General features: G+C 58.5%; 55 protein-coding genes, 1 other RNA gene and 1 riboswitch. Of the genes, 31 read left to right on the top strand and 25 right to left on the bottom strand.

Annotated features, from left to right (window positions below; all coding sequences use genetic code 11):
* Positions 1-127: 127 nt before the first annotated feature.
* From arsJ to BLT54_RS03825, 3 genes are read right to left on the bottom strand one after another with little or no spacing between them, the layout of a single operon-like run.
* A complete protein-coding gene (gene arsJ, locus BLT54_RS03835; protein ID WP_074641179.1) occupies positions 128-1,381 on the bottom strand; it encodes an organoarsenical effux MFS transporter ArsJ in 1,254 nt (417 codons plus the stop codon).
* On the bottom strand, positions 1,381-2,406 hold the full coding sequence (locus tag BLT54_RS03830) for an ArsJ-associated glyceraldehyde-3-phosphate dehydrogenase (protein WP_074641177.1): 1,026 nt from the start codon (positions 2,404-2,406) through the stop codon (positions 1,381-1,383). Before BLT54_RS03830 ends, arsJ begins: the two co-directional genes overlap by 1 nt.
* Before the next feature lie 11 nt (positions 2,407-2,417).
* Positions 2,418-3,227: an arsenate reductase/protein-tyrosine-phosphatase family protein gene (locus BLT54_RS03825; RefSeq protein ID WP_074641175.1), complete on the bottom strand. Its 810-nt coding sequence runs from the start codon at positions 3,225-3,227 to the stop codon at positions 2,418-2,420.
* Positions 3,228-3,442: 215 nt separating this feature from the next.
* Here BLT54_RS03825 and cydD point away from each other — a divergent pair, with 215 nt between their 5' ends.
* From cydD to BLT54_RS03775, 10 genes are all read left to right on the top strand, one after another.
* On the top strand, positions 3,443-5,146 hold the full coding sequence (gene cydD / locus BLT54_RS03820) for a thiol reductant ABC exporter subunit CydD (protein WP_074641512.1): 1,704 nt from the start codon (positions 3,443-3,445) through the stop codon (positions 5,144-5,146).
* Entirely contained in the window at positions 5,143-6,774 is a 1,632-nt protein-coding gene (gene cydC / locus BLT54_RS03815; protein ID WP_074641170.1) for a thiol reductant ABC exporter subunit CydC, read from the top strand. Before cydD ends, cydC begins: the two co-directional genes overlap by 4 nt.
* Positions 6,775-7,027: 253 nt before the next feature.
* Positions 7,028-8,641 (top strand): cytochrome ubiquinol oxidase subunit I, encoded by a 1,614-nt coding sequence (locus BLT54_RS03810; RefSeq protein WP_074641168.1) that lies wholly within the window; start codon positions 7,028-7,030, stop codon positions 8,639-8,641.
* A gap of 5 nt (positions 8,642-8,646) precedes the next feature.
* Positions 8,647-9,810: a cytochrome d ubiquinol oxidase subunit II gene (gene cydB / locus BLT54_RS03805; protein ID WP_074641165.1), complete on the top strand. Its 1,164-nt coding sequence runs from the start codon at positions 8,647-8,649 to the stop codon at positions 9,808-9,810.
* A 14-nt stretch (positions 9,811-9,824) separates the two neighbouring features.
* The gene (cydX, locus tag BLT54_RS03800; RefSeq protein WP_009572914.1) at positions 9,825-9,953 is read left to right on the top strand and encodes a cytochrome bd-I oxidase subunit CydX; all 129 of its coding nucleotides are present in this window, start codon (positions 9,825-9,827) and stop codon (positions 9,951-9,953) included.
* Positions 9,954-10,099: 146 nt separating this feature from the next.
* Positions 10,100-11,428 (top strand): NAD(P)/FAD-dependent oxidoreductase, encoded by a 1,329-nt coding sequence (locus BLT54_RS03795; protein WP_074641163.1) that lies wholly within the window; start codon positions 10,100-10,102, stop codon positions 11,426-11,428.
* 12 nt (positions 11,429-11,440) lie between these two features.
* Positions 11,441-11,803 (top strand): DUF5368 domain-containing protein, encoded by a 363-nt coding sequence (locus BLT54_RS03790; protein WP_074641161.1) that lies wholly within the window; start codon positions 11,441-11,443, stop codon positions 11,801-11,803.
* A gap of 177 nt (positions 11,804-11,980) precedes the next feature.
* Entirely contained in the window at positions 11,981-12,721 is a 741-nt protein-coding gene (locus BLT54_RS03785; protein ID WP_074641158.1) for a glycosyltransferase family 2 protein, read from the top strand.
* A gap of 3 nt (positions 12,722-12,724) precedes the next feature.
* Positions 12,725-13,042, top strand: coding sequence for a lipid-A-disaccharide synthase N-terminal domain-containing protein (locus BLT54_RS03780; protein WP_074641155.1), 318 nt, complete (start codon positions 12,725-12,727; stop codon positions 13,040-13,042).
* On the top strand, positions 13,017-14,432 hold the full coding sequence (locus BLT54_RS03775; protein WP_176832818.1) for an ArnT family glycosyltransferase: 1,416 nt from the start codon (positions 13,017-13,019) through the stop codon (positions 14,430-14,432). Before BLT54_RS03780 ends, BLT54_RS03775 begins: the two co-directional genes overlap by 26 nt.
* Before the next feature lie 19 nt (positions 14,433-14,451).
* Here the strand turns inward: BLT54_RS03775 and BLT54_RS03770 are convergent, their stop codons facing one another.
* Positions 14,452-15,135 (bottom strand): sugar transferase, encoded by a 684-nt coding sequence (locus BLT54_RS03770; protein ID WP_074641151.1) that lies wholly within the window; start codon positions 15,133-15,135, stop codon positions 14,452-14,454.
* A gap of 377 nt (positions 15,136-15,512) precedes the next feature.
* Here BLT54_RS03770 and modB point away from each other — a divergent pair, with 377 nt between their 5' ends.
* The 4 genes from modB to BLT54_RS03750 all read left to right on the top strand — a co-directional run bounded on the left by modB (position 15,513) and on the right by BLT54_RS03750 (position 21,731).
* A complete protein-coding gene (modB, locus tag BLT54_RS03765; protein ID WP_074641149.1) occupies positions 15,513-16,226 on the top strand; it encodes a molybdate ABC transporter permease subunit in 714 nt (237 codons plus the stop codon).
* Entirely contained in the window at positions 16,223-17,359 is a 1,137-nt protein-coding gene (gene modC / locus BLT54_RS03760) for a molybdenum ABC transporter ATP-binding protein (protein WP_074641147.1), read from the top strand. Before modB ends, modC begins: the two co-directional genes overlap by 4 nt.
* Positions 17,360-17,491: 132 nt before the next feature.
* Positions 17,492-18,478: an efflux RND transporter periplasmic adaptor subunit gene (locus BLT54_RS03755; protein ID WP_083351669.1), complete on the top strand. Its 987-nt coding sequence runs from the start codon at positions 17,492-17,494 to the stop codon at positions 18,476-18,478.
* On the top strand, positions 18,471-21,731 hold the full coding sequence (locus BLT54_RS03750) for an efflux RND transporter permease subunit (RefSeq protein WP_074641144.1): 3,261 nt from the start codon (positions 18,471-18,473) through the stop codon (positions 21,729-21,731). Before BLT54_RS03755 ends, BLT54_RS03750 begins: the two co-directional genes overlap by 8 nt.
* Positions 21,732-21,878: 147 nt before the next feature.
* Here the strand turns inward: BLT54_RS03750 and BLT54_RS03745 are convergent, their stop codons facing one another.
* The gene (locus tag BLT54_RS03745; RefSeq protein ID WP_074641142.1) at positions 21,879-23,960 is read right to left on the bottom strand and encodes a methyl-accepting chemotaxis protein; all 2,082 of its coding nucleotides are present in this window, start codon (positions 23,958-23,960) and stop codon (positions 21,879-21,881) included.
* 148 nt (positions 23,961-24,108) lie between these two features.
* The gene (locus BLT54_RS03740; RefSeq protein WP_074641139.1) at positions 24,109-26,298 is read right to left on the bottom strand and encodes an NADP-dependent isocitrate dehydrogenase; all 2,190 of its coding nucleotides are present in this window, start codon (positions 26,296-26,298) and stop codon (positions 24,109-24,111) included.
* A gap of 290 nt (positions 26,299-26,588) precedes the next feature.
* Here BLT54_RS03740 and BLT54_RS03735 point away from each other — a divergent pair, with 290 nt between their 5' ends.
* From BLT54_RS03735 to BLT54_RS03720, 4 genes are read left to right on the top strand one after another with little or no spacing between them, the layout of a single operon-like run.
* Positions 26,589-28,013 (top strand): circularly permuted type 2 ATP-grasp protein, encoded by a 1,425-nt coding sequence (locus tag BLT54_RS03735; RefSeq protein WP_074641137.1) that lies wholly within the window; start codon positions 26,589-26,591, stop codon positions 28,011-28,013.
* Between the two features lie 16 nt (positions 28,014-28,029).
* Positions 28,030-28,971: an alpha-E domain-containing protein gene (locus BLT54_RS03730; RefSeq protein WP_074641135.1), complete on the top strand. Its 942-nt coding sequence runs from the start codon at positions 28,030-28,032 to the stop codon at positions 28,969-28,971.
* A 6-nt stretch (positions 28,972-28,977) separates the two neighbouring features.
* Complete coding sequence (locus tag BLT54_RS03725; RefSeq protein ID WP_074641133.1) at positions 28,978-29,778, top strand: transglutaminase family protein; 801 nt, start codon at positions 28,978-28,980, stop codon at positions 29,776-29,778.
* Positions 29,779-29,795: 17 nt separating this feature from the next.
* Entirely contained in the window at positions 29,796-30,527 is a 732-nt protein-coding gene (locus tag BLT54_RS03720) for a proteasome-type protease (RefSeq protein ID WP_074641131.1), read from the top strand.
* Here the strand turns inward: BLT54_RS03720 and tsaD are convergent.
* The 7 genes from tsaD to BLT54_RS03685 all read right to left on the bottom strand — a co-directional run bounded on the left by tsaD (position 30,524) and on the right by BLT54_RS03685 (position 35,843).
* On the bottom strand, positions 30,524-31,516 hold the full coding sequence (gene tsaD, locus BLT54_RS03715; protein ID WP_074641129.1) for a tRNA (adenosine(37)-N6)-threonylcarbamoyltransferase complex transferase subunit TsaD: 993 nt from the start codon (positions 31,514-31,516) through the stop codon (positions 30,524-30,526). The genes BLT54_RS03720 and tsaD overlap by 4 nt on opposite strands.
* Complete coding sequence (locus BLT54_RS03710) at positions 31,513-32,115, bottom strand: L-threonylcarbamoyladenylate synthase (RefSeq protein ID WP_074641127.1); 603 nt, start codon at positions 32,113-32,115, stop codon at positions 31,513-31,515. The genes tsaD and BLT54_RS03710 overlap by 4 nt, the downstream gene beginning before the upstream one ends.
* Positions 32,112-32,720 carry a hypothetical protein gene (locus BLT54_RS03705; protein ID WP_074641125.1) on the bottom strand — a complete coding sequence of 203 codons (609 nt, stop codon included), beginning with the start codon at positions 32,718-32,720 and terminating at the stop codon, positions 32,112-32,114. The genes BLT54_RS03710 and BLT54_RS03705 overlap by 4 nt, the downstream gene beginning before the upstream one ends.
* Positions 32,717-33,187, bottom strand: a complete 471-nt coding sequence (gene tsaE, locus BLT54_RS03700; protein WP_074641123.1) for a tRNA (adenosine(37)-N6)-threonylcarbamoyltransferase complex ATPase subunit type 1 TsaE — start codon at positions 33,185-33,187, stop codon at positions 32,717-32,719. Before tsaE ends, BLT54_RS03705 begins: the two co-directional genes overlap by 4 nt.
* Positions 33,188-33,290: 103 nt before the next feature.
* On the bottom strand, positions 33,291-33,731 hold the full coding sequence (gene dtd, locus BLT54_RS03695) for a D-aminoacyl-tRNA deacylase (RefSeq protein ID WP_074641121.1): 441 nt from the start codon (positions 33,729-33,731) through the stop codon (positions 33,291-33,293).
* Positions 33,728-34,648, bottom strand: a complete 921-nt coding sequence (locus tag BLT54_RS03690; protein ID WP_074641119.1) for a carbohydrate kinase family protein — start codon at positions 34,646-34,648, stop codon at positions 33,728-33,730. The genes dtd and BLT54_RS03690 overlap by 4 nt, the downstream gene beginning before the upstream one ends.
* A gap of 70 nt (positions 34,649-34,718) precedes the next feature.
* A complete protein-coding gene (locus BLT54_RS03685) occupies positions 34,719-35,843 on the bottom strand; it encodes a TFIIB-type zinc ribbon-containing protein (RefSeq protein ID WP_074641117.1) in 1,125 nt (374 codons plus the stop codon).
* An 80-nt stretch (positions 35,844-35,923) separates the two neighbouring features.
* On the opposite strand from BLT54_RS03685, the gene BLT54_RS03680 reads away from it, so the two are divergent.
* Positions 35,924-36,307, top strand: coding sequence for a CZB domain-containing protein (locus BLT54_RS03680; protein ID WP_074641115.1), 384 nt, complete (start codon positions 35,924-35,926; stop codon positions 36,305-36,307).
* 23 nt (positions 36,308-36,330) lie between these two features.
* Here the strand turns inward: BLT54_RS03680 and BLT54_RS03675 are convergent, their stop codons facing one another.
* The 7 genes from BLT54_RS03675 to BLT54_RS03645 all read right to left on the bottom strand — a co-directional run bounded on the left by BLT54_RS03675 (position 36,331) and on the right by BLT54_RS03645 (position 43,404).
* Positions 36,331-36,651, bottom strand: coding sequence for a hypothetical protein (locus BLT54_RS03675; RefSeq protein ID WP_143026727.1), 321 nt, complete (start codon positions 36,649-36,651; stop codon positions 36,331-36,333).
* Positions 36,652-36,719: 68 nt separating this feature from the next.
* On the bottom strand, positions 36,720-37,832 hold the full coding sequence (locus tag BLT54_RS03670; RefSeq protein WP_074641111.1) for an SPFH domain-containing protein: 1,113 nt from the start codon (positions 37,830-37,832) through the stop codon (positions 36,720-36,722).
* Between the two features lie 18 nt (positions 37,833-37,850).
* Entirely contained in the window at positions 37,851-38,816 is a 966-nt protein-coding gene (locus BLT54_RS03665; RefSeq protein ID WP_083351666.1) for a DUF2927 domain-containing protein, read from the bottom strand.
* Positions 38,816-39,997: a toxic anion resistance protein gene (locus tag BLT54_RS03660; protein WP_074641109.1), complete on the bottom strand. Its 1,182-nt coding sequence runs from the start codon at positions 39,995-39,997 to the stop codon at positions 38,816-38,818. Before BLT54_RS03660 ends, BLT54_RS03665 begins: the two co-directional genes overlap by 1 nt.
* Before the next feature lie 37 nt (positions 39,998-40,034).
* On the bottom strand, positions 40,035-40,940 hold the full coding sequence (locus BLT54_RS03655; RefSeq protein ID WP_074641107.1) for a 5-bromo-4-chloroindolyl phosphate hydrolysis family protein: 906 nt from the start codon (positions 40,938-40,940) through the stop codon (positions 40,035-40,037).
* A gap of 199 nt (positions 40,941-41,139) precedes the next feature.
* On the bottom strand, positions 41,140-42,600 hold the full coding sequence (locus BLT54_RS03650; RefSeq protein ID WP_074641105.1) for a pseudouridine synthase: 1,461 nt from the start codon (positions 42,598-42,600) through the stop codon (positions 41,140-41,142).
* 180 nt (positions 42,601-42,780) lie between these two features.
* Positions 42,781-43,404 carry an OmpW/AlkL family protein gene (locus BLT54_RS03645; protein ID WP_074641103.1) on the bottom strand — a complete coding sequence of 208 codons (624 nt, stop codon included), beginning with the start codon at positions 43,402-43,404 and terminating at the stop codon, positions 42,781-42,783.
* Between the two features lie 197 nt (positions 43,405-43,601).
* Here BLT54_RS03645 and BLT54_RS03640 point away from each other — a divergent pair, with 197 nt between their 5' ends.
* Positions 43,602-44,051: a nucleoside deaminase gene (locus BLT54_RS03640; protein WP_074641101.1), complete on the top strand. Its 450-nt coding sequence runs from the start codon at positions 43,602-43,604 to the stop codon at positions 44,049-44,051.
* 438 nt (positions 44,052-44,489) lie between these two features.
* Positions 44,490-44,738: a peptidase gene (locus BLT54_RS03635; protein ID WP_074641506.1), complete on the top strand. Its 249-nt coding sequence runs from the start codon at positions 44,490-44,492 to the stop codon at positions 44,736-44,738.
* Between the two features lie 6 nt (positions 44,739-44,744).
* Here the strand turns inward: BLT54_RS03635 and BLT54_RS03630 are convergent, their stop codons facing one another.
* A complete protein-coding gene (locus BLT54_RS03630) occupies positions 44,745-45,464 on the bottom strand; it encodes a metal-dependent hydrolase (protein ID WP_074641099.1) in 720 nt (239 codons plus the stop codon).
* Positions 45,465-45,533: 69 nt separating this feature from the next.
* Between BLT54_RS03630 and BLT54_RS03625 the strand changes: the two genes are divergently transcribed.
* The 8 genes from BLT54_RS03625 (at position 45,534) to BLT54_RS03590 (ending at position 51,883) form a co-directional block, all read left to right on the top strand.
* Positions 45,534-46,175 carry a ceramidase domain-containing protein gene (locus tag BLT54_RS03625; protein WP_074641097.1) on the top strand — a complete coding sequence of 214 codons (642 nt, stop codon included), beginning with the start codon at positions 45,534-45,536 and terminating at the stop codon, positions 46,173-46,175.
* A 67-nt stretch (positions 46,176-46,242) separates the two neighbouring features.
* Positions 46,243-46,530, top strand: a complete 288-nt coding sequence (gene gatC / locus BLT54_RS03620; protein ID WP_074641095.1) for an Asp-tRNA(Asn)/Glu-tRNA(Gln) amidotransferase subunit GatC — start codon at positions 46,243-46,245, stop codon at positions 46,528-46,530.
* Positions 46,530-48,011 (top strand): Asp-tRNA(Asn)/Glu-tRNA(Gln) amidotransferase subunit GatA, encoded by a 1,482-nt coding sequence (gatA, locus tag BLT54_RS03615; protein ID WP_074641093.1) that lies wholly within the window; start codon positions 46,530-46,532, stop codon positions 48,009-48,011. The genes gatC and gatA overlap by 1 nt, the downstream gene beginning before the upstream one ends.
* Before the next feature lie 39 nt (positions 48,012-48,050).
* On the top strand, positions 48,051-48,740 hold the full coding sequence (locus BLT54_RS03610) for a hypothetical protein (RefSeq protein WP_074641504.1): 690 nt from the start codon (positions 48,051-48,053) through the stop codon (positions 48,738-48,740).
* Positions 48,741-48,823: 83 nt separating this feature from the next.
* The gene (locus tag BLT54_RS03605) at positions 48,824-49,447 is read left to right on the top strand and encodes an N-acetylmuramoyl-L-alanine amidase (protein WP_074641502.1); all 624 of its coding nucleotides are present in this window, start codon (positions 48,824-48,826) and stop codon (positions 49,445-49,447) included.
* Between the two features lie 13 nt (positions 49,448-49,460).
* Positions 49,461-49,871: RNase P RNA component class A (gene rnpB / locus BLT54_RS03600), an RNA gene on the top strand.
* 205 nt (positions 49,872-50,076) lie between these two features.
* A complete protein-coding gene (locus BLT54_RS03595; RefSeq protein WP_074641091.1) occupies positions 50,077-50,829 on the top strand; it encodes an SDR family oxidoreductase in 753 nt (250 codons plus the stop codon).
* A gap of 343 nt (positions 50,830-51,172) precedes the next feature.
* The gene (locus tag BLT54_RS03590) at positions 51,173-51,883 is read left to right on the top strand and encodes a DUF533 domain-containing protein (protein WP_009572869.1); all 711 of its coding nucleotides are present in this window, start codon (positions 51,173-51,175) and stop codon (positions 51,881-51,883) included.
* Positions 51,884-52,048: 165 nt separating this feature from the next.
* Here the strand turns inward: BLT54_RS03590 and BLT54_RS03585 are convergent, their stop codons facing one another.
* A complete protein-coding gene (locus BLT54_RS03585) occupies positions 52,049-52,570 on the bottom strand; it encodes a GNAT family N-acetyltransferase (protein ID WP_074641089.1) in 522 nt (173 codons plus the stop codon).
* 136 nt (positions 52,571-52,706) lie between these two features.
* A complete protein-coding gene (locus BLT54_RS03580; RefSeq protein ID WP_074641087.1) occupies positions 52,707-53,615 on the bottom strand; it encodes a DMT family transporter in 909 nt (302 codons plus the stop codon).
* A gap of 81 nt (positions 53,616-53,696) precedes the next feature.
* Positions 53,697-53,863, bottom strand: a riboswitch (FMN riboswitch).
* Between the two features lie 230 nt (positions 53,864-54,093).
* Here BLT54_RS03580 and rpmG point away from each other — a divergent pair.
* Entirely contained in the window at positions 54,094-54,261 is a 168-nt protein-coding gene (gene rpmG / locus BLT54_RS03575) for a 50S ribosomal protein L33 (protein WP_009572866.1), read from the top strand.
* 180 nt (positions 54,262-54,441) lie between these two features.
* Positions 54,442-55,029, top strand: coding sequence for a GNAT family N-acetyltransferase (locus BLT54_RS03570; RefSeq protein ID WP_083351665.1), 588 nt, complete (start codon positions 54,442-54,444; stop codon positions 55,027-55,029).
* Between the two features lie 74 nt (positions 55,030-55,103).
* On the opposite strand, the gene BLT54_RS03565 is transcribed toward BLT54_RS03570, so the two are convergent.
* Positions 55,104-55,874: a Bax inhibitor-1/YccA family protein gene (locus tag BLT54_RS03565; RefSeq protein ID WP_074641085.1), complete on the bottom strand. Its 771-nt coding sequence runs from the start codon at positions 55,872-55,874 to the stop codon at positions 55,104-55,106.
* Positions 55,875-56,132: 258 nt separating this feature from the next.
* Positions 56,133-56,357: a DUF1127 domain-containing protein gene (locus BLT54_RS03560; RefSeq protein WP_009572863.1), complete on the bottom strand. Its 225-nt coding sequence runs from the start codon at positions 56,355-56,357 to the stop codon at positions 56,133-56,135.
* Between the last annotated feature and the right edge of the window lie 96 nt (positions 56,358-56,453).

The raw sequence follows: 56,453 nt of genomic DNA, 5'->3' as shown, positions 1-56,453 counted from the left end.
AGCCTTATTTTATGGGATTTTACTCCAAACCGCTTTAGCCGTTCGGGTTTGCAAAAGGGTATTCAAACCCCGGATGGACCTGTCCAGATTGCACAGAGATTGCAAAGCAGGGGGCTGTGTGGCCGGATCAGCGGGTCAAACGCCGGACCGAGAGAAAGCTCAATCCGGCCATGATCCCCGCCGTCGCCAGGCAAAGGGGCAAGCCCCCCGCCTGATAGGAGAGGCCTGACAAAAGCGTGCCCAAAAGCCGCCCCCCGGCATTGGCCATATAGTAAAATCCGACATCCATGGTGACGCGCTCGGCACCGGAGAAGGCGAGGATGAGATAGGAATGGACCGAGGAATTGATCGCGAAGACAAAGCCAAACAACAAAAGCCCGGCGACCAAAGAGAGCGTGAGCCAGAGCGTGGGTGCCCCGGCGATCAGGGCCAAAGCCGCGAGGGCGAAGGGGATCGGCGTCAAAAATCCGGCCCAATGCATGGCGGACCGCGTGGTCTGCGCGACGCTATGAGCGGCGGCGTTGAGCAGTTTCGGAGCAAAGCCTTGCACCGCGCCATAGGCGATGATCCACAGCGCCATAAAGCCGCCGACGATGAAAAACGCCTCTCGCCCGCCCTCGGGAGTGCCATCGGAGAGAACATCATGGAAATAGATCGGCAGGCCGACGACAAACCACACATCACGCGCGCCAAACAGGAACATCCGCGCCAAGGACAGTTGGTTGATGCGCCTGTCTTTGGAGAAAACGGCAGAGAATTTGGTGCCTTTTTTGCCAATGGGAAGCCCCTTGGGCAGGAACAAAACCACAGCGATCAGGATCACGGCCAAGATCGCGGCCATGCCCCAAACGGCGGGTTTGAACCCGACCAGAGCCAACAAGGCCGCGCCGATGAAAAAACCCAGGCCTTTGATCGCGTTTTTCGATCCGGTCAGCACCGCAACCCAGTGAAACAGCGCGCCATCATGTGAGGGGGCCAACATCTTAACCGCTGATTTCGAAGACATTTTTGCCAAATCTTTCGCCACGCCGGACGCGCCCTGAACGGCCATGACATAGACGACAGAGGCGGAGACAGACCACGCGGGATCGAGGCCCGCCAGCGCGATCAGCGCGGCGATCTGGATTGTCAGCCCGGCAAACAAGGTGGCCGCCAAACCAAACCGCGCGGCCAGCCACCCGGCAGTCAGATTGGTTACAACCCCCGCCACTTCATAGAGTAAAAACAGCCATGCCAATTGGATCGGTGAAAAACCCAACCCATTGAAATGCAACAAAACCAACATGCGCAGCGCGCCGTCAGAGAGCATGAAAGCCCAATAGGAGGCGGTCACCGCCATATAGGCGCGCAAGGGGTTTTGCGCAGGCATGGTCGAACTCATCACATGGATCCCGCAACCAGTCGCGCCACATCGGCCAGACGGCAGGCATAGCCCCATTCATTGTCATACCACGCATAGATTTTGACCTGCGTGCCATGGATCACCATGGTCGATTGCGCATCAATAATGCTTGAGCGCGGATCGTTGATATAGTCGCAAGACACGAGCGGGCGGGTCTCATACCCCAAAATGCCCGCAAGTTCGCCTTCGGATGCGGCTTTGAACAGGGCGTTGACCTCTTCGGCGGTGGTTTCGCGTTCGACCTCAAAGACGCAGTCGGTCAAAGAGGCATTGAGCAAAGGCACCCGCACGGCATGACCGTTTAGGCGGCCTTTGAGTTCGGGGTAGATCAACGTGATCGCTGTGGCCGAGCCGGTGGTGGTCGGGATCAGGTTGGTCATGGCCGAGCGCGCCCGACGCATGTCTTTGGCCGGGCGATCAACGATGGTCTGTGTGTTGGTCACGTCATGGATCGTGGTGATGGAGCCGTGTTTGATGCCGAGATTTTCGTGGATCACCTTGACCACCGGGGCCAGACAATTGGTGGTACAGGACGCCGCTGTCACCAGATCATGCGCGTCGCTGTCATAGAGGTGATGGTTCACACCATAGACCAGATTAAGCGCGCCGCCGTCCTTGACCGGGGCAGAGACCACCACTTTTTTCACCCCGGCCGCGTAATAGGGCGCAATCTTGTCAGCGGTTTTGAACACCCCGGTGCAGTCGATCACCAGATCGACGTCAAGTGCGGCCAAAGGCAGGTCTTCGATCTGGGCGTGATGGGTCATCCTCATCTGGGTGCCGTTCACCGTCAGGCTGTCCGCATCATGCGAAATCTGTGCACCCCAGCGACCATGTACCGAGTCGAACTCCAACAAAAGCGCGTGCTGCTCCGCATCCCCGGCGAGGTCATTGATCAACACGATATTCTCGCCAAGCCCGCGGTCAAACAGGTCGCGAAGGGCCAGTTTTCCCATCCGGCCAAGGCCATTGAGCGCGATTTTTGGAGCTGAGGTCTGGGTCATGAGAGGGTCCTTTAAGACTCTGAAATTTGGTCGATCTGAGCCTGAAGCGACAGCCGGCTCAGGCCATCAATCCGGCGGTTTTCGTCCAGCGCGACAAAGGCTTTGATCCGGTGAAAGAGCTGGCTGTAGGTCTGAGCAAAGGCCAAGGCTTTCTCGGCCTCGGTGCCTGTCACTTTGACCGGGTCAGGCAATCCCCAATGGGCGCTCAATGGCTGGCCAATCCACGGCGCGCACTCTTCACTTGCGGCCATGTCGCACACGGTAAACACGAAATCAAACGCAGGGGTTTCTGCCGTTTGGAATGTGGCAATGTCTTTGGATGTCAGACCAGTGGTGTCATGCCCATTGCGCTCCAAAAGCGCTATGGTCATCGGGTGGACCGCACCATTGGGGCGTGTCCCGGCCGAGTAGGCCGCAAATCGGCCTTTGCCCAATGTGTTTAAGATCGTTTCGGCCATGATGGAACGCGCGGAATTGCCTGAACATAGGAACAATACGCGGTAGGGGGATGTGTGGGACAAGCTGGCCTCCTGTGGGCAAATTTCGGGACGTCCGCGGCAACAATCGTTGACCAAATAACCGACCAAGCCCTCGCAAGCGGCCAAATCGACCTGATAATACAGCGAGCGCCCATCGCGTTTGGCGTGGATCAGCCCGGCCTGTGTCAGATCAGACAGGTAGCCGGACAGGGTGTTGGCTTTTAGGTCCAGTGCGGTGACCATTTCGGACGGGCGCACCGGATGTGGCGCAAAGCGCATCAACAGGCGAAACACCGCAAGCCGGCCTTCGTGACCGAGAGCGGCAAAGGCGGTTTGAGCCATGGGTGAGTCGAATGCTATCTTTTCCATAATTCACGAATAGTAGAATTAAATCCAAATACCAAGTGAAGATTTTGTAACAGTCGGCCTGTTTCGCCCCAAAGGTGAGACACCCCGCCGCAGATTGGCCTCTATACGGCATCAAAGATTGCGCTGCCTGTCTGAGCATGTCAGCAAAGGCAGATAACAATCAAAAACACCGCTCGGATCACGCGCGCATGACAAAAACGAAAAAAGATAAAACTGTCGCGCCCGAGCGACAGGTGCTCGCAGCGCTTTTGTCGCGCGAGGCCAAGGGGATCAGAACCGCATCAAGGCTTACGGCCCTGTCTGCGCTCCTCTGGGTGCCGCAAGCGGCTTTGGTGGCCTCGGTGTTTTCTCGTCTTTTGACCGGGGCAGGCGGCGTGTCTGTTCTCGTTGGTAGTTTGGGCTTTCTGGCCCTTGCTGCGCTGCGCCTCGCGCTCTCATATCTCGCAGAGGGTCTGTTGTTTCGCGCAGGCCAGTCGATTGTCACCCACACCCGCCAAGAGATTTTGGACCGTGAGGCCAAAAGCGTCGGACCCTCCGCCTTTGGCGGTCCCGGCGCGCTGGCCGCTTTGGCCTGCGAAAAACTTGACGCGCTTTTGCCCTATATCACCCGCTACGCCCCGGCGCAGGCGCGGGTCAAAACCGTGCCCTTGGTGATCCTCGCGCTGGCGTTTTGGCATTCGTGGGCGGTGGGCGTGGTGCTTTTGATCGCCGGGCCGCTCATTCCGGTGTTCATGGCGCTTGTGGGCTATGCCGCCAAGGAGGCCTCCGAGCGGCAAATGTCCGAGATTGGCACGCTCAACGATCTGTTGGTGGACCGTTTGGCAGCCCTTGCGGATATGCGTCTTTTGGGCGCAACGCCGCGTGTGATCGCGCAATTTGAAACCGCCGCCAATGACCTGCGCGCCCGCACCATGGCCGTGTTGCGCGTTGCATTTTTGTCCTCGACCGTGCTCGAACTTTTCGCCGCTTTGGGCGTGGCGATGGTGGCGGTCTGGGTCGGGTTTTCGCTTTTGGGCGAATTGTCTTGGGGCGCTTACGGCGCGGGGCTGACGCCTTGGGCCGGGATGTTCCTATTGCTGCTTTCCCCGGATTATTTCCAACCTTTGCGGGATTTGTCGGCGGCGTGGCATGACAAGGCGGCGGGGCTTGCCGTGGCCAAAGACCTGTCGGCGTGGCAAGGAGCCACTTCGACGCCGCTTTTGGGCACAGGGGCCGTCACTGGGCCCTTGCCTGGGCCGGTGCAGATCACGCTCGCGGGCGTTTCTGCCAAACGGGGGCCGCGCCTGATCACCTATCCAGACCTCACAATCGCCCCCGGCGCGCGCATCGCGTTGTCCGGCCCGTCCGGGGCGGGCAAAACCACGCTCCTGCGCCTGATTGCGGGGCTGGAACACCCGGCATCGGGCAAGATCACCGTGGCGGGACAGCCGCTCAACGCCGAGAGTGCCGACGCATGGCGCGCCCGCCTTGGCTGGATGCCGCAAGCGCCGATGTTTCTGGGCCGCTCCCTGCGCCACAACATCACGTTCGGCGCGGCTTTGACGTCCGATGTGATTGCCACGGCGGCGCTGGAAGACGTGCTTGAAACCCTGCCCAAGGGCGACTTGACTCTGTTGGGTGAAACCGGCGGCGGGCTGTCAGGCGGCGAGGCGCGGCGGGTGATGTTGGCCCGCGCGCTTGCGGCACATCCAGATGTGGTGCTGGCCGATGAACCCACCGCCGATCTCGACCGCGACACCGCGGATCGCATCACCGAGGGCCTCATGGCGCTGGCCGCGCGTGGCGCGACGTTGATTGTCGCCACCCATGATCCGGTGCTGATCGCGCGCATGGATCAGGTCGTTGACATTCAGCCCGAAGATCGCCCCCTTGATGCGGAGGCCACCCAATGACCGCGTTGTGGCGCATCTTCACCCTCATGGTCAAAGGCGAGACGAAATCGCTGTTGCGTGGCCTGTTACTGTCCACCCTCGTGCTGATGATGGGCGCGGCCTTGTTGGGCCTGTCGGGTTGGTTCATCACGGCGGCCTCTGCGGCGGGATTGATCGGCGCGGGCGCAGTGTTTGACGTGTTTCGCCCCTCCGCCATGGTGCGGTTTTTGGCGATTGGCCGTACTGCCACGCGCTACGGCGAACGCATTCTCACCCATGACGCCACATTGCGGGCGCTGACCCGGTTGCGGGTGGCGCTTTTGAGCCGGGTTGCGGCGCGCTCTTATGATCGGCTGATCCGTCTGCGCGGCGCACAGGCGCTCAACCGGATTGTCGCCGATGTCGATGCCCTTGATGGCGTGCCTTTGCGGTTGTTTTTGCCGCTGATCGCCGGGGCCGTGACGCAAATCGTGGCCTGTGCGATGATCGCATGGCTGGTTGATCCGCGTGTGGGATTGGCGATTTTCGGGCTGTTCACCATTGGCGGCGCGGGCGTGTTGGTTTGGGGTCTTCGACGGGCGCAAACCCCATCGCGGCGCATGGAAGCGGCGGCGCAGGCGTTTCGCTCACGCCTGATTGATCTGATCACCGGGCGTGAAGATTTGGCCGTTTATGGTCAACTGACCACACAGACCGAGATCACCCGCACGGCAGAGTTGCGTCGTCAATCGGCGGCCACGGACACGGACCATTTGGAGCGTCAAATCGGAGCAGCCTTAATGGCGGTCAGTGCGCTGGCCGGGGGGGCTGCGCTTTGGATTGGCGGGCATTTGGCCGAAATGGGCGAGATTTCCCCCGCCCGCGCCGCGATTGGATTTTTTGCGGCGCTGGCCTTGATGGAGACGCTTGCGCCTTTGCGTCGGGCCGTGGCCGAGATCGGCCGGATGATTGGCGCGGCGCGGCGGGTGTCTGAGCAGCTTGGCCATGAGGTCGCATCCGCTGCGCAGCCTGTGCCGGAAGGCCCGGCGGATTTGGTTTTTTCGGGCGTCAGCTTTGCCCGCAATGCAGGCACGCGCCGGGTGATTGACGGGTTTGATCTGACGGTTGCCCCCGGCGAATGGGTCGCGCTCAAAGGGCCGTCGGGCGTGGGCAAAACCACGGTGCTTTTGCTTGGCGCGGGCGCGCTTTCGCCCTTGGAGGGACAGGTGCGTCTCTGTGGTCAGCCCGTCACGCAATGTTCACCGGGCTCTGTCACCTTGGTCGGGCAACGCGCGTCGCTTTTGCGGGGCACAGTGGCGGAGAATTTGCGAATTGTCGCGCCAGAGGCCGATGATGACGCGCTTTGGGCGGCGCTTGCGGTGGTGGCTTTGGACGATGTGGTGCGGGACAAAGGCGGGCTTTCGATGCAGCTTGGGCCGCGCGGGGCGGGCCTGTCCGGTGGTGAAGCGCGTCGGCTTGTGCTGGCGCGGGCCGTGTTGCGCAAGCCTTTGGTTTTGCTTTTGGATGAGCCGACCGAAGGGCTGGATCACGCCACCTCCCTTAAGGTTTTGGCCGGGATTCGGGCGGCTTTGCCGAACACCGGCGTTTTGATGGCGGCGCATCGGGCGGAAGAGCAGGGCGCGTCTGACCGGATTTTGACACTGGGCTAATTTGGGGCTGGGCTAATTTGACACTGGGCTAAATTTGGGCTGATCCTGAATTTGGGCTGATCGCGGTCCCGATGTCACATGGAATTGAGTGTCAACGGCCTGGGCGCGCGCCCATGTCGCGGTCACAAAAAGATATATCTGTAATATTGCATTTATTGACATGAGTCAAAGTGCCGATACGCGCCGAGATTTATGCTATGACCTAAATACATATCTGCGAGATACGTTTCTCGCGTAATAGGAGCATGAGACAATGGAGTTTGGATTGGTCGAGCTGTCGCGTCTACAATTCGCGATGACAGCCCTGTATCACTTTCTCTTTGTGCCGCTGACACTTGGTCTGTCGATCATCGTCGCGATTATGGAGACGGTGTATGTGATGACGGGCCGCCCGATTTGGCGGCAGATGACGAAATTCTGGGGCACGCTGTTTGGGATCAACTTTGTCCTTGGCGTCGCCACCGGTATCACGATGGAATTTCAGTTCGGGATGAACTGGTCCTATTATTCCCATTATGTCGGTGACATTTTCGGCGCGCCACTGGCGATTGAGGGCCTGATGGCCTTCTTCCTTGAAGCCACGTTTGTGGGGCTGTTTTTCTTTGGCTGGGACAAGCTCTCGCGCACCGCACACCTTGTGGTCGCGTGGTTGGTCGCCATCGGGTCGAATTTCTCGGCGCTGTGGATTTTGATCGCCAATGGTTGGATGCAAAACCCGGTGGGGGCCGAATTCAACCCCGACACGATGCGCATGGAAATGACCAATTTCTTTGAGGTCATGTTTAACGAAGTGGCACAGGCCAAATTCGTTCACACCGTCTCGGCAGGCTATGTCACAGCCTCTGTGTTCGTGCTGGGTGTCTCGGCATGGTATCTCCTGAAAGGCCGCCATACGGAATTGGCCCGCCGCTCGATTGCCATTGCATCGGCCTTTGGCTTGGCCGCCGCCTTGTCTGTGGTGGTTTTGGGCGACGAGTCTGGCTACTCCGCCTCGCACACCCAAAAAATGAAACTCGCAGCGATTGAGGCGATGTGGGAAACCCATGATGCTCCGGCGCCTTTCACCCTGATCGGGTTCCCCGACAAGGAAGCGCGCGAAACCCATTATGCCATTGAAATCCCCTATGTGATGGGGCTCATCGGTACGCGGTCTCTGACCGAGGAAATCCCCGGCATCGACCAGCTTGTCGCTGAATCAAAAGACAAAGTGCGCTCTGGCATCATCGCCTATGATGCGCTGATGGCGATCCGGTCTGAGCGCGACGCGACTCCACCGGAGGTGCGCGCCACGTTCGAAGAGCATTCCGAGGATCTGGGCTATGCGCTTTTGCTCAAACGCTATGTCGATGATCCGCGCGACGCCACAGAGGCGCAAATCCAACTGGCCGCTGATGACACAGTGCCGGGCGTCTGGCCGATCTTCTGGGCCTTCCGTATCATGGTTGGGCTGGGCTTTAGCTTCATCGCGGTCATGGCATTTTTCTTTTACCGCGCTTCGTTCAAAGGCATGCAATTCCCGCGCTGGGCGCTGCGTTTGGGCGTGATCATCATCCCGACCCCGTGGATTGCCGCCGAGCTTGGTTGGTTTGTCGCCGAATTCGGTCGCCAACCCTGGACAGTGGACGGCATCCTCCCCACCGCGTTGTCGGCCTCGAACCTGTCGATCACCGATCTTTTGATCACGCTGACGGGCTTTGTGGTCTTCTATACGGCGCTCTTCATCGTCGAAATGGGTTTGATGCTCAAATACATCAAAAAAGGCCCCTACATGGATGTTGAAGAAACAGACAAATGGATGGAACGCCATTCGCACCGTTTGCGCACCCATGATGGCCAAGGCCCCTTTGCTGAAACCCCTGCGGAGTAAATGATATGATCCTTCACGACTTGATCTCTTTCGACATCCTCCGCGTGATCTGGTGGGCGCTTTTGGGTGTGCTTTTGATCGGCTTTGCCCTGACCGATGGGTTTGATTTGGGCGTGGGCGCATTGCTGCCCTTCGTTGGCAAATCCGACACCGAACGCCGGGTGATCATCAACACCATCGGCCCGATTTGGGAAGGCAACCAAGTGTGGTTCATCTTGGGCGGTGGGGCGATTTTTGCCGCATGGCCGACGCTTTATGCGGTCTCATTCTCGGGCTTTTATCTTGCGATGTTCCTGGTGCTGGCGGCGCTGATCCTGCGTCCTGTTGGCTTTAAATACCGCTCCAAACGTGAAGGTGCCGCATGGCGGACCACATGGGATTGGGCGTTGTTTGTCGGCGGTGCCGTGCCTGCGCTGATCTTTGGTGTGGCGGTCGGCAACGTGTTGCAAGGTGTGCCGTTCTACCTCACCCCCGACATGTTGATGCCGATGTATGAGGGCAATTCGATCATGAAGCTCTTGGGCCTTTTGAACCCCTATGCGCTCTTGGCCGGTGTCGTTTCGCTGTCCATGTTGTTGATGCATGGCTCTGCGTGGCTTGGCCTTAAAACCGAAGGCGTGATTGCCGACCGGGCCCGTCGCATCGGGTCCATTGCCGGGATCGTCGCCGCCCTGTCCTATGCGCTTGCGGGGCTTTGGTTGGCTTTCGGCATCGAGGGCTATCAGATCGTGGGTGAGGTGGTCAAAGACGGCCCATCCAACCCGCTGTTCTCCGAAGTCATCCGTGGCGGCAGTTGGATGGACGCCTATGCGACCCGGCCCTGGATCGCCGTGGCACCGATCATGGGCTTTGTCGGCATCGCTTTGGCCGTGATGGGCCTGCGTGCGGGCCGCGAGGTTTCGACGCTCTTGTTCTCCAAGCTCGCGATCTTTGGCATCATCTCTTCGGTCGGGCTGACGATGTTTCCATTCATCCTGCCCTCCACCGTTGATCCCTCCAGTTCGCTCACCGTCTGGGACAGCTCCTCCTCGCATCTCACCCTTTTCGTGATGCTGGTCTGTGCCGTGATCTTTATGCCACTCATCCTTGCCTACACCTCTTGGGTTTACAAAGTCCTCTGGGGCAAAGTGACCGAAGATGACGTCACCCAAAACACGCAAAGCTACTGAGAAAGGAAAGACTTATGTGGTATTTCGCTTGGCTCTTAGGCCTCCCGCTCGCCGCCCTTTTCGCTGTGCTCAACGCGATGTGGCTTGAGATGCGCGAAGATGCGCGTCTGATCCGTGAGGCCGACGAAGACACGACCACCTGACCTCGCGTCCCGGTCAGGCTCGACCCCCGAGGGCGGATGTCGTTCCCCGCCCTCGGGGGAACTTATCAAACAAATGCCGCCCTTCGGGGCGGATTTCTCACACCAAAACAATGCATACATATGCATACGATAATGCGGAGACTCCCATGAACACCCGTTCTTCACCTACGTTGGATCGGCCGTTGGATCGGCGCGGATTTTTAGGCCTCGCCATCGGTGCCACGGCCCTTGCCGCAAGCTCTGGCACGGTTCAGGCCGCGCCGCTGAAAACAGCCGCCAAAATCGTCATCATCGGGGCAGGCGCGGGCGGCACTGCCCTTGCCAACCGATTGGTCACCCGGCTTGACGGTGCGCAAATCACCCTCATTGATCCGCGTCAGGAGCATTTGTATCAACCCGGTCTGACATTGGTTGCAGCCGGATTGAAGCCCGCCGGTTACGTCACCTCCAAAACCACCGATTGGTTGCCCAAAGGCGTTACTTTGATCGCGCAAAAAGCCGTGGCCATCGACCCCGTCGCGAAAACCGTATCGACCGAAAGCGGTGACACGCTTGGATACGATTTCCTCGTCGTGGCCCCCGGGCTTGTGCTGGACCATGACGCGATTGAGGGGTTTTCCCTTGATATGGTGGGTGAAAACGGCATCGGCGCTTTGTATGCCGGGCCGCAATATGCCTCCGCCACATGGAAAGCCGCCTCTAAGTTTATCGAAGAGGGCGGGCATGGCGTGTTCACCCGTCCGGGCACCGAAATGAAATGCGCCGGCGCCCCTTTGAAACACACGTTTTTGATTGATGACCGGCTGCGCCGCGCCGGAAGCCGCGACAAAGCCGAAATCACTTACGCCGCCCATGATGGCGCGCTGTTCGGGGTGCCGATTGTCTCCGAAAAGGTCCGTATGCTCTTTGGTGATCGCACCATTGCGCCGGTGTACAATCACGTTCTGAAATCCATCGACCCCGGCAGCAAACGTGCCACCTTCACCACGCCCGAGGGCACGGATGAGATCGACTATGATTACCTCCATGTCATCCCGCCGCAACGCGCGCCTGAGGTGATCCGCCAATCCGGCCTGTCTTGGGCCGACAAATGGACCGACCAAGGTTGGGTCGAATGCGACATGGCCACGTTGCAACACCTGCGCTACCCTGACATTTGGGCCTTGGGTGATGTGGCCGGCGTGCCAAAGGGCAAAACCGCCGCCTCGGTGAAATGGCAAGTGCCTGTAATTGAGGATCAAATCCTCTCCGCCATCGCGGGTACGGAACCGACCGAGACCTATAACGGCTATACCTCTTGCCCGATGATCACCAAAATCGGCCGCGCGATGTTGGTGGAATTCGACTACAACAACAACCTCACCCCCTCTTTTCCCGGCATCATTCCCCCGCTCGAAGAGCTGTGGATTTCCTGGCTGATGAAAGAGGTTGCCCTCAAAGCCACCTATAACGCCATGCTGCGTGGCAAAGCGTAAGGAGCGCATGATATGAAAGATATGACATTCCAAACCCTTCTTGCGGTCTTCGAGGAAATCTTTGGCCGGGGTCTGTTTTGGACCATGGTTATCGCGGCTGTTCTGGTGACTGTCGGCTATGTCTATGTGCTGATCCGGGACCGGTCGGTGAGTTGGCACAAATTCCTTTGGGCGCAACTTTCCATGCCTTTGGGCGCGATTGCGGCCGTCTGGTTCGTGATGGCGATGACCCATTCAGCGCTTTCGGATATTGGCGGGGCCATTGATGTGATCGTGCTGTTGGGGGTGGCCGCTATGGGCGCGGTCGGCATGGCGATTTTGGTCTATACCGTTCAGTCGCTGATCAAAAAGCCGCAAAGCGACCCAGCATCCTGACGGCCAGCGAGAGCGGCCCGAAGGTCAAGCCCCCCATCTCGTGCGGAGTGGGGGGCTTGTTCATATGCGGCGTCTCCCCCCCCCGTCCAAAGGGGCTTGCTCTTTACATCAAGGCAGCGCTCCTTTAATCGCACAGTGATGGACCGCGTGAACGGAAAAAGGCTTTGAGTACGAGATATGTGCGACACTTCCATCATCATTCCCGCCCGCAATGAGGCCGAAAACATCGAGACTTTGCTCGATGGCATTGCTCAAGCCTGTGCCGCCATTGGCCCGTGGGAAGTGATCGTCATTGATGACGCCTCTGATGATGGCATGGCTGACATTCTGGCCCGCCGGATGACGCAGATGCCTGAGCTTCGGGTGATCCGCCATAACCGCTCGGGTGGTCAATCGGCGGGGGTGCATTCCGGCGTGCGCGCCGCGCGGGGCACCTATATTTGTACCCTTGATGGCGATGGTCAAAACCCGCCCTCGGAAATCCCCAATATGTTGGCGCCTTTCAAGGGGCTGAACAGTGCGCAGATCGGGCTTGTGGCAGGTCAGCGCGTGGCGCGGCAAGACACATGGTCCAAACGCTATGCCTCGAAATTCGCCAATGCGCTGCGGGCGAAACTTCTCAAAGATGGCACCCGCGACACCGGTTGTGGCCTCAAAGCCTTCCGCCGTGATGACTTTTTGGCGCTGCCCTATTTTGATCACATGCACCGCTATTTGCCTGCGCTGTTTGCGCGCGATGGCTGGACCATCGCTCATGTTGACGTGTCCCATGCGGCGCGCGGCGGCGGTCGCTCGCATTATTCCAATCTTCAGCGCGCGCTTGTCGGTGCGATTGATCTGATCGGGGTTGCCTGGCTTTTGACGCGTCGCAAGAAAGCCCAGCCCACCGAAGTTATCCGTCCCGAAAATCAAGGCTAAGCCATGCAAATGCTGATGAATATGCTTCACGTCGACAGTGGTGCCGAGCTGTGGTGGGTGGTTTTTGGACTGGCCGCACAGCTCATGTTCACCGCGCGGTTTTTGTTGCAATGGATCGCCTCGGAACGCGCCAAAGACAGTGTCATGCCCGTCGCCTTTTGGTATTTTTCCCTGATCGGTGGCGTGATGCTTTTGGCCTATGCGCTCTATCGGCGCGACCCTGTGTTCATTCTGGGTCAGGCGCTTGGCGTCTTTATCTACGCCCGCAACCTTTGGCTGATTTATGCAAAACGACGTGCCCAACCCTCCCCGTCTGAATGAGTGGCTTCCAACCGCTCTGATCCTTGTGGTCGTGGCCGTTGGCCTACGACTTTTCATGCTGATCTTTGATCAAACCGACCTTTTCGTGGATGAGGTTCAATATTGGTTTTGGGGCCAAAACCTTGATTTCGGATATTATTCCAAGCCGCCTTTGATCGGTTGGGTGATCCGTTTGGTCACCGATCTGGCCGGGTCCGATGCACCGTTTTGGGTGCGGATGCCCGGCGCGGTGTTGCATGGCATCACGGCTTTGATCTTGGGTGCCTTGGCCGCGCGATTGATCGGACGCGCCGCCGCGCTTTGGACCGTGGCGCTCTATCTCTCGCTGCCCTTCGTCAGCCTCGGTTCGGTGATGATCTCGACCGATACGATCATGGCGCCGTTTTATGCCGCCGCGCTTTTGTTTCTGTTCCGCACCGCCGACACCCGCCGCGCCTCGGATGCGTTGGCGGTTGGCCTGTTCGCCGGGCTGGCCTTTATGGCGAAATACGCCGCCATTTACATTTTGGCGGGGGCCGGGTTGGCGATGATCTTTGTGCCGATGCTGCGTCCCGGTTGGCGCAATCTTGTGGTGATGATCGCGGGCTTTGCCCTGGTGATCTCCCCCAATGTCATGTGGAACCTGTCGCATGATCTGACCACTGTGTCGCACACGATGGACAATGCCGGGTGGGTGCGTCATGGCGCAAAATTCGATCTTGGCTCACTCCTGACGTTCCTTGGCAGCCAGTTCGGAGTCTTTGGGCTGATCCCGATGGCGGCGCTGATCTGGGCTTATCTGAGCCCGCGCACACAGACCCATCGCGCCCTTGTGCTCTTGTCGATCCCCGCTATTTTTGTTGTTTCCGTTCAGGCGCTTATGGACAAAGCCTATGCCAATTGGGCCATTGCCACCTATTTTGCCGGCATGGTTTTGGTGGTGATGGTCTTGCCACGTTGGGGCCGGATTGCCGCCCTTGCGCTCAATGGCATTTTGGCTGTGGCGCTCCCGGTCTTACTCATCCTTGCGCCTTGGCCGATGTCAGGGGACAAGCCGCTTTTGAACCGTTATCTTGGCCGTCATGCTCTTTCCGAGAGCATTCTCGCCTTGGCCGAGCGCGAGGATCTGCCCGTCGTGACTTCTAATCGAGACATCTTGGCCGATCTGTTTTATACGGGCCGCGATCGTGACGTGGCCCTTTATGCCATGCCCGAAACGGGACGCCCGTCGAGCTATTATGCGCAAAATTTCGCGTTGCCAGAGGATGTAATCGGCTCTGTCTTGGTGGTGTCCTTCGGCGACATCCCCTGTCCGGGGGACGCGTTGGAGGGATTGGTGCGTGAGGGCACATGGTCGACCACGGAGCTGCGTGCAACCCGTGTGGACGCCGGGTGTTTGTTTGCCAAATAATCGCTGAGGCTTGGGGCGCTCAGTGCCCGGTTTGTTTCAAAACAACCCCGGCCGTGCGCGCGATCAACGCCATATCGGTACTCAGGCTCAGGCGTTTGTAATACAGATGATCGTAGCGGACGCGATCGGTGAAACTGGTCTCACCGCGCCCTGAAATTTGCCAAACACCGGTGATGCCGGGGCGCATTTCAAAATAAGCCCAGCCATTGGCCGCCTCATAGAGCATTTGCTGACTGGTCATAAATGGACGCGGGCCGACAAAGCTCATGTCCCCTTTGATCACGTTCAAAAGCTGCGGCAACTCATCCAAACTTGTGGCGCGAATGAACCGGCCAACTTTGGTGATCCGGGGATCATGGCGCAATTTCTGATACTTATGCCATTCTTCCGCGATCTCTGGGTCCTCACGGCACAACCGTTCCAAAAGCTCATCGGCATTCTGACGCATCGAGCGCAGTTTATAAAACTGGAACAATTTTCCGTTTCGACCAACCCGGCGCTGCATATAAAAGGCAGGCCCGCCGTCGAGACTCACCAAAAAGGCGAGTATCAGGATCACCGGCAAAATGAACGGAGTCATTGCGGCGGCGAGCAGCAAATCAAAAGCGCGCTTACCACCCTTTCGATACAAAATTCCCGACCGAGGAGGCGCAGGACGGACCCCCTTTGAAAACTGCGTATTTCCTTTTGGCAAAATGGACATCTCCGCCCCCCGCGACGTGTACAGTAAACATAGTATCAACCGTGCCGATGCACGATTCTTTTCACGGGGATAACAGTCCCGCGACTTTGTATCACGGTTTAATGGCACAGGCGCAGGTTTATGTGGCATTTTTATTTTTGAGCCGCAAAAAATCGCCGATTTCAGACGGTTTACGCCGTCGTTGGGAAAATTGCGACAGGACACCAAGCCCTGAGGGGGCTTGCACTTTGATGCTTGCCAACCATTATGGGGCGAATTTCCGGGACAAGGGGAGAGCTGAGAGGGATCGGATGGATGCGACGCCTGAGGTCAGCCTTGCTTGGTGTTGGTAGACACGCGGTTGATGCAAATGTGGCAGTGGCGATGACGGAGGACATATGACCGAGCAGGCGGCACATTGGTTCGGCTTGGGCGCTGCGGAATGGCAGGCGGTGGCCCTGTCTCTCAAAGTGGCCTTTTGGGCGGCGCTTCTCAGCCTGCCTTTGGGGATATTTGTGGCCTATGCTTTGGCGCGGTGGCGGTTTGCGGGGCGCGAGGTTCTCAATGGTTTGGTGCATTTGCCGCTGATTCTACCCCCGGTGGTCACCGGCTATCTGTTGTTGATGACCTTTGGCGCGCGCGCGCCGTTGGGCGCGGCGCTCAAAGAGATCGGGATCGTGTTCGCCTTTCGCTGGAGCGGTGCCGCTTTGGCGGCGGCGATCATGGGCTTTCCTTTGATGGTGCGCGCGATCCGCCTGTCGATTGAGGCGATTGATCCCAAATTGGAAGAGGCCGCCACCTCGCTTGGAGCCTCACCGATCCGGGTGTTTTGGACCGTCACGCTGCCCTTGGCCTTGCCCGGTGTGCTCGCCGGAGTGGTTTTGGCCTTTGCCAAGGCTTTGGGCGAATTTGGCGCGACGATCACCTTTGTCTCCAACATTCCTGGTCAAACCCGCACGCTGCCCTCGGCCATCTACGCGTTCCTACAAGTGCCCGGCGGTGAAAGCGCGGCGTTGCGATTGGTGGTGATTTCGATTGTTTTGGCGATGACCGCGCTGATCCTGTCTGAATTTCTGGCGCGGCGTATGGCCAAACGGGGGCGCGGCGCATGAGCATTTCGGTTCAGCTCCGTCACCAGTTTCAGGGGTTTGCCCTTGAGGCGCAATTTGATGTGCCCTCGGGTGTGACGGCACTGTTTGGTCGGTCGGGCTCGGGCAAATCCACGGTGATCCGCGCGATTGCCGGGCTGTTTGGCCCGGATGAGGCGCGGGTGGTGATCAATGGCCGGGTGTTGTGCGACACCGGGGCGGGGATTTGCTTGCCGCCGCACAAACGTCGGATCGGCACGATTTTCCAAGATGCCCGGTTGTTTCCGCATCTGTCTGTGCGGCAAAATCTCGACTATGGCCGCCGATTTTCCGACCGCGATGTGCCCGAATCTGAGGTGGCACAGATGGTCGAGATGCTGGGCATTGGCCATTTGTTGGACAGGCGTCCAGCCGGGTTGTCTGGCGGGGAACAGCAACGGGTCGCCATTGGTCGTGCGCTGTTGTCCGGGCCGGATTTGATCTTGGCCGATGAACCTCTGGCGGCACTTGATGATGCGCGAAAAGACGAAATTCTCCCGTATTTTGAGCGGCTTCGCGATGAGGTTTCTATCCCGATCCTCTATGTCAGTCACAGCCCCGCCGAGGTCGCGCGTCTGGCGACAACGGTGGTGGCCTTTGAATCCGGGCGCGTCACCGGGCAGGGCGGTGCGGTTGAAATCCTGGGCGATCCAAGCCTTATGCCCGCGGGTGTGCGTGGCGCTGGCGCGCTCATTGAGGCACAGGTCCACGCGCATCATGCGGACGGTCTGACCGAACTGTCTGCCGGGGGCGTGCCGTTGTTTTTGCCCAAATTGGACGCGGCACCGGGCGCTCAGGTCCGCCTGAGAATTGCGGCGCAGGATGTGATTTTGTCGCCCGCGCGTCCAAAGGGGCTTTCGGCACTCAATATTATGCCCGGGACCATCGCGCACATCCGCATGGGCGAGGGGCCGGGGGCCATGGTTTCGCTCGCAACACCTGCGGGTGTGGTTTTGGCGCGGGTGACCAAACGTTCCGCCGCCGCTCTTGACCTAAAACAAGGTATGCTTTGTCACGCTGTGATTAAATCTGTCTCGATTGCGCGTCAAACAGTGGCGCGTGGTGCGGGGCCGCTTGGGTCAGGCGAGGTGAGGGACGTAAAATACAGTAATTCGTGACAGATTGCTTATTTTCTCCTACTCAAAGACCAAGCTGCGCTTGCACATGGCATATGATTTGCTACATATGCAAAAAATTGAATATTATGTGATGCCACTCGATGACACTCACAGAACCGAAATGAGGACCTTATGCGCCGCACCCTAATGCTCATCTTACCGCTGATGTCCGGAAGCTTTCTGGCCATTGACCCCGCCTTTGGCGAGACGTTGACTGTGACCCCACAGGCGGTCATCGAATGGAAACCGGTTTATGCCGAGGTTGAGACCCGCGATCGCGTCCCCGCCCGCGCCCGGATTGGCGGGACGATTTCCGCGCTCGACGTGACCGAAGGCGATATGGTTGAGGCCGGTCAACGGGTTGCCATCATCGAAGACACCAAATTGTTGTTCCAAATCGAAGGTATCGACGCCCAACTCGACGCTTTTGGCTCGCAACTGGAACAAGCGCAGGCCGATTTGGATCGTGGCCAATCCCTTTCTGAACGGGGTGTGATTTCCAACCAAAGTCTGCAAGCCTTGCAAACCAACGTGAACGTGCTCGAAAGTCAGATTACAAGCCTGAAATCCGAACGCCAAGTCGTAGCACGTCAGATCGAAGAGGGTGAAGTGCTGGCGCCCGAGGCGGGTTTGGTTCTCTCCGTGCCCGTGTCCAAAGGCGGCGTCGTGTTTGCCGGTGAAGAAGTGGCAACCATCGGCGCAGGGGGTGCGTTCTTGCGCCTCGGCGTCTCTGAACGTTACGCCGACACGCTCAAACAGGGCGATACCATTGAAATCACCGAAGCCGGCACCGCCACATCCGGCACGCTTGCCAAAATTTATCCCCTGATTGAGGGGGGGCGGGTGCAAGCCGATGTCGAGGTCGAGGGCCTTGAGACCACCTTCGTCGGCCGTCGGGTTCAGGTGCGCTTGCCTGTGGGCAGCCACGACGGGCTTTTGGTCCCTGAAACCGCGCTGACCCAATCTGGCGGGCTTGATTTCGTGTCCGTCGATCTGCCCTCCGGCCCCTCGGACCGTGTGGTCGTTCCTGGCAATCGGGTTGAAACAGACGGCATTGTTTGGGTCGAAATTCTAAGCGGTTTGACCGCTGGCGATGTGGTGGTGACGTCTCATGAATAATCCGCACGGTCCCTCGGGCGCGCTCGGCCTTGCCGGGCGCTTGACCCGCACATTCATCCTCTCCCCGCTCACCCCGTTGTTTCTCTTGGCCTCTTTGGCCGTGGGCATGATCGCGCTGGTGTCTTTGCCACGCGAAGAGGAGCCGCAAATCTCCGTGCCCATGGTCGACATTCATGTCGATACCTCTGGGCTCAAGGCGCAGGATGCGCTCAAACTCGTGACCGAGCCATTGGAGACCATCGTCAAAGGCATTGATCAGGTCGAACATGTCTATTCGGACAGCCGCGATGATCACGTCATGGTCTCCGCGCGCTTCATGGTCGGCGTGTCGTCCGACACCGCCATCCTGCGGGTGCGCGATAAAATCATGGCCAATCTTGACCGCATCCCGCTCGGTATTCCTGAACCTTTGGTTGTGGGCCGGGGCATCAATGACGTGGCGATTGTCGCGCTGACCTTTAGCCCCGCTGAGGGGAATGAAGGCATGATGCCCTCTGATCTCACGCGGATCGTCAAAGAGGTCGAAGTGCGCCTCGCCCGGATCGAAAACGTCGGCCTCACCTATGTGATTGGCGGCACCGAAGAGGCGCTTCGTGTTGCCCCCTCGCCGGAAAAACTGGCGCTTTACGGTATTACCTTGCAACAGCTTGCGGGCAAAGTGCAGAGCGCAAACTCCTCATCCCCGGCGGGTTTGCTGCGCGATGGTGGCGACCAAATTGGCCTGATTATCGGCAAAACCCTGACCACGCCGGAAGAAATCGGCAACCTCGAACTCACCGCCCGCGATGGTCGGACGGTCTATGTCCGCGATGTGGCCGAGATCGGGTTTGTCTCCGATCTCGACGAAAAACATGTGGCGACCCTGACGCGCGCGGGGGCCGACAGCGGGGTCGAAGGCGTCCATGCCGCGATCGACATGAATGCGGAGATCATCCGCCGCCCCGCCGTGACTCTGGCCATTGCCAAGCGCGCGGGGGCCAATGCGGTGACCGTGGCCGAAGAGGTCCTGACCCGTGTGTCCGAGATGGAAGGCAGCATCATCCCCGACAGTGTCAGCATCGAAGTGACGCGGGATTACGGCGAAACCGCCAATGAAAAAGCCAATGAATTGCTGTTTCACCTGGGCCTTGCGACCGTCTCCATCGTTATTCTGGTGTTGATCGCCATCGGCTGGCGCGAGGCCGTTGTGGTCGCCATCGTGATCCCGGTGACCATCCTTTTGACCCTCTTTGCCGCCTATATCATGGGCTACACGCTCAACCGCGTGTCCCTGTTTGCGCTGATTTTCTCCATCGGGATTTTGGTCGATGACGCCATTGTGGTGATCGAAAACATCGCCCGTCATTGGGGCATGAAAAAGCCCGGTCAAAACCGGTTTGGTGCGGCTGTTGCCGCTGTGGCTGAGGTCGGAAACCCGACCATCGTGGCCACTTTGACCGTGGTCGTGGCGCTTTTGCCGATGCTCTTTGTTTCGGGATTGATGGGGCCATATATGTCCCCGATCCCGGCCAATGCCTCGGCTGCGATGATCTTTTCCTTTTTCGTGGCGGTGATGATCACGCCTTGGTTGATGTTGAAAATCGCCGGGCGCGCGGAGCTTCATCACGATGAAGAGGGCGCGTTTCCGGGGGGCAAATTGGGCAAGTTTTACGCCTCCATTGCGCGGCCCGTCTTGGCGTCGAAAAAAGTCGCTTGGATGTTTTTGTTGGCGGTGATCGTGTTGTCTTTTGGCTCGCTCGGCGCGCTTTATACCAAAGACGTCACGGTCAAATTGCTGCCCTTTGACAACAAATCCGAACTGGCCATCATGGTCGATCTGCCGGAAGGCGCGTCTGTCGAGGCCACGGATGCGATTGTCCAACAGGCGGCGCGTCTGGCCATGAGCCTGCCCGAAGTGATGTCGGCCCAGACCCATGCGGGCACCTCTGCCCCCTTCAACTTCAATGGTCTCGTGCGGCATTACTATTTGCGCGAAAACCCGGAGATGGGCGAGGTGCAACTCAAACTTTTGCCGAAAACCGAACGCGACCGGACCTCGCATGACATCGCGCTCGAACTGCGGGAAATAATCCTTGAGGGTATCACTGTGCCGCCGGGCACCGCGATGAAAGTGGTCGAACCTCCCCCCGGACCGCCGGTGATTTCGACGCTGCTGGCCGAAATCTATGGTCCCGATGGCGAAACCCGGCGTGCGGTTGCAGGCAAGGTGCGCGAGGCGTTTGAAGAGGTTGATTTCATCGTCGATACCGATGACAATTTCGGGGTTCAGGCGCGGCGCATTCGGGCCGAAATGCTGCCCTCCGATTTGAATTTCTATCAGGTCAATGAAACCGATGCCGCGCAGACGCTTCAACTTTTGAACAGCTATACCACGGTGGGCTATTCACACCGTGGCGAAGGCCGCCGCCCGATCCCGATTGTGATCGGACGCGATCGCTCGGATCGGATTCTGAATGCCGAAACACTGTCGACGCCGGTGCCCGCCAACGCATTGCCCGGTGGGCGTGGCGTGGTGGAGCTGGGGGATGTGGTTAAAATCACGGAGGAACAAACCTCCTTCCCGATTTTCCGTCACAATGGCTACGATGTGGTGATGGTTCAGGCCGAACTCGCCGGTGAATATGAAGCGCCGCTTTATGGCATGATGGCCGTCGCGGATAAATTGGATGCGATGGATTGGCCGGAGGGGATGAAGCCTGAAATTTCTCTTCATGGTCAGCCGTCCCAGACCGATCATCCGACCCTGTTGTGGGATGGCGAATGGGAGGTGACCTGGATCACCTTCCGCGACATGGGAGCGGCGTTTGGTGTGGCGCTTTTGGGGATATACATCCTCGTGGTGGCACAGTTTGGCTCGTTCCGCTTGCCCTTGGTGATTCTGACGCCGGTGCCTTTGACCTTTTTGGGGATCATGATCGGGCACTGGTTGTTTGGCGCGCCGTTTTCGGCCACGTCGATGATTGGCTTCATCGCTTTGGCGGGGATCATTGTGCGAAACTCGATCCTCTTGGTCGATTTCATTCGCAACGCCGATGATCAAGGCAATGTGACGCTTGATATTCTCATTGAAGCAGGGGCCACGCGGTTCAAGCCGATCCTGTTGACCGCGATTGCCGCAATGATTGGGGCGGCGGTGATTTTGGTGGACCCGATCTTCCAAGGTCTGGCGATTTCGCTCTTGTTTGGGCTGTTGTCTTCGACGGCGCTGACTGTGCTGGTTATCCCAGCCATCTATCGCATTTTCAAAATGTGAGGGGAGGAACCAGCCTGCGCGAGATCACATAGGTCTCAATCAGCAATATGGAATAAAGAGGGGGCGCAATTCGCCCCTCTTTTGCCCGATATACCACGAACGATGTCAGCCGTATGAGCCTCGCCAGCGGACTGTCCGCAAAACGCTCTACGCGCTACGGGACAACCCAGTCTCAAATGGTTTGACACTTGCACTGGCCTGTGTGTCTTGCACCGAGAAAAAGCTGACGTCTTGTTCCATCGCGGCAATGTTGTTTTGCAAGCTGACTGTTGCGGCGTTGGTTTCTTCCGACATGGCGGCGTTTTGTTGTGTGGTTTGGTCAAGCTGGTTGATCGCCGAGCTTAATTCGCCAAGGCCGGTGGCCTGTTCTGTTGTAGAGGTGGCGACCTGTTCGATCCCGTGATTGATTTTCTCGACGGCTTCACGAATACGGCCAAGGGCGGCCCCGGCTTCGCGGACCAAATCAACGCCATTCGCGACCTGACGGTTCGACGTGTCGATGAGCGTTGCGATTTCACGCGCGGCATCTGACGAGCGCTGTGCCAAAGCGCGGACTTCAGAGGCAACCACGGCAAAGCCACGCCCCGCATCGCCTGCACGGGCGGCTTCCACTCCGGCATTTAGAGCCAAAAGATTGGTTTGAAACGCGATGTCGTCAATGACGGAGGTGATCGAAGCGACTTGTTTCGACGAGTTTTCAATCTCGTCCATTGCATTCACAGCGCGATCCACGACATCGCCGGCTTGGACCGTGTAACCCTGTGCTTCTTTGGATTGGCTCTGGACCGTACCGGCAGTGTTCGCCACGCCCGTGACGGAGGCCACCAATTCGTCGAGGGCCGAAGCACTTTCTTCGAGGGTTGCCGCCTGGGCTTCCGTGCGTCGGGCAAGATCATCTGTGGCATGGCCGATGGCGTCTGATTCTGCTTTGATGATTTGCGTGCTGTCAGCCACGCTGCCAATCGTGTGGTTGAGTTTCGAGAGGGCGATGTTGAAATTTTTTCGAATGTCATCGAATTCACCCAGATCGGTGTCGAGTTGTACCGCAAGGTTGCCCTGCGCCAAGGCATCAAGACCTGCCATGAGGGTTTCAGCGGTGCGGCGGTAGATGGTTGTGTCGACGGCAAATTTGACGACTTTCACAACTTGTCCTGCCGCATTGCGGATCGGGTTGTAGCTGGCTTTGATGGTGATGCGTTGGCCGTTTTTGCCAAGACGCGCGTATTCGTCACTGAGCGCTTCGCCCGCTCTCAGACGCGCCCAGAATTGTGCATAGTCAGAAGACGCCGCATAGGCCGGGTCGATAAAGATCCTGTGGTGTTTGCCAATGATTTCGGATTCGGCATAGCCCATGACGTGACAAAAGTTGTCATTGGCGCGGCGGATCGTTCCATCTGGGGAGAACTCAATCACGGCCTGAACCTTTTGGATGGCGTCGATCTGACCGCGTGCATCCGCCTCCAAGTTTTTAGCTGTTGTGATGTCAAAAGCGTATTTCACCACCTTAAAGGGGCGCCCTTCAGGGTCGATCAGGGTTTCATAGGTGCTTTCAAGCCAGACGGCCGAGCCATCTTTTGCAATGCGTTTGACCGGCCCTTTTTCGGAGGCACCTTGTCCGAGGCGCGTCCAGAAGTCGCGATAGGCCTGAGTATTGACCTCATCCTTTGGCATGAAAATGCTGTGGTGCTGGCCCTTCAAGTCCTCCATGGAATAGCCGGTCGCAGCGAGGAAATGGTCATTCGCGATGAGGATATTGCCCTGAAGGTCGAATTCGATCACCGCCATAGAGCGCTTGATCGCATCCTCTTTGGATCGGTTGTCGCGGCGGCGCAGGTGCATTTCCGAAATTTCACGGGCAATAATCGCAATATACGCAACGGCCCCCTGATCATCTTTGATCGGAACATAGGTGGTATCAAGCCAAACCTCTTCGCCCAAAGCATTGAGGCGCGGCATGATTTGATTATGAGGCTCACCCTTGGCGAGTTTGGCCCAAAGCGCGGCACATTCCGTGTGATCTTTGCTGCGTACAAGGGTTTTATAGGGGGTGCCGACAATCGCCGCCTCATCAAAGCCCATGCGATGACAGAACTGCGCGTTGGCGGAGAGGATGGACCCGTCTGGCGTACAGTTGAGCATGAAATGGGTCTTATCGACGGCGCAGAGAAGGGCCGCATCCGTCGGACGAGAGAGTGTCGTAGATTTTATGCGTTTAAATTTACTGAACATTTGAGCCCTATGTCGTCATCTTATGGCGGGAGTTCGCCACGATCTGACAGCACAGTATCGGTAATCCCTTAAGGAGGGGTTTAAGGCGTCCAAAAACAAAAAAAGGGAGCCGCGAGGGCTCCCTTTCTGTTTAAAACCGATACTTAGGTCAGCCGATGATGGCATTCAGCGTGGCCGAAGGGCGCATCACAGAGGCGACTTTGGCCGGATCTGCGTGATAATAGCCACCCAAATCGGCGGGCTCGCCTTCGGAGATTTTCAACTCGTCCAGGATGATCTCTTCGTTCTCGACCAACTCTTTGGCAATCGGGGCGAAATGCGCAGCCAGAGCGGCATCGGTGGACTGAGCCGCCAGGGCTTCGGCCCAATAGCGCGCAAACCAGTAATGCGACGAGCGGTTGTCGTTTTCACCGACTTTGCGCTCCGGCGACTTGCCATTCAACAACAGCTTCTGGGTTGCATCTTCGACAGCGGTGGCCAAAACGGCGGCTTTGGCTTTGCCACGCGAGGCGGCCAAGAAAGCGTAGCTTTCACCCAAGGCACAGAATTCGCCAAGGCTGTCCCACCGCAGGTGGTTTTCTTCGATCACCTGCTGAACGTGCTTCGGTGCAGAGCCGCCAGCCCCGGTTTCAAACATGCCGCCACCGTTCATCAGTTTGACGATAGAGAGCATTTTCGCCGAGGTGCCCAGTTCCAGGATCGGGAACAGATCGGTCAGGTAATCACGCAACACGTTGCCGGTGATGGTCACAACGTCTTTGCCTTTGCGCATCTCGACAAAGGAGAAACGTGTGGCTTCGCGCGGGGCCATGATCGGGATGTCTTTGCCTGCGGCTTTCAGCGCCGGTGCGACATATTTGATCAGCTCCGCATCATGGGCGCGGTTGGCGTCAAGCCAGAAGGCACCGGTGCCGGTGGCGTCAAAACGTTCGATGCCGAGTTGGATCCAATCGAGGATCGGCGCTTTTTTCGCGGTACACGACCGCCAGATGTCGCCCGCCTCAACCGCGTGCGAATGCAGCACATCGCCAGTGTCGAGCACGATCTCGACCTTGCCGTCTGCCTTCATTTCAAAGGTGGTTGGGTGGGAGCCGTATTCTTCGGCCTTTTGCGCCATCAGGCCAACGTTGGACACGGCACCACAGGTGGTGACGTCCAGCGTGCCGGTCTCTTTGAAATACTCGACCGTTTCGTCATAGACGCAGGCGTAGGAATTGTCCGGGATGCAGCATTTGGTGTCAGCCGCTTTGCCGTCCGGGCCCCAACCGATGCCGCCGGCTTTGATCACGGCGGGCATGGAGGCGTCGATGATCACGTCAGAGGGCACATGCAGGTTGGTGATGCCCTTATCAGAATTCACCATGTAAAGCGGCGGGCGGGCGTCCAGGGCGGCTTTGAGGTCCGCTTTCATCTCGGCATTGTCGGCGATCAATTTGTCCAATTCACCAATGCCATCGTTCGGGTTCCACTCAAGGGACGCGCCGTGTTTGGCGATGAAATCTTCGAGGTAGACAGAGACGAAATGACCGAAAATGATCGGGTCGGAGACCTTCATCATCGTGGCTTTGAGGTGCACGGAGAACAAAACGCCCGGCTCCATGCTCTCAACTTCGGCTTTGATATAGGCGCGCAGGGCCTTGGCGGAGAGGAAGGTCGCGTCGACCACTTCGCCCTCGGCGTATTTCAAACCGGATTTCAGAACGGTCTCGGTGCCATCTGTGGCGGTGAAAACGATCTTTGCGCCGCCCGCCTGAGCACCCGTGATGGTGGCGGCTTTTTCATTGGCGAAAAAGTCGTTGCCCGGCATCGAGGCGACCGTGGTTTTGGAGGCTGAGGTCCATGTGCCCATGCGGTGCGGGTTGGCCTTGGCGTATTCTTTCACGGCTTTGGCGGAGCGACGATCCGAGTTCCCTTCGCGCAGAACCGGGTTCACGGCGGAGCCTTTGATCGTGTCGTATTTGGCGCGGATTGCCTTTTCTGCGTCGGTTTGCGGATCGGCCGGGTAGGACGGGATCGGGTAGCCTTGCGACTGCAATTCTTTGATCGCGGCTTCAAGTTGCGGTACGGAGGCCGAGACGTTTGGCAGTTTGATCACGTTGGCTTCGGGGGTTTTCACCAACTCGCCCAGTTCGGCCAGATCGTCAGACACTTTTTGATCGTCCGAAAGCAGCTCCGGAAAGAGCGCGAGGATGCGGGCGGCGACCGAAATATCGCGGGTCTCGACGTTGATCCCTGCGGCCTCGGAGAACGAGGTGATGATCGGCAAAAGCGATCCACGCGCGAGTTCAGGGGCTTCGTCTACGATGGTGTAGATGATATCGGGGGTCTCTTGGGCCATGGGGTCCTCCACTAGTGGGTCTGCCACTTTAAGCGATGCTTTTCAGCGATTCTGCATTGGGGCAATTGCCCTTTTGCGCTTGGGCTTTCGGGTAGCGGAGTACGGGTCTCAAGTCAATGTATCCCGAGGTATACAATACAGATAGCGTGGCGGATTGAGAGGCGAGATCGCGGCTTTTGATCCGGTCCGTCGGCGCCTTGTGATTAAAAAATAAGCTAATGCGCATTTCATCACCGTAAAACGCGTGATTCCGATTGTGAAGCGCTCAACCGAACCTCTAAATTCTGAGCATGAGCGACACAAAAATCTTTGACGAAATGTGGGGCCGCAATGAGACCCTGCGCGATCCTTACGCAGGATTTCAAAGCTGGTTTGAAGGCGAAGACCTCAAACGGCTCCGAGCAAAACAGCGCGAGGCGGAAGAGGTCTTCCGGCTCACGGGCATCACCTTTAACGTCTACGGACGCTCGGAGGCCGAAGAGCGGTTGATCCCGTTCGACATCATCCCGAGGGTGATTTCGGGGCGTGAATGGCAAAAGCTGTCCAAAGGGATCGAACAACGGGTCCGCGCGATCAACGCCTTTCTCCATGACATTTACAACCGGCAGGAAATCATCAAAGCGGGCCGTATCCCGCTTGAGATGATCACCCGCAACGAGGCGTTTTTGCCGCATATGATGGGGATGTGTCCGCCGGGGGGCATCTATACGCATATCGTCGGCACCGACCTTGTGCGCACCGGTGATGACCAGTTTTACGTCCTCGAAGACAATGCCCGCACCCCCTCCGGCGTCTCCTACATGTTGGAGAACCGCGAGACGATGCTGCAAATGTTCCCTGAGCTGTTTTCCAAGAACCGGGTTCAGCCGGTGCAAAACTACCCGTCGGACCTGCGCCGCTCTCTGGCCGCCTGTGCGCCGCCCGCCTGTGATGGACCGCCAACCGTGGCCGTCTTGACGCCGGGGATTTACAACTCTGCCTATTTTGAACACGCGTTTTTGGCCGATCAAATGGGTGTGGAATTGGTTGAGGGCCATGATCTTCGGGTTGTCGACGGGCGTGTCGTCATGCGCACCACCCGTGGCTATCAACCGATTGATGTGCTCTACCGGCGGATTGACGACGATTTCCTCGATCCGCTGAACTTTAACCCGGAGTCGGCTCTGGGTGTGCCCGGCATCATGGATGTCTACCGCGCGGGCGGCATCACCATCGCCAACGCACCGGGAACAGGCATTGCCGATGACAAGGCGATCTATAGCTATATGCCGGAGATCGTTGAATTCTATACAGGCGAAAAAGCGATCTTAGAGAATGTGCCGACATGGCGCTGTTCCGAGCCGGACAGTCTGGCCTATGTGCTCGACAACCTCTCTGAGCTGGTGGTCAAAGAGGTGCATGGCTCTGGCGGTTACGGCATGTTGATCGGACCAACCTCAAGCAAGAAAGAAATCGAAGCCTTCCGCGCCAAATTGACCTCGCGCCCCTCGAATTACATCGCCCAGCCGACGCTGGCCCTCTCGACCGTGCCGATCTTTACCAAGGCGGGGCTTGCGCCGCGCCACGTCGATCTGCGGCCCTATGTGCTCTGCTCGCCTGACGGGATCAACATCACGCCCGGCGGTTTGACCCGTGTGGCGCTGCAAAAAGGCTCCTTGGTGGTGAACTCATCCCAGGGCGGGGGCACCAAAGACACTTGGGTGTTGGAAGATTAAAGGGTAGGGGACAGACATGCTTGGGAAAACCGCAAATGGCCTCTACTGGATGTTTCGCTATCTGGAGCGGGCCGAAAACACCTCGCGGCTTGTGGACACGGGGCAACGCATTGGCTTGACCCGTTTGGGTCAGGCCGATGATGAATGGACCTCGGTGATGCAATCGGCGGGCGTCATTGAGGGCTATAACGTCCATTACGATGAGACCAGCAAAGACAGCGCGATTGATTGGATGCTGCGCTCTCGGGACAATCCGTCCTCGGTGCTCTCGACCATCTCGGAGGCGCGTCAAAACGCCCGGCTTGTACGCACGGCCCTGACCGGCGAGGTCTGGGAGGCCTTGAACGGTTGTTACATGGCCACCCGCGAGGCGTTGAAACGCAAGGTCTCCGAACGCGACCTTCCGGCCGTGCTGGGCCTCATTCGTCAACGCACCGCCTTGGTGCGTGGGGCGACCCATGGCACGATGCTGCGCAATGACATTTATGATTTCGCCCGCATCGGCACGTTTATCGAACGCGCGGATGCCACAGCGCGGATTTTGGACGTGAAATATTACGTCCTTTTGCCATCGAATTTTTCGGTCGGCTCCTCGATCGACAATGTGCATTGGGAAACCATTCTGCGCTCTGTCTCGGCGCGGGGCGGGTTCCGTATGGCTTACGGCTCGCAAGTCAACGCCCGCGACATTGCGCAATTCCTTGTGCTCGACAAACGTATGCCGCGTTCGCTGAATTTCTGCGTCTCTAAAATCTATGACAATCTGGCCTATCTTGGGGCCGATTATGGCGCGAAATTCCCCTCGATGGACTTGGCTGAGGCGCTGGTGAATCGGTTCAACGCTCATGATATCGACGCGGTCTTTGAATACGGGCTGCATGAGTATATTCAAAACGTCTTGACGAGCTTGCGCCAACTTGGTGGCCAAATCGAACAAGACTATCGCTTTTATGAGTGAGGACCCATGCGCCTGACGATCCGCCACACCACCCGATATTCCTTTGCTGATCCTGTTACTTACGGGCTGCAACAGCTGCGCAAAACACCAAAATCCGGTCATGGGCAGGAGGTGATCCGTTGGAACACCACCCTGTCGGGTGGCAAAAAGGAACTCGAATATCACGACCACATGAACAATGCGGTGGAACTGATTTCCTTTGACAAGGATGTCACCGAAGTCACCGTGCGCTCCGAGGGTGAGGTTGAGGTCTCTGACACCAACGGTATCATCGGCGCGCATCGCGGACCGGCACCGCTTTGGCTGTTTGAAACCGTCACGCCGCTGACCAAACCGGGGCCCGGCGTGCGCGCGTTGATCAAACAGGTGGAGGGCGAAAGCTCGGTCGGCAAGCTGCACGATCTCTCGCGGGTGATCAGCGAGACCGTGGCCTATGAGGTCGGCACCTCACAGTCCGAAACCCGCGCCGAAGATGCGATTGCCGAGGGCAAAGGCGTGTGCCAGGACCACGCCCATATCTTTATCGCGGCGGCGCGTGAAATGGGGTTTCCGGCGCGCTATGTCTCCGGTTATTTGATGATGGATGATCGCATCGAACAGGACGCCACCCATGCCTGGGCCGAGGCGCATGTCGGTGGTCTGGGCTGGGTCGGATTTGATGTGTCCAATCAGATTTGCCCGGACACACGTTATGTCCGTGTTGCAACAGGGCTGGACTATCAGGGGGCGGCCCCTGTAACTGGCACACGATACGGCGGGGCGGGAGAGACTCTTTCGGTCGCCATTGAAGTTGCCCAGCAACAATAAAGTTCCCGGAGGGACAGATGACCTATTGCGTCGGCATGATGCTCGATAAGGGCCTTGTGATGATGTCTGACACCCGCACCAATGCAGGCGTCGATAACATTTCCACCTTCAAAAAGATGTTCACATGGGAATCCCCCGGCGAGCGCGTTTTGACGCTGATGACGGCGGGCAATCTGGCAACGACACAGGCTTTGGTCTCCCTGCTTGACGAGCGCACCAAAGCCCCGGAAGAGCGCGAACCTTCGATCCTGGCCGCCCCTTCGATGTTCCAAGTGGCGCGGATCGTGGCCCAGACCCTCAAAGATCTGATCACCACCCATGCTGACGAAGGCCAACGTGCGTCGAGCACCTTCAACGCCACCGTGCTTTTGGGCGGTCAAATCAAAGGCTCGCCGCCGCGTTTGTTTTTGATCTATCCCGAAGGCAATTTCATTGAGGCGGGAGACGAGACGCCGTTCTTTCAAATCGGCGAAACCAAGTATGGCAAACCGATTTTGGTGCGCGCCTATGAGCCGGATATGTCCTTTGAAAATGCGGTCAAATTGACGCTGGTTTCCTTTGACAGCACGGTGAAAGCCAACCTGTCCGTCGGCCTGCCGTTCGATTTGCAAGTCATCGAAGCCGACACCTATAAAGTCACCCACCAACGCCGCATCACCGCCGATGATCCGTATTTCCAAACGATTTCATCGAGGTGGGGCGAGGCATTGAAGACCGCGATGGACAGTCTTCCGGGCTTTACCTTTTAAGGCGTCTCAAGGCTGAGATTGGGTTTCGGGAACAGTGCGGGTTTGACGCCGCGCTCGATATAATCCCATGTCGCCATGGCGATCATTGCCGCATTGTCTGTTGCCCATTTCACCGGCGGCAGGCACAGGTTGACCCCGTGATGGTCTGCCACCTGAGCCATCGCGTCGCGCAATTGCGGCGAGGCCGACACGCCGCCCACAATCACCAAAGAGCGCGGTTTGCACTCTGCCAGCGCCCGGTCCGCCTTGGCCACCAAGACGTCGAGACAGGCGGCGACAAAAGACGCCGACATGTCCTCAAGGCTGACCTCGGGGTGGTTTTCAATATGGCGCGCGACCGAAGATTTCAGGCCGGAAAAGGAGAACTCATAGCCCTCATTTTTCATCGGTCTAGGGAGGCGCAACACCGGCCTGCCCAATTTCGCCGCCCGGTCAATGGCCGGACCGCCCGGCATGCCAAGCCCCAACATCCGCGCCACTTTGTCATAGCTTTCACCGACTGAATCGTCGCGTGTCGTGCCCAAAAGCCGATAAGACCACGGGTCTTTTAATTCCGCGATCAACGTGTGCCCGCCCGAGACCAACATGATCACGGCGGGAAATTCGGTTTGACCGCCTTCCAACTCAACCGAGCGGATATGCCCGCGCAAATGGTTGACGCCGTAAGCCGGCACACCCCATCCCATGGACAGTGCCTCAGCCGTGGACAACCCGACCAAAAGCGAGCCGATCAATCCCGGCCCACGGGTCACGCCAATGGCAGTGAGGTCTTTCGGTGTCGCTGAGGCCTCATCCATAACCGACTGAATTGTCGGCAAAATCGCCTCAAGATGCGCCCGTGAGGCGAGTTCGGGGTAAACTCCGCCAAAGGCCTCATGTACCTCATATTGCGACACGGTTTTGATTGCGGCCACATGGCCCGAACGATCAACAAGCGCCACCGATGTGTCATCACAGGAGGTCTCGATGCCAAGGATCAGCGCGCTCATAGGAGGCCCTCCAAAAGGCTGGCGATGTCTGCCTCAGACACCGCGCCGATGCGTTCGATCCGGGCCGGGGTGACGCGGCAATTGACGATGGTGGAGGGGGTGGCTTGGCGTCCTGTGCCAGCGACGATCAAATCCGGCGTGCCATTCAACTGTGCTGCGGCTTCATTGGTTGTGCCCGGTGTCTGAGCCCCGGATCGGTTGGCCGAGGTGACCAAAAGCGGACCCGTTTCGCGCAACACTGCCAAGAGCTGCGCATCATTGGGGATGCGCAAAGCGATCTCGTCGCGCCCGGCAAGCCATTCGGGTGCGCGCGTCGGATCAAGACCAAAGACGATGGTCAATGCGCCCGGCACAAAAAGGCTTGAGAGCAGGGCCTGCGCGCTTGGCGTGATCTGTGCGCCGAGCATGGCGATCTGATCCGCATCCGCAACCATGATCGGCAGGTTCTTGTCACGCGGGCGGTGTTTGAGCCCATAAAGCCGATCAATCGCCGCTCCATGTCGCGGGGAGACCGCCAGCCCAAGCACCGTGTCGGTCGGCAAAAGCACCACGCCACCTTGAGTGATGCACTGCACGATATCTGCCTCAGAAACAGTCATGACAGCACCTCGACAATGGGATAGGCGCGGGCGTTTACGGCGGGTTCGGGAGTGGCATCCATAAAGGCCAGCAGGGTGGCCATGTTTGCGGTGTTGGTTTTAGGCGCTTCAACTCCCTCAACAGGGATATTGCCCGCAAGGCTGTATTTGTCCAACTCCGCGGCCTTTTTTAAGGCAGTTTCTTCCAAACAATGTTCGTAATGTGCAAGTGCGCCATCGCGGTAAATTCCGAAATGCACATAGGGCCGACCGGCACGGCGTAGAAGGACGACCGGGGTTTGACCGTCGAACGCCTCCGCCCCCAGCAGTGCAAAAGCGGGCAGAGCAACGACCGGAATCCCAAGGGTAAAGCCCAGCCCATTGGCAAAAGCCGCCGCCGTGCGCGTCACGCCAAGCCCGCCGGGACCGATGTCACAGCCGATGCGGGTGATCTCGCTCAACGTAGCCCCGATCTGTGCAAGCCCGGTTTCCAACATCAGGCGATAATCGCGAGAGCCCGCAAGGCTCTCGACCTCTGAACTGTCAAACCGGATCGCGCCATCACGGGCCAGCGCCAGGACCGGCACGCCGTTTGAGGCCTGAATTAAAAGCGTCACGTCACTCATGCCAGCGCCTCCAATATGTCCAAAACCGCGTCCCATCGCGGGGCAGAGGCGGAGATAGACAACACCCGCGCCGTGTCATCCTCGCCAAAGCCAAGGCGGATGGACAGGGCGGTGTCGAAACTCTCAGCTATGCGTTCTCCCCATTCGATCACGGCGATGCCTGTGTCAAAATAGTCTTCTAATCCAAGGTGATAGAACTCTTGCGCGCTTTTCAGGCGATAGGCGTCGACATGCAAAACCGTGGCCTTTGGGGTCTCGTAAATATTGGCGATGGTGTAGGTCGGGCTGGTCACCGTTTCGTCTGATCCCAGCCCACGCACCAAGGCGCGGGTGAAAAACGTCTTTCCCGCCGCCAAACTGCCATCCAGCAAAATCACATCGCTCGGGCGCAACAACGGGGCCAACGCCACGGCCACGCGCGCGGTTGCGGCTTCGTCTTTCGCAATCAATGTCACTTGGCGTGCCACGGGGCCTGTCCGGTCTTTAAAAGTTATCTGCGCGATTTAGGGCAAATGGGGCCAAAGGTCCATGGGGTCCATCGGTGGGGGCGCTCCGCCCGGAACGGCCCAGTCACTGATCCGTGTCGAGCCAAATCGTGACCGGACCATCATTGATCAGGCTCACCTTCATCTCCGCGCCAAAAACCCCGGTCTCACAGGGCACACCCATCTGACGCAGGGCATCGGTGAAATGCGCGTAAAGCGCATTCCCAATCTCGGGCGCGGCAGCGGTGGAAAACCCCGGACGATTGCCCTTGGTGTCGGCGGCGAGCGTGAATTGACTGACCACAAGTGCGCTGCCTTGGATGTCGCGGACAGAAAGGTTCATCTTGCCCGCATCATCTTGAAAAATCCGCAGTTTTGAGATTTTGGCGGCCAGTTTTTCGGCCTGCGTTTCGGTGTCGTCGCGCATCGCACAGACCAGAACCAAAAGCCCCGGCCCGGATTGCCCAACCACCGCGCCATCGACACGCACGGCGGCTTCAGAAATGCGTTGGACCAGCGCTCTCACAGCTCATGCGTCCATGGCGGATTGGCCCCGGCGCGGCTGACGGTCACGGCGGCGGCTTTGACCCCAAGGGCAAGGGCGGCTCGCAATGTCGCGTCATCCAGATTGGCTACATCCGCCTTGGTCAATTTGCCCGCCCGTTGCAGCCCGGCCAGAAGGCCTGCGTTGAACGTATCCCCGGCGCCAACCGTGTCCACAACCGTCACTTTTTCGGCGGGCACATGGGTGACATGTCCGGTGGTGTAACCCTTGACCCCATCCCCGCCCATGGTCAGGCAGACAAGCTTTGGCCCCTTGGTCAAAAGCAGTTCGATATGGGCCTCAATTTCACCCGCGCCCATCAGCCACAACAGGTCCTCGTCCGAAACTTTGACAATATCGGCATGGGCCAGCATATGTTCGATTCGTGCACGATAACGTGCCTCATCGCGGATAAATCCGGGCCGAATGTTCGGATCAATCATGGTGACGCGGGTTTTGGAGGCCTCAACAAACAACGTTTCATAGGCCGCGCCACAGGGTTCGACCGGCAAGGAAATCCCACCACAAAACACCGCCGCGATCTGGTCAGGCAGGGCGGGAATATCCGCCTCGGTCAACATCCGCCCGGCGGTGTTTTCGTCATAAAACGCATAGGTGGCGTGGCCATCGACCAATTTGACAAAGGCCACGGTACAGGGGCGATCCACGGTGAGGGACAAGCTGCCATCGACATGGCTCTGTGCAAGGCTTTGTTTCAACAGATCGCCAAAAAAATCCTCTGAGAAGCCGCTGAAAAACCCCACATCCGCGCCAAGCCGACCCAAAGCGATGGCGGTGTTAAACACAGCGCCGCCGGGGTAGGGCGCATAGGCGTCCTCGCCCAGCGTCGTGGTGCGGGGCAGCATGTCGATGAGGGCTTCGCCTGCACAAAGGATCATGGGCCTGTCTCCTGGATATGGGTTGCGTCGTTTTAGATGTGTTAGCGCTATCTGTGCAAGATAAAATGCCTCAGTACCCAGCCGTGCCCTGTTGATTCATCGCCACCACATAGCCAATGCCCGCCGCAACGATCAGCCCGGCAATCACCGCCAAGGCGATTTTCCACGCCGAATAGGGCCGCTCGCCCTGCACCTTTCCGGTGCGTCCATTGACGACAAAACGATAGGTCTTGCCACGGTATTTATAGGCCGCCATCCACACCGGCAAAAGGATATGTTTGAACGTCACCCCGGACACAGCGGTTTGCAGGTCATGCACCCTTTGCCGGTCGCCACCAATGTCAAATTTTACATCGCGCACAATCACCCGGTCCATGTAATCGCGCGCGCTCTCATAGCCCTCTTCGAGCGGCACGGTATAGGCCGAGGCGCGAAACCCCGCCAAATAATCCGGCACATAGGGTTCCAACTCGGACAAATCCCACGGCGCCAACCCATCGGTGAAGCGCGCTGGCAAAGCCTGCGCGGCCAGCACCAGAACATCGTCGAAAAACCGCGACACGCGGCCGGATTTGACCCGCCAGCGGGTGTGACGTTCACGAATGGTTTGGGTTTTGCCATCGCGGGTGATGGTGCGGGTGGTGTAATAATCATCGCCGCGCTCGCCACGGTATTGGGTCGCGGTTTGCGCATCAAAGGTCCAATAGGGCAGGTACATCCCCGACAATTGCCGCCCCTTGCGCGCATAATCCTTGAGCCCATTCGGGGCAAACCACAAGCGGCCAAGCCAATCCGTCATCGCGCTGCGCGCGTGCGCCTCGGTGAGGGCAAAGGGCAGGAGGCCATGTGGTTTGATCTGGCGGTGCACGCCGGTGTCCGTGACCACGGGGGTGGCGCAAAACGGGCATTCTGTGGCATGGATGTCGGCGTCAAATTCCACCTCCGCCCCGCAATTGGGACAGGTCGACACGCGGGTGTCTTCCATCGCCTGATCCGGCAGCGTCGCGGTCAACGCGGTCCGAAAATCCAGCTCGCGCGGGGGCGGTGCGTCGCTTTTATCCAGCGGCTGATCCGCGCCGCAATGATCGCATTTAAGGCGCGCCGCCTCTGGATCAAATCGAAGATCCGCCCCGCAGGTCGAACAGGGAAAGCGATGCTCCTGTGTGCTGTGTTCAGAAAATGCCTCAGAGGTCATGCATGTTTACCCGGTATTAAGGGCGCTGCGCCCATGCTGCGCCAAAGCACGATGTGCGGTGATATATATGGAGATGGTTTTTGCTGAATAACGATGAAGACAGGCAAGTTCTCGATGCCATTTGTGCCCATGCCTCTTGGACGCGGGCGTTTTCTGAGTGTATTGATCACGGTAAACTGGAAAAGACATCACAGGACATCTCCTGTGATGATCAATGCGAATTTGGCAAATGGCTGGCTGGACTGTCGCCGTCTGCCAATGATCCGGCGATGAAAAAATTCGCGACGATCAAAAATATGCACAGCCGGTTTCATGTCGAGGCGGGCAAGATCGCGGTTCATGTTGAAAATGGCGATCGCGCGGCGGCGCGCAAAGGCTATGAAGCGCCCCATTTCAAACGGATGACCAATTCGTTGATCATCAATCTCAACGATTGGCGCGAAGATTTCCGCAGGTTTTCCTAATGCGACAAGGCTGCGATGCTGTTTCATGCGGCGTCACGGTGTTCAAAACTCACGGCCTGCCCGACCTGGCGGCAAGACGAGTCGGTGAAGCGGATGACATGGCAAAATACCATGGTCCCAATCCCGTCTCTGGTCAAACGCCCGGAAACGGTGGCCGCTTTGCCGTGGCAGACGACCTGATCAATCGAAATACTTTGCGGCGGCACCTTATTCAGTAGATGCGCCGTGATTGCGTCGCGCCCAAGCACACAGGGCGTCGCGGTTTGATCCCAACTTGCCGTCTCAGAAAACACCCCATGATCCACTTCGCCCACACCCATGAGGGCGAGGGCGATCTCAGTCACTTTGGCATTTGTGGCGGACCGGTCGCAATCTGGCGACCGATGCACCCGAGGAGCAAGAGGCATGAGCGTTACGCACCCGGCGGAGGCGGCGGCGGCGCGATGGTGAAAAGCTGTGCCAATTCGCGCACATCTTCGGCCAGCAACCACCCGTCCTGACCGGGGGTCCAGACGTAAGAGCTGCGTTTGAGTGTCCCCTTTGCGGCCATCTGCCCCATTTCCGCCTTGGAAAACGGGCCGGTTGTTTCGCCATTCTCGGCGATGTGCCAGACGTGTTCGACTGGCGGGGGCGGGGTTTGAGCGACCGGTGCGGGAGCTGAGGCGGCAGGACGCGCGCCCCATGGGCCTGTTTGTGCGGCCATCGCCATCCCCATGCCGGCGCCCATGCCCGCCCCCATCGAAGACGCCATCGCCGAGTTTTCTGCCCCCATGGCTTCGGCGGCGTTGAATTTCATATAGCCATCGAGGTTGCCAACGATTCCCATCGAGGTGCGCTTGTCCATCGCCGCCTCAACCGCCTCGGGCAGGCTGATGTTTTCAATGTAAAATTCCGGGATGATCAGGCCGTATTCAGACACCACTTTGGTGATCTCGCTGGCGACCAATTTGCCCAAATCAGCCGTGTTTGCCGCCATGTCCAACACCGGGATGCCAGAGCTTGCGACGATGCGGCTAAAGGCCTGTACGATGATGTTGCGGATTTGGAACGAGATTTCATCCATGGTGAATTCGCCGTCTGTGCCGACGATTTCGGTCAAAAACAGCGCCGGATCAGAGACTTTGACCGTGTATGTGCCATAGGCGCGGATGCGCACCGGACCGAATTCCGGGTCGCGGCAGATGATCGGGTTTTTCGTGCCCCATTTGAGGTCGGAAAACCGCGTGGTGTTGACGAAATAGACCTCGGATTTGAACGGCGATTTGAACCCGTGATCCCAATGGTTCAGCGTGGTGAGGATTGGCATGTTGTTGGTTTCCAACATATAAAGTCCCGGCGAAAACACATCCGCCAGTTGCCCCTCATGCACAAACACCGCCGCCTGACCTTCGCGTACGGTCAGTTTGGCCCCGTATTTGATCTCATGCGCTTCGCGTTCAAACCGCCACACCATCGTGTCGCGGGTGTCATCCGTCCAATGGATGACGTCAATGAATTCGCCAGAGAGAAAATCGAAAATACCCATCGGGGCCTCCTGTGGTCGTCAAATATCTTCGCCCATCAATTCGTGTGCAATCACGACAGATATCGGGCGGGCAACTTCGGGTCTCATGCCGGGCGCCAGACGCGGATCATAGAGCATCCGCAGCAAAAGTTCGTCATGGCGGGTCAGCAACGCAAATTCTTCGTCGTCGTTGAAAATCGACGGCCGTGCGCGCGGGCTGTCATTGGCCAATCCCAGGCCTTGAGCGATTTCCTCATGAAAACACGAGCGGCGCAACAGGTCCGGGTTCTCGGCGCGGATGATCGCCACGGCCTTGCGATACGCGCCATCATTGGCCGGATCAGAGGCGATCACCAAGCAATAGGTCGAGCGCGGCATGTCGATGACAGAACGGATCGCATTCGCGCCGATGCCCGGAATGAGCTGGCTCAGACGCGGGCCAATGGCGCGGCGTTCGTCTTCGTTGAGCACCAGAATATTGAAGTTCGGGCGGGAGGACACACTGACCGAATGGCCCGAGGCACGGGCCAGTTGCCCGGCAAAACTTTCAATCGTCGCACGGTCCTTTTGGCGCTGTTCCAGCGGCACAGAGGTGCCGAATTCAATGCCGATCCGCACGGGCACATCCCAGCGATGCAGATCAGAGGGCGTGGTTTTGGCGACAAACCGCCCGCCCACCGAGGTATATTCGTCATTGAGCGCGATGGCGTCAAAATTCACCGCAAGCTGGCGCGCAGAAAAGGGCGTATCCGGCCCGCCCCCGTCCGTGCGCAACAGGTCATTGGCCAAAAGATCGGCCTGAACCCGTGCAAAATAGGTCTGAAGCAAACGGCTTTCCGTGCTGCGCGGGGTGACGTTGGTGCTGTCTGGACGCAAAACGGGTTGCGAGGCATGGCTGGGCGGGCGCGCGATGGGCGGCGTGGTTGGGCCGGGCACACAGGCCGACAGCACAAGCCCTGCGCCCGCGCCGATGGCTGTCAATCTTGCCCGACCCAAGGGACGCATCAGGAACGCACCGATGGCCCGGCGGCGTTGCCTGTGGCTTTGGCAGAGGCCAAGGTGTCGCGCAGATTGGCTTCCATGGTTTTGAGTTCGACCTCGGCCTCGGCGCGCTTGCGTTTGCCCTCGTCGGCGATCTGAAGGCTTTCCTCAATGGTGGCGATCAATTCGGCATTGGCGGTTTTCACGGCCTCGATGTCAAACACGCCGCGTTCCATTTCTGTACGAACGATTTTGTTGCCCTCGCGCAGGTTTTTAGCATTCGCGGTCAACAGTTCGTTGGTCAGATCCGTGGCGGCTTTGATGTCTTTCGCGGCCTCGGTCGAGCGCTGAATGGTCACGGCTTGGGCCAATTGGGTTTCCCAAAGCGGCACGGTGTTGACCAGTGTGGAGTTGATTTTGGTGACCAGAGATTTGTCGTTTTCCTGCACCAACCGGATCGAAGGCAGGGACTGCATCGTCACCTGGCGGGTCAGTTTCAGATCATGTACCCGACGTTCCAAATCGTCACGCGCGGCGCGCAGATCGCGCAATTCCTGCGCTTTGATCACTTGGTCCTGCTCGGGCGCGGCCTCCACCGCGGCGGCCAGAGCGGGGATTTCGCCTTCGTCCAATTCTTTGATTTTCAATTCGCCCGCCGCAATGTAAATCGCCAATTCATCATAGAAATTCAGCGTCTTATCATAGAGCATATCGAGCGATTTGATGTCTTTGAGCAGCTTGTGCTCATGCGTCAAAAGATTGTCGGTGATCTTGTCGATCTGGGTTTGAATGGTCTCGTAACGGGCGATGAATTTCGCCATTGGCGCCGCACGGCCCAACAGTTTCTCCCACCAGCTTCGGTTGCGGCGCACGTCGAGTTCGGACACGGAAAATCCGCGAATGGTGGTCACGATGGAGCGCAGAGAGTCGCCCGCAGGCCCCACATCTTTGTTGCGCACATCTTCCAGCATCGCTTGTGAAATCTCTTGCAATTCGGCCTGCGCACCCGAGCCAAAGCGGACGATCGAATTGGTGTCGCCCATGTTGATCTCGGATTTCGCGCGCTCGATTTCCGCGCTCAAAGGCGTGTTGGCCAAAGCCACCGGGTCGATCAACTCGCCCTTTGGCTCGGCGAGGACAACGGCGGTGACGGCTTCGACGTCTTTCAATGCGGCTTCGGCCTTTTGGCGGGTGGTGTCGGACATGGAACGGTTCCCCAGTTAAGAACTTGAAAAGTTTGTTTTATTTGATGCCTTCGCGGGCAAGACGGTCGCGCAGGACCTCGATCTCGATATCAAGATCAGTTTTGCTACCCAAAAGTAACGCCTCATTGCGTGCGGCGAAATTTTGTTCGAGATCGTCGAGCAGGGCAAACCAATCCTGACGCGCCTCAGCGTTTTTGGTGCGCGCCCAAAGGTCGGCATATTTGACCGTCGCATCGCGCGCGCCCAGCAAATAAACCCCAAGATATTTGCGGGCGGCTGTCAGGTCGCGCGGGTCGTCTTCGACGGTGCGAAACATGTCGCGGGCGGTTTTGATAAAGGCGTCAAGGCGGGTTTCGGCGGCCCGGTCGCCCGACCGCGACAACGCTTCGCGCATGGTGTTCAAATGCGCCTCAGCTTCGTCAATCGCTTTGGACACCCGGTCTTGTTGAAACGTGTCAATGTCGTCCATGCCTTTGTTTTTCAACGGATCAAAGCCAAAGGCGAGGCTGTGCAGCACGGTGCCGAGACTGGCAAAAATCACCGTCTCCAGAGCGCCCCAGCCGAACCAGCCGACAAGGCCAAGCCCGACGCCGGTCAAAACAGAGCCAAAGATTTTGCGCGGGATCGCCGGACGCCGCGAGATTTTGCGCGCCTCATAGGCCTCCTCGGCCTTTAACCCTTCGCGGGTCAAAAACGCCGCGCCGACAAGACATCCCAAGGCCGCCAAATAACCCGCCATAACAATGGGTTCAGCGGAAAATGCTTTCCATGACAAGGGCAGTCCCGCGTAAAACAACAGGTTCGAACGCGCGCCAACACGGGACGGACGTTTGCCATCAAAAGGGCGATGTTTCGGGGGGGGCGGCGTGCCCGCACCCTCCGGTTTTGCCGATGTTTTCGGGCTGCCATCGGGCGAATAGGTCGAACCATACCGTTGCGCCATGGATCACATCCCCTGCGCTTTGATCGTGACGTAAAAGGTCAGTGCGACCAAAAGATAATAGGCCAGTTTTGAAAACGGACTGTCGCTCATGACCACCCTTTCGATCAAACGCAGTGTTCAGGTCCAGATATAGGAAGAAACGGCGCACTGTGAAAGAGTTAAGGGGAGCAAATGCCCCCCTTTCCCCTGCGTTCTTGTATCAGCTCTTGCCTCTGGGCGGTTTCCCGCCCGGCTTGCTCCCATGGGATTTGAACCCGGAGGAGCGGGGTTTGCCCTCCGCGCCGCCGCCGTGGCTTTTAAACCCTGCGGATTTGAAGCCGCCCGGTTTTGCCCCCGGTTTCCCGCCCGGTTTGCCACCCGGTTTGCCAAAGGGGCGACCTGCGGGTTTGCCATCGCGCTCACCCCGTGAATCGCCTCGTGAATCGCTGCGGGATTTGAAATCACCCCGAGAATCACCATCACGTTTCTTGAACCCGCCCTCGGGCCGACCGCCGCCCGCATCGTCGCGACGTTTGAAACCGCCCGGTTTGCCACCCGGCTTGCCGTCACGATCATCACGGGAGTTAAAGCCGCCCTCGCCGCGCGGTTTGCCGCCCGGTTTACCGCCGGAACGATCATCGCGGTCGCCATAGGCCGGTTTGTCACCGCGTGGTTTGAACGGCGCTTTGCCGTCTGTGCGGCGATCGCCGCCCCCAGAACCTCCACGCGCGTCATTGCGGCCTTTGGTTTCGGTGCGCGGACCGCCCGGCTTGCCATCGCGCGACACCGCACGTTTCGCGCCTTGCGGTGCGCCACGTTTGGAAAACCCGCCATCGCCAACCTCAAGATCCATGCCCAACTGATCGCGCAGCACACGGGCGCGGACCTCTTCGACCTGACCGGGTTGCAAGGTGCCAAGGCGGAACGGGCCATAAGACAGCCGGATCAGGCGGTTCACCACCAGACCGATATGCTCCATCGCACGGCGAATTTCGCGGTTTTTGCCTTCGCGCAGACCGACGGTCAGCCAGGCATTGGCACCCTGTTGCCGATCAAAGGTGACTTCCATGCCCTGAAAGTCCTCGCCATCAATGGTGATGCCATTGCGCAGCGTGTCCAAAGTGGCCTCAGAGGCCGTGCCTTTGACCCGCACCCGGTATTTGCGCAGCCAGCCGGTGTCAGGCAGCTCAAGTTTGCGTTTGACCTCGCCATCGTTGGTCAACAAAAGCAGACCCTCGGAGTTGATATCCAACCGGCCGACAGACATCACCCGCGGCATTTCCACCGGCAATTTGTCAAACACCGTTTCGCGGCCTTTTTCGTCCTTGGCCGTGGTCACAAGGCCCAAAGGCTTGTGATAAAGCCACACGCGCGGCGGCTCGGGTTCGCCCACTTCTTTGCCGTCGACATAAATGCGGTCTTTCGGCATGACGTTGAGCGCGGGGGAGACCACTTTGCGACCATTGACCGTCACGCGGCCTTCATTGATCAGTTCTTCGGCCTCGCGCCGCGAGGAAATGCCCGCGCGCGAGAGCACTTTGGCGATGCGATCCCCCGGATGGGGCTTGTCCGCGTCACCAGAATGATCCGATCCCGGTTTGGAATGCGGTTTGGCGTGGCTTTTGTAGCCGGTGGGTTTGGACGGTTTTTTGGGTGTGTCTTTGGGCGTGTCGTCGGTCATGAAAAGGCCTCTCTTTGGGCCGCTCATACTCTGACATAGCCCCGTTTAAAAGAGCTTTGCTTGGATTGCGTGGTTTTCTGAGGCCTTTGACATAAAACCGGCCCGCACGAGGGCAAGTGCAGGCCGGGCCATCATGGATGGGGTGTGAGGCCCCATCCAATCTCTTGGACGGGGGGCCGTTTAGAACGTGTAGACGTAGGACATGCCAACGACCCAAGGGTCGATTTCGGCTGTGCCAATTTTTGCACCATCGAGTTTGACGTCGCTGTTGATGTCGATCCAGCGCACATCGGTCCGGAATGCGCCGTGATCGCTCATTTTGTAGTCAAAGCCCGCATGAAGCGCGACGCCCCAAGAATCGCTGAGGTCCAGATCGCTACCAGCGATTGCGCCTTTGGCGGTCTCATCGAAAAACGCCGTATAGTTGAGACCAACGCCAACAAAGGGCGAGAACTGTTCGCCACCGTTGAAATGATATTGCACTGAGATGACCGGCGGCAGGTGTTTGGTCGAGCCGATGCGGCCCAGGCCGGAGGCGTCAATGTCATGCATGAATGGCACGGCACCGAGCACTTCGATGCCAATGTTATTGGCGACGAAATACTCAAATGTGATGGTCGGTCGGACGCTGTCGCCGATATCAAGCGTGTTGGCTCCGCCCAGAATGGTTCCGTTGTCGGATTTTGGCATCACCCCACCAAGGCCAAGGCCAAGAGACATGGTGCCCGCCTCTTGCGCGGTTGCGCCGGACATCCCGGCGAGAGTGAGAGCGAGAGCGGTGGCAAAAAGTGTCGTCTTTTTCATAGTGTGTCCTAATGTCTTACGTCGCGCGTGTGGCGGACCGTCTGCCTCGGATCAGGCAAGAGCTTTGATTTGCATCAATTTGCCTGGGGCTGCGTCAATCTGTCGGGCGCGCGCGCGCGGGCATGTGAGGCGCAAAATGCAGGCCAATGTCGCGAAGCGTGCCTTGCGTCGACGGCGATTCCACGTCAGGAAAGGCCATGTCTTTTCGCTCTTATATGGATGATGCGTTCATCGAGGCGGCTTTGGCCGAGGCCCGCGGCGAAGTGCCTGTGGGCGCGGTCGTTGTGTCACCAACAGGCGAGATCGTCGGGCGCGGTGGCAATCAAACCCGCGCCGACAATGATCCCACGGCCCATGCCGAGATCGTCGCCATCCGCGCCGCCTGTGCCAAACTGGGCCAAGAACGCCTGCCGGGCTATGATCTTTACGTGACGTTGGAACCTTGCCCGATGTGCGCGGCGGCGATGTCAAACGCGCGGATTTCCCGGTTGTATTACGGCGCAGAAGACCCAAAATCCGGCGGTGTCGCCCATGGCGCGCGGGTGTTTTCGCACGCCCAATGCCACCACGCCCCCGAGGTTTATGACGGCATCGCGGCGGATCGGGCCGAAGCCATGCTTAAGGCGTTTTTTGCCACCCGGCGCTAAACTGCGCCCGCCCCATCTTAAAGTCTGTGCCTCGCGTAGGAGTTCCTGTCGGTCGCCGTAATATCTGTATCGAGGGTCTCAAAGGTCTCAAAGGAGAGACAGATGAAAGCCGCTCAGCGATGCACTCGCTTTGATGCTGCCCTTGATCTTCGCCGCGCGCCCCGGATGTGCCCAAAATATCACCGTGACCACCGGACATTGCGGCGTTTCGGGTCAAATTGGACGCGGTGCTTGATCTCACGCAGGGCGTGGTGCTTGGGGTGATGGAAGAGGCCGCGGGTCAGAACTGAGCCGCGCGCTCTTGTATCGGCCACCAAGATCGGTTAGGCAGGGCACGCACAGGCTTGGCCCGTGCACCATCCCAAATCCTTGAAATTACGCCCGTTTTTGGGGCCATCCGCGTGGGTTGGCCCTTGCGGGTCTCTGCGCGAGTGTCTGATGATCGAAACCACCCTGTTGCGCCATGAACGGCATCTGAAAAACCTTGCCCTGCTGTTGGGCGTCGCCTCGACGGTTGCCATCGTACAAAACTGGTATCCGCTGAACCTGTTTCTGTCGCTGCCGTTTTGCCTTATTTGGCTGGGGATGGGATGGTTGCATTCCGAACGGCAGTTGAAATGGATCAACATCCTGTTTGCCGCATTTTATGTGTACGGCATTGGGCGTTATCTGGTGCTCGGGGCGTAACGGTGGTTAAATCTCGATGGCGACAAGCACCTCGGGCACTTTGACCACGCCGTCGTCCAGAGCGTAGACCAGCGGATCACAACTCTGCGCCAAAAGCGGGAACGTGCCCCAGTGGCACGGAATCACCGTTTTGAAATCAAAGAATTTTTGACAGGCATAGGCGGCGCGGGTCATGTCCATCGTGTAATGGCCCCCGGCGCAGAGAATGCCGATGTCGGGCTGATGCAGATCGGCAAACCACGCCATATCGGCCATGAGATCGGTGTCGCCAGAGACATAGATCGTGTGGCCTTCGCCCGAGATCATAAAGCCCGCCGGGTCGCCCGCATATTGCGGTGCGCCGTCTTTGAAATCAATTGAGGAAGAGTGCACCGCGTTCACCATCGTGACCCGCACCGCCGCGTCGCCTTCGCCCAAAGTGCCTTCGCCTAAGGTGATCGTGCCGCCCTTGCCAAAGCCCGTGACCTGCGCGCCCTCGGCCCCCAAGATAAGTGATAGTTCATGGATGCAATAGATCATCGCATCCGTGTCGCGTGCCACGGGCAGGGTGGTCGAGGCATGATCGCCATGGCCGTGGGTGAGAAAGATCGCCGTTGCGCCTGTGGTGGCCTCCGATGCGCGGTCTTCGGGAAAGGCCGGGTTGCCCGCAAGCCACGGGTCAATCAGCAAAACCTGATCCGCGATCTCGATGCGAAAACCGGAATGTCCAAGCCAAGTGATTTTCATGCGACCTCTCCCTATATAGTCCTCAAACGGCTGCTTGGGAAAAGCTAGCACAGGAGCGGGAAAAATCACATGTGGACAGAGCAATTCGATGGCTATTGTGAGCGGGTGGATTTCACATTTTGGTCAGAACCCGTCAATGCGCTGACCAATCTGGCCTTTGTGCTGGCGGCGCTTTGGATGTGGCCGCGCACCCGCCATCACCCTTTGGCGCGGGCCATGGCTGTCGTGTTGATGCTCATCGGCTTTGGGTCTTTCGCCTTTCACACCACGGCCACGCGCTGGGGCGCTTTGGCCGACACCGCGCCGATCCTTGGTTTTATCCTGCTTTATATTTTCGCAGCCACGCGGGATTTCTTTGGTCTCACGCCCTTGAAAACCGGTCTTGTGACCCTGCTGTTTTTCCCCTTTGCCGCCGCCACCATGCCGCTGTTTGCCAAGCTCGGTCTTGGATCGTCGGCGGCCTATGCGCCGGTGCCAATGTTGATTTTCATCTACGCCTATCTGCTGAAATCCATCGCGCCCCAAACCGCGCGCGGCTTGGCGGTGGGGGCGGGGTTGTTGTGCCTCTCCATCGGCTTTCGCATGTTGGATGATCCGATCTGCGCGATCTGGCCCATGGGTACGCATTTCCTCTGGCATCTGCTCAATGCCGTGGTTTTGGCGCATATGATCGCGGTCTACGCCAACCACATTGGCTTGAAGGAGGCTTGAAGGCCGCGCGCCTGCGCGATAAAGCCATGTCAAAAGCCCTGTGCAACAGAAAAGACGGAGCCCAACCATGTCTATTGACATCGACACCGCACGCCGGGTCGCCAAACTCGCCCGCATCCGGGTTGAGGAAGACGCGCTGCCCGCATTGGCCGAAGAGTTCAACGCTGTGCTTGGCTTTATCGAGCAACTCTCCGAAGTGGATGTTGACGGCGTCGAACCGATGACCTCGGTCACGCCGCAGCGCCTCAAGCGCCGGGTCGATGAGATCACGGATGGCAATATGCAAGAGAAAATCCTGAAAAACGCGCCCGATGCGCGCGAAGGCTTTTTTGCGGTTCCGAAGGTGGTTGAATAATGTCTGATCTCAATAAACTCACCCTGTCCGAGGCCCGTGACGGTCTGCGCAAAGGCGATTTCACCTCTGTTGAGGTGACCGAAACCTGTTTGTCCGCGATTGCCGCCTCCGGCGCGCTCAACGCTTTTGTGCACAACACGCCCGACATCGCGATGGAACAGGCCAAAGCGGCGGATGCCCGCATTGCGTCTGGCGATGCGCCTGCGATGTGTGGCCTGCCGATCGGGATCAAAGACCTGTTTGCCACCAAAGGTGTCGATACCCAGGCGGGGTCGCGCATCCTTGAGGGCTTCAAACCCGAATATGAGAGCACCATCACCACCAAACTGTTTGACGCGGGTGCTGTGATGTTGGGCAAGCTCAACATGGATGAATTTGCCATGGGGTCGTCGAATGAAACCTCTGTGTATGGCAATGCGGTCAACCCGTGGAAGGTCGATGATCGTGCCTTGACGCCGGGTGGTTCCTCTGGTGGCTCTGCGGCGGCTGTGGCGGCGGACCTGTGTCTGGCCGCAACCGGCACCGACACCGGTGGCTCGATCCGCCAACCCGCCGCCTTCACCGGCATTGTCGGGATCAAACCGACCTACGGGCGCTGTTCGCGCTGGGGTGTGGTGGCCTTTGCCTCTTCTCTGGATCAGGCCGGGCCGATGACCAAAACCACCCGCGATGCGGCGATCATGTTGGAAGCCATGTGCGGCCATGACGCGAAAGACAGCACCTCCGCCGATCTGGCCGTGCCGAATTTTGAGGCCATGCTGACCGGCGACATCAAAGGCAAGAAAATCGGTATCCCGAAAGAATACCGCATGGACGGGATGCCCGAAGAGATCGCCAAACTCTGGGACGAAGGCGCGGACATGCTGCGCGCGGCGGGGGCTGAGGTGGTCGAGATTTCGCTGCCCCACACCAAATACGCGCTGCCCGCCTATTATGTGATCGCGCCCGCCGAAGCCTCGTCCAACCTCGCGCGCTATGATGGGGTGCGCTATGGTCACCGTGCCAAATTGGCGGCGGGTGACGGCATTGATGACATGTATGAAAAGACCCGCGCCGAAGGCTTTGGCCACGAGGTTCAGCGCCGCGTGATGGTTGGCACCTATGTGCTCTCGGCCGGGTTCTATGACGCCTATTACAACCGCGCGCGCAAAGTCCGCACCCTGATCAAAAAGGATTTCGAGGACGTGTTTGCCCAAGGGATCGATGCGATCCTGACTCCCGCCACGCCGTCGGCGGCCTTTGGTCTGGGTGAAATGTCGGACAGCGATCCGATCCAGATGTATCTCAATGACGTCTTCACCGTTACGGTCAACTTGGCGGGTCTGCCGGGGGTGTCCGTGCCGGCGGGCCTGTCGGCCAAGGGGCTGCCGTTGGGGTTGCAACTCATCGGGCGGCCGTGGGAAGAGGGTGATCTGCTGAATATCGCCCATTCGCTTGAGACGGCTGCGGGCTTTGTTTCCAAGCCGGAAAAATGGTGGTAAGGGACGCCGAACTGACCTCATCCTTGGAGCTTGCCGCCGATGCGCCGCGCCTCTTACGCCTTGATTTCCTTGATTGCCCTTGCGGCTTGCGAAACTCCCGTGCCGGACAGCGGCTCCGGCGTGGGCTTTAACTCCTATGCGGATTATCAGGCCCAACGTGAGGCCGAGTTGATTGCCAATGGCGATGGGCGTGGTCAAAGCGAAGGCGTGACCACAGGCGCAACCACAGGTCTCGACACTCAGGCGATTTCGGCGGAAGCCACCGCGGCGATTGATGCGGCGGAAAACACGTCCACACCTGTGGGGCCCGCGCCCAAAGCGGTGACCAACGCCATCGGGATTTCTTCGGAAAACAATTTCGATGCGGTTGCTTCCGAGCGTTCGATCGAACAAGACGCCGCCCGTGTCGCGGCCAACAAAGACTCCTATGTGACCATTCAGCCGACTGCCGTGCCGACCCGCCCAACCAAGGATGCGGCCACGATTGTTGAGTTCGCCTTGTCGACCACCAATCGCGTTGGCGAAGCGCTTTATTCACGTCTGATCCCCGGCGCGCAGACCCGTGCGGCACGCGCCTGTGCCAAATACCCGTCGCCCGATCTGGCACAGGAGGATTTCCTGTCCAGTGGCGGGCCGGAACGCAACGCCAAGGGGCTTGATCCCGATGGCGATGGTTTCGCCTGTAGCTGGGACCCCGCGCCCTTCCGTTTGGCTGCGCGTGCGCGCTGATCCGCGATTTGACTGTCGTGCCTGATATCCTTGATCACCCATCACCCAATTTTGGCGAGCGGCGCGGTGGTGTCCGCCCGGATATGGTGGTGTTGCATTACACCGCCATGACCTCCACCGATGCCGCCTTGGAACGGCTCTGTTGCCCGGATCACGACGTGTCCGCCCATTACCTGATTGATGGTCGGGGCGCGATTTTGCGTCTTGTCGATGAGGACAAACGCGCCTGGCACGCGGGGGCGGGGCAATGGGGCCGCGTCACCGATGTGAATTCTCATTCGATCGGCATCGAACTGGCCAGCCCCGGCACAGCGCCCTTTGCCGCTGATCAAATGGACGCGTTGGAGCGGCTTTTGACCGACATCATCGAACGCTGGTTCATGGCGCCCGAACGCGTCATTGGCCATTCCGACATGGCGCCCTCGCGCAAAATCGACCCCGGCCCGCGCTTTGATTGGCGCAGACTGGCGCTCGGCGGCCTGTCCGTCTGGCCGCAAATTTCACTGGATTTTGAGGCCCATGAGGGTGAGTTTTTGCAAGGTCTCGCGGCGTTTGGCTATCCCGATGCGCCGATTGAGGCGCTGTTGCCCGCCTTTCGCGCCCGCTTTCGGCCCAATCATCACGGCCCCCTTGATGCCATAGATATGGCCATGGCGCATGATCTGGCGACACGCTTTCCCGTTGACCCGGACGACTGGCTCGCCTAAGTCGCACAGATACGCGGATGGCTGGATAATCGCGGGCAACGCGTCCTTTCGGGGGCGTTTGCGCGAGGAAAGTCCGGACTCCATCAAGCAACGGTGCCGGGTAACGCCCGGCGGGGGCAACCCTAGGGACAGCGCCACAGAGAACAGACAGCCCTCTCATACGGGGGTCATGGTGAAACGGTGGGGTAAGAGCCCACCGCGGGACTGGCAACAGGACCGGCACGGCAAGCCCCACCGGGAGCAATGCCAAATAGGGACTTCGCGCGGGGACCGTGTGCTTTGCATACCGCCCGCAGGGACGCTTGAGCCCGAGACGTCCGGGTTGGCAGCTTGAGCCTGTTGGTAACAGCAGGCCTAGAGGAATGGTTATCCACGGCGGGTCATACCGCTGAGACAGAATCCGGCTTATAGGCCGTCCGCGTATATTTCTTTCATCTTTTCAAACGGGGCATAGCCGAGATTGGCGCCTTTCGTAGAGAATGGCAGGAACAGCCCTGAGTGATCGACGCTGCATCGGCAATGAACGGCGGTCTTTCGGAGCAGACAGATGGTAATTGCGCAAGAAGCGGGTCGGTCAGCAGTCTCGATCTTGCTAAGCATCTCCCAGTCCTCAACATATGGAGATAGGAATGCTTCTCAACGGAAAGACAATTATCATCACCGGCGCGAGCAGTGGCATTGGAGCCGCCGCCGCCAGAATTTTCGCAGCTGAAGGAGCGAAGCTGGTTCTCGGAGCGCGCCGAGACGAACTGCTTGAGCAAATCACAGAGGACATTTCTGCCAACGGTGGCGAGGCGGCTTTCCTCGCGGGGAACGTCGAGGATGGCGGCTACGCCGAAGCGTTGGTGGCGCTTGCGGAGTCGCGTTTTGGCGGCCTCGACGGCGCTTTCAACAACGCGGGTGTCACGGGAGACATGGGTCCAATCCCCGACATGGCAGACAGCAATTGGCATAAAGTGATGGCAGTCAACCTGAATAGCGGGTTCTATGCGGCCAAATTCCAGATCCCTGCGATGCGCAAACGTGGTGGCGGTTCGATTGTGTTCACCTCCTCATTCGTGGGACACACAATCGGTTTGCCCGGCATGGGGGCCTACGCCGCTGCGAAGGCGGGGCTTATCGGCATGACACAGGTTCTCGCGGTAGAACACGGGCCTGAAAACATCCGCGTGAACGCGCTCCTCCCGGGAGGCACGATGACGCCCATGGCCGGTGATGATGCCGGTTTTCATGACGTCGTGCGCGGTTTCCACGCGCTCAAGCGCATGGCAGAGCCGTCCGAAATTGCTAACGCAGCCTTGTTTTTGCTTTCCGATCACGCGTCTTTCGTGACCGGCAGCGCCATGATCGCCGATGGGGGAAACTCCATAAATAAACTGTAGAACGATAAACCGGACACCGGCAAACAAACAGCCAGTGTCCGGTTTGTCCGCTGAGGTGAATTCCGTGCAACCTGTTGCGAAGGTCCGAAATCCCCCGAGCAGACGAGATAAGGCAGCGGGATTATGATCTTAAATTTAAGATTATATGATAGCAAAACACTTTAGAAACTGATTTCCAAATAGACCAACGCCCTCCCGTGCGGGTGCCGCCCACTGGATCTTACCACTGGGTCTTAACGCGCAAAACTCCAGTTGTTGGGGGGATGGCGGCATTCTCCCCGTTGGCACAAAGGATTTTTGCGCGCAGTATGAGTTTGAGAGAAATCTATAAGGGAGTGTCCCAATGAGTTTTGTACGGACTTTGACAACTTTGGCGATCGGCTTTGCCGCGGCAAAAGGCGTGGAGAAAGTGAAAAAGATGGGCGGGATGGATGGCGTGCGCGAAGCCATGCGTCAATCCGGCAATCCCGGCAGTGTGGCCGATCAAATGGGCCAGATGGCTGAGAAATTCGGCTTTCCGGGCGGCTCTGCTGCGGTGCGTGACATGATGGGCAAATTTGGCAACCAAGCCGCCGATATGTCCGAGGCGACCGAAGCCGGGCTTGGATCATTGTTCTCGGCGATGAGCGGGGCGGCGGCCTCTGGCGCGGCTTCGATGACCGATATGTTTGCCTCGGTGACACAGGGCACGCCGGTCGGCGCGGCTTCTGAAGAAAACGCCAAGCTGATGATCCGGGCGATGATCATGGCGGCCAAGGCGGACGGCGAAATTGACGCCGAAGAGCGCACCAAAATTCTGGATCAACTCAAAGACGCCTCGGACGAAGAAATCGCCTTTGTGCAGGCGGAATTGGACGCGCCTGTTGATCCGATGGCGCTGGCCAAGGATGCGGGCACCTCTGCGAGCGCTCAGGTCTATGCCGCAGCCCTGATGGCCATCTCTGTCGACACCGAGGCGGAAAAGACGTTTTTGATGGGTCTCGCGCAATCCTTGATGATGGACCCGGCGAAACAGGCGGAAATCCATCAGTCGATGGGCAAACCGGTTTTGTAAGCTGAGACTTTGAGGCGAAAGGGCGGTTTTCGGGCCGCCCTTTTGGGGGCTGTTGACCGTCAGATGATTTTGATCTCCGCGTGGCAAACTGAGCCAAAATGGGACGTTGGACGGTGGTACGAGATGCGTCGGCTGGATCAAAGGCGCCCACGCCTCCCCTTAGTGCTAAGGTAGGCGATAGACCTCGACCTCGCGCTCGCAGGTTGGGTCAATGGTTCTTCGGTCAAAAACCATACCGAGCTTTTGCATGATGCGCGCCGACGCTCCGTTCCCGATTTGATAAATGCTCACAATGTCCGTGATGCCCAATTCATTCACGCCGAACGAAAGAGCGGCAGATGCGGCTTCGCTTGCGTAACCTTTCCCCCAGCTTGGCTTGGAAAACCTCCAGCCAATTTCAATGGACGGCAGGACTTCCGGTAAAAAACCCGGCCAAGACAAGCCCGTAAATCCAATCAAACCACCGGTCTGCTTGGATTCAACCGCAAACAACCCGAAGCCTCGCTCGGTCCACTCTCTCTCAAACGACCCAATGTATCGCGCCGCATCGTCTGGGGTCCGGGTTGAGCCATTTCCAATGTAACGCATGACCTCAGGGTCGCCGCACATTGCCGCGAAGGGCGCGTGATCCTCAGGCTTCCAGCCCCTTAGCAGTAGCCGCTCGGTATTGATCTCGTGCCGTGTCATGCCAAGCCTTTAGCACATCGGCTGACGGCAGAAAAGTTTCGCACAGCCGACCTTCGTGGATCTTGCGTTAAAGGTCGGCTTGGGTCAGACATGCGTGACGTTGAGCCCAACATTGCGCGACGCGGTGCTCGCGCTCTCAGGCGGCAGCCATCTGTGCATTCCGGCTTTCTTGGCGGAGCAAATAAAACGATGCCGACAGGATCATCAGTGACCCGATCCACATCGACCCCGGCGGGACAAAGCCAAAGGCGGCAACCCCCAACACCACATTGAGCGGCAATTTGAGGTGGTCAAACGGTTGAAGATAGGCGGCATCGGCGATGGAATAGGCCTTGGCAATCGCATATTGCGCCATGGCGGTCAAAACCCCCGCCAGCAACACGATCCCACCCGACAGGCCAAGATCAAGCGCAATGCCGTCACCCAAAGCGAGGCCGAAATTCACCGGTGTCAGCAAGAGCAACAGATAGACGGTGAGGCTTTCGGGCGTCTCGGTCCGGGTCATGCGTTTGGTCAACAATGAGGTCAGCGCCCAAAACGCCGCAGCGCCCACCGGGTAGAGCGCGTAGATCGAAAAGCGTTCGGACCAGGGCGCGAGGATGATCATCCCGCCCACGAACCCCAAGGTGACGGCCAACCAGCGCGCCAAACTGGTGTCTTCGCGCAGAATGAGGCCCGCGCCCAAGGTGACAAAAAACGGCGAGAGCATGATCAAGGCGATGGCCTGCCAGATCGGCACATGCGCCAGCCCGGCGATCCAAAGCTGGACTCCGATGGTGGCCGCCGCCACCCGCATCAAATGTGACCACAGGCTGTTGGTGGCCATGGCACGCAGCCCGTGGCGGATCACCCATGGGGCGGAAAACAGCAAGGCGATGAAATATTGCCAAAACGCCAGACGTGCGGAGGGCACGCCCTGCATCATCGTGACATATTGGGTGAGGGTGTTGATCACGGCAAACAAAGCGCCTGCGAGGATCATCAAAAGCGCACCGGCGCGCGCGGGGCCGAGCGTGGCCCAAAGGCCGGAGGGGGAACGAGTCATGTGGCGTGTCCTTTTTCGTTGCCGCACATAACTCAAGGCACAGAAGGACATGGGGCAGGGGCCAAAAGCCCCCATCCCGCATCCAACTCTCTTTCATCCGGACTATACCGTCGGCCCCGGAGTCACACCGGATCTGCTGTCCCAGGGCGCCTCTGTAAAGGTGCCCGTGGCGCTCGCGGGCTTACATCAACGCCTGCGCGTCGTTGCTTACCGCCGGTGGGGAATCTCACCCCGCCCTGAGAGGTTTTGCGGTCCCAATGACCGCGACGCGTAAGCTATGCACAGCGCGGCATCGGCGCAAGTGTCAGACGTGCAGGGGCATTGTGCGAGAAAAGGAATGGACGGCACATGTGGTTTTTTGGCAAAACCCGACCGAACACCATTGACTCGGGGCCGCAAGGGCTTAAAAGGCGGGCTTCAAGGATTCCACGGGTCGGCCCGGACGCCCCCGTTGCATGAGATAACTGGAGTATTCAAAATGGCGAAGCCGACGACGATCAAAATCCGTCTCAACTCGACCGCGGACACGGGCCACTTTTACGTGACCAAAAAGAATGCCCGCACCATGACCGAAAAGATGGTCGTAAAAAAATACGACCCGGTCGCGCGTAAGCACGTCGAGTACAAAGAAGGCAAAATCAAGTAAGCCCTTCCGAAGACACCGAAATGCAAAACCCGCGCGACCCGAGAGACGGTCACGCGGGTTTTCTTTTTCAACATCCCCCCGCCTGACTGCCTCACCCCCTGATCCCCAGAGATCCCCATAGAGAGACCCTGAGAGATCACCGTTTGCCGCCAAGCGCGGCCCACAGGAGAGGCCTGAGATATGTTAGAGTGTGATCCATTAGATGAGAGACCATCGAGCCTGAGCGAGGCTTTGGCGGTGATGGACCGGCGGCCTGAGCTGCCACCCTTTGTGATGCGCCAAGCGATGCCGGCGGACACGATGCAGATTGACGATTTGTTCCGCGCCTCTTACGGCGAGTTGCTCAGAGCCGACTATTCCGAAGCGATTTTGGCAAAGGTTTTGCCGCCCCTCTTGGTGACCTCGCCACGGCTTTTGAACAGCGGCACGTTCTTTGTCGCTGAAACCGGCGGCGGCGATCTGATTGCGGCGGGGGGATGGACCCAGGCCAGCCCCTTTGGCGGTGTTGGCCCGCGCGAGATCGGCCATATGCGGCGCGTGGCGGTGCATCCCGATTATGTCCGGCGTGGGGTTGGCAGCGTGGTCTTGGATCACGTTCTGGCCAATGCGCAGCGCACCGGCGTGACGCGGATGTGTTGCCTCTCCACCCTGACGGCCCAACCGTTTTATGAGGCGCATGGCTTTGCCATGTCTGGTGATGTCGATCTGATGCTGCGGCCCGGTGTGGCCCTGCCAGCGGTACAGATGGCGCGGGATTTGATCGCGTAAGCTGACATGTTTAGAGACATAAAAAGGGCCGGTCACAGTGACCGGCCCTTTGGCATTTCAAGTCCGTCTGCGGATCAATCGCGGTTGCCCAGGAATTGCAGCAGGAACATGAACAGGTTGATGAAGTCGAGGTAGAGGTTCAGCGCGCCCATGATGGCCGATTTCGCCAACCACTCACCGTCCATCGCATGCGCATGGGCGATATAGTCGGTTTTGATTCTTTGTGTGTCATAGGCGGTCAGGCCCGCAAAGATCAAAACACCAATGCCAGAGATCGCGAACTCAAGCCCGGAAGATTTGAGGAAGATGTTCACAACAGAGGCGATCAAAAGGCCGATCACCCCCATGATGAGGAACGATCCCCAAGCCGAGATGTCTTTTTTGGTGGTGTAGCCCCAAAGCGACAGACCGGCAAAGGCTGCGGAGGTCACAAGGAAGGTCTGCGCGATGGAAGCGCCGGTGAAGACCAAAAAGATCGAGCTGAGCGACAGGCCCATCAAAGCGGCATAGGCATAGAAATAGGTTTGGGTCGCGGCGGCGGAGAGGCGGGACACCACGGCACCAAAGCCAAACACCATCGCCAGCGGCGCAAACATCACCACCCATTTCAGCGGGGAGGCGTAAAGCGCATAGCCAAGGCTGGTGAGATATTCGCCATCCTTCACCATATATTCGGTCGGGGTGGCGCTCACCGCGAGGTTGGACAGCGCCCAAGCGGCCAAAGCGGTGACCAAAAGGCCCACCGACATGGTGCCGTATACTTTGTTCATATGGGTGCGAAGACCCGCGTCCACCTCAGCAGAGCGGGCACCTGCGCCTGCGTGGACCGTTCTGTAGTCAGCCATGGACTGTACTCCTGTGCGTCAAAATCACTACGCCCCGAAAAATTCGGGATTTCCTCTCTGATATTGGCAGTTTGGGAGGGGATTTCAAGCTCATGCGGGTCACAATCAGCGTGTTTCTTTTTGGCCCCTATTAATATGTGTCGTGAGGCGAAAAAAATCAAAAAACCGCGACACTTTTAGATGTCGCGGTTCAAATGGGGGTGGGGCAGGGGCGCTGGCCCGGAGTCTGGCCTGTTTGTCGCATGATCGAACGGCTGTTCAGCGCATCCAATGGCGTGGCGCATCCCAAAGCGGACGCTCTGCCTCGCGCAGGGCCTCAAAACGGGTCAGGCCAATGTCGTCAAGCAAAGCATCATCCAATTGTGCCAAGCTGCGGCGTTGTTTTGAGAGGGCCATGGCAGCGCGCAGGCGAGAGAAAAAGGACGGTGCGCGGCGTGCGCCCGTGGTGCAGGTCGGGGCCAGAGTTTGAGCTTTCGCGAACATCGTCAATCCTTTCTAAATGGTGAACTATGCTGGGCGTGGAATCATTTTCCTTGATCTGTATCGCTGATCATGCTCAACAAATAAAATGAATGCTTG

It is taken from the genome of Celeribacter baekdonensis, from assembly GCF_900102315.1.
Lineage (GTDB): Bacteria > Pseudomonadota > Alphaproteobacteria > Rhodobacterales > Rhodobacteraceae > Celeribacter > Celeribacter baekdonensis.
The sequence above is the reverse complement of the archived record's forward strand: the minus strand, read 5'-3'. Positions and strand labels throughout refer to the sequence as shown.

Bases quoted from the DNA above. Each gene is read 5' to 3' on its own strand.
- cydD (WP_074641512.1), top strand. From the start codon at position 3,443: ATGACAAAAACGAAAAAAGATAAAACTGTCGCGCCCGAGCGACAGGTG.
- BLT54_RS03710 (WP_074641127.1), bottom strand. From the start codon at position 32,115: ATGACTGTTTCTGAGGCAGATATCGTGCAGTGCATCACTCAAGGTGGC.
- cydC (WP_074641170.1), top strand. From the start codon at position 5,143: ATGACCGCGTTGTGGCGCATCTTCACCCTCATGGTCAAAGGCGAGACG.
- BLT54_RS03825 (WP_074641175.1), bottom strand. From the start codon at position 3,227: ATGGCTCAAACCGCCTTTGCCGCTCTCGGTCACGAAGGCCGGCTTGCG.
- BLT54_RS03565 (WP_074641085.1), bottom strand. From the start codon at position 55,874: ATGGCTGACTACAGAACGGTCCACGCAGGCGCAGGTGCCCGCTCTGCT.
- gatA (WP_074641093.1), top strand. From the start codon at position 46,530: ATGTCTGATCTCAATAAACTCACCCTGTCCGAGGCCCGTGACGGTCTG.
- BLT54_RS03605 (WP_074641502.1), top strand. From the start codon at position 48,824: ATGGTGGTGTTGCATTACACCGCCATGACCTCCACCGATGCCGCCTTG.
- modC (WP_074641147.1), top strand. From the start codon at position 16,223: ATGAGCATTTCGGTTCAGCTCCGTCACCAGTTTCAGGGGTTTGCCCTT.
- BLT54_RS03735 (WP_074641137.1), top strand. From the start codon at position 26,589: ATGAGCGACACAAAAATCTTTGACGAAATGTGGGGCCGCAATGAGACC.
- BLT54_RS03690 (WP_074641119.1), bottom strand. From the start codon at position 34,648: ATGATCCTTTGTGCAGGCGAAGCCCTCATCGACATGCTGCCCCGCACC.
- BLT54_RS03810 (WP_074641168.1), top strand. From the start codon at position 7,028: ATGGAGTTTGGATTGGTCGAGCTGTCGCGTCTACAATTCGCGATGACA.
- BLT54_RS03650 (WP_074641105.1), bottom strand. From the start codon at position 42,600: ATGACCGACGACACGCCCAAAGACACACCCAAAAAACCGTCCAAACCC.
- BLT54_RS03585 (WP_074641089.1), bottom strand. From the start codon at position 52,570: ATGACACGGCACGAGATCAATACCGAGCGGCTACTGCTAAGGGGCTGG.
- tsaD (WP_074641129.1), bottom strand. From the start codon at position 31,516: ATGAGCGCGCTGATCCTTGGCATCGAGACCTCCTGTGATGACACATCG.
- BLT54_RS03590 (WP_009572869.1), top strand. From the start codon at position 51,173: ATGAGTTTTGTACGGACTTTGACAACTTTGGCGATCGGCTTTGCCGCG.
- BLT54_RS03655 (WP_074641107.1), bottom strand. From the start codon at position 40,940: ATGGCGCAACGGTATGGTTCGACCTATTCGCCCGATGGCAGCCCGAAA.
- BLT54_RS03665 (WP_083351666.1), bottom strand. From the start codon at position 38,816: ATGCGTCCCTTGGGTCGGGCAAGATTGACAGCCATCGGCGCGGGCGCA.
- BLT54_RS03630 (WP_074641099.1), bottom strand. From the start codon at position 45,464: ATGAAAATCACTTGGCTTGGACATTCCGGTTTTCGCATCGAGATCGCG.
- BLT54_RS03625 (WP_074641097.1), top strand. From the start codon at position 45,534: ATGTGGACAGAGCAATTCGATGGCTATTGTGAGCGGGTGGATTTCACA.
- BLT54_RS03635 (WP_074641506.1), top strand. From the start codon at position 44,490: ATGATCGAAACCACCCTGTTGCGCCATGAACGGCATCTGAAAAACCTT.
- BLT54_RS03725 (WP_074641133.1), top strand. From the start codon at position 28,978: ATGCGCCTGACGATCCGCCACACCACCCGATATTCCTTTGCTGATCCT.
- gatC (WP_074641095.1), top strand. From the start codon at position 46,243: ATGTCTATTGACATCGACACCGCACGCCGGGTCGCCAAACTCGCCCGC.
- BLT54_RS03705 (WP_074641125.1), bottom strand. From the start codon at position 32,720: ATGAGTGACGTGACGCTTTTAATTCAGGCCTCAAACGGCGTGCCGGTC.
- modB (WP_074641149.1), top strand. From the start codon at position 15,513: ATGACCGAGCAGGCGGCACATTGGTTCGGCTTGGGCGCTGCGGAATGG.
- BLT54_RS03580 (WP_074641087.1), bottom strand. From the start codon at position 53,615: ATGACTCGTTCCCCCTCCGGCCTTTGGGCCACGCTCGGCCCCGCGCGC.
- BLT54_RS03780 (WP_074641155.1), top strand. From the start codon at position 12,725: ATGCAAATGCTGATGAATATGCTTCACGTCGACAGTGGTGCCGAGCTG.
- BLT54_RS03595 (WP_074641091.1), top strand. From the start codon at position 50,077: ATGCTTCTCAACGGAAAGACAATTATCATCACCGGCGCGAGCAGTGGC.
- BLT54_RS03830 (WP_074641177.1), bottom strand. From the start codon at position 2,406: ATGACCCAGACCTCAGCTCCAAAAATCGCGCTCAATGGCCTTGGCCGG.
- BLT54_RS03640 (WP_074641101.1), top strand. From the start codon at position 43,602: ATGTCTTTTCGCTCTTATATGGATGATGCGTTCATCGAGGCGGCTTTG.
- BLT54_RS03720 (WP_074641131.1), top strand. From the start codon at position 29,796: ATGACCTATTGCGTCGGCATGATGCTCGATAAGGGCCTTGTGATGATG.
- cydB (WP_074641165.1), top strand. From the start codon at position 8,647: ATGATCCTTCACGACTTGATCTCTTTCGACATCCTCCGCGTGATCTGG.
- BLT54_RS03745 (WP_074641142.1), bottom strand. From the start codon at position 23,960: ATGTTCAGTAAATTTAAACGCATAAAATCTACGACACTCTCTCGTCCG.
- BLT54_RS03645 (WP_074641103.1), bottom strand. From the start codon at position 43,404: ATGAAAAAGACGACACTTTTTGCCACCGCTCTCGCTCTCACTCTCGCC.
- BLT54_RS03660 (WP_074641109.1), bottom strand. From the start codon at position 39,997: ATGTCCGACACCACCCGCCAAAAGGCCGAAGCCGCATTGAAAGACGTC.
- rpmG (WP_009572866.1), top strand. From the start codon at position 54,094: ATGGCGAAGCCGACGACGATCAAAATCCGTCTCAACTCGACCGCGGAC.
- cydX (WP_009572914.1), top strand. From the start codon at position 9,825: ATGTGGTATTTCGCTTGGCTCTTAGGCCTCCCGCTCGCCGCCCTTTTC.
- arsJ (WP_074641179.1), bottom strand. From the start codon at position 1,381: ATGAGTTCGACCATGCCTGCGCAAAACCCCTTGCGCGCCTATATGGCG.
- BLT54_RS03740 (WP_074641139.1), bottom strand. From the start codon at position 26,298: ATGGCCCAAGAGACCCCCGATATCATCTACACCATCGTAGACGAAGCC.
- BLT54_RS03670 (WP_074641111.1), bottom strand. From the start codon at position 37,832: ATGGGTATTTTCGATTTTCTCTCTGGCGAATTCATTGACGTCATCCAT.
- BLT54_RS03570 (WP_083351665.1), top strand. From the start codon at position 54,442: ATGTTAGAGTGTGATCCATTAGATGAGAGACCATCGAGCCTGAGCGAG.
- BLT54_RS03770 (WP_074641151.1), bottom strand. From the start codon at position 15,135: ATGTCCATTTTGCCAAAAGGAAATACGCAGTTTTCAAAGGGGGTCCGT.
- BLT54_RS03795 (WP_074641163.1), top strand. From the start codon at position 10,100: ATGAACACCCGTTCTTCACCTACGTTGGATCGGCCGTTGGATCGGCGC.
- BLT54_RS03790 (WP_074641161.1), top strand. From the start codon at position 11,441: ATGAAAGATATGACATTCCAAACCCTTCTTGCGGTCTTCGAGGAAATC.
- BLT54_RS03610 (WP_074641504.1), top strand. From the start codon at position 48,051: ATGCGCCGCGCCTCTTACGCCTTGATTTCCTTGATTGCCCTTGCGGCT.
- BLT54_RS03685 (WP_074641117.1), bottom strand. From the start codon at position 35,843: ATGACCTCTGAGGCATTTTCTGAACACAGCACACAGGAGCATCGCTTT.
- BLT54_RS03750 (WP_074641144.1), top strand. From the start codon at position 18,471: ATGAATAATCCGCACGGTCCCTCGGGCGCGCTCGGCCTTGCCGGGCGC.
- BLT54_RS03730 (WP_074641135.1), top strand. From the start codon at position 28,030: ATGCTTGGGAAAACCGCAAATGGCCTCTACTGGATGTTTCGCTATCTG.
- BLT54_RS03785 (WP_074641158.1), top strand. From the start codon at position 11,981: ATGTGCGACACTTCCATCATCATTCCCGCCCGCAATGAGGCCGAAAAC.
- BLT54_RS03755 (WP_083351669.1), top strand. From the start codon at position 17,492: ATGCGCCGCACCCTAATGCTCATCTTACCGCTGATGTCCGGAAGCTTT.
- BLT54_RS03560 (WP_009572863.1), bottom strand. From the start codon at position 56,357: ATGTTCGCGAAAGCTCAAACTCTGGCCCCGACCTGCACCACGGGCGCA.